The organism is Cellulosimicrobium sp. BMG9.23 (genome assembly GCF_059159985.1).
Genome location: NZ_JBZGBZ010000006.1, coordinates 276,392 through 334,062 on the forward strand (window position 1 = coordinate 276,392; position 57,671 = coordinate 334,062).

Below are 57,671 nucleotides of genomic sequence, written 5' to 3' on the forward strand. Positions count from 1 at the left end.
CTGCGGGGCCTGTGATGAGTGCCGGCACGGCGTCCCGAACCCGCACGCCCTCGCGTCGCGCCGCGATCTGGCTGCTCCTGCTGCTCGGGGGCGCGACGCTCGCCGCGTCCGCCGTCACGTGGTCGACCACGACGGGGGCGACGGCGCTCGACCCCGTCGTGGAGGTCTCGGTCAGCGGCACCACCGCGGCTCCCGGCGTGGGGGCCGCCGCGCTCGTCCTCGTGGCCGCCGGGCTCGCGCTCGGGCTCGTCGGCCGTGTCGGCCGGTGGGTCGTGCTCGCCGTCGCCGCGGCCAGCGGTGCGGTCACCACGGCCGCGGCGCTCGGCGTCGCGCTCGACCCCGAGCCGAGCGCGCGCTCCGCCGTCGCCGAGGCGACCGGCGTCACCGAGCTCACGTCGGCCGTCTCGCTCACGGCGGCGCCGTGGGTCGCGGCGGTGCTCGGCGTGGTGACCGTCCTCGCCGTGGTGTGGGTCGCCGTCGGCTCGCGCGGCTGGCAGCAGGCCTCGACGCGGCACGAACGCGACGGCTCGCCGTCCGGCCGCCCGACGTCCGGCGGTGCCCCGGGCACGGACGACCCGGCGACCGAGGCCGCAGCGCCGATCCCGCAGGACGACGAGCTCACCGACCACGACGCCTGGGACGCGCTGTCCCGGGGCGAGGACCCGACCGACCGCTGACCCGGAACCTCTCCGCGGCCCTGTCACCGGCCCGCCGCACGCGCGGCGCCGAGGACGGGTCCGATAGTCTGGCTGCACATCATGACGAAAGGCACGACCCTCATGGCCGAGAACCAGAAGACGACCGAGATCGCCTACCTGCCGCCCGCGGCGCCGCCCACGAACCACGGACACACCGTCGCCGCGTGGACCACCATGATCGGCATCATGGTCGGCGCGCTCGTCGCCGCGATCGGCGTCGTCGTCGCAGCCGTCTGGCTGTTCTGGGTCGGCATGGGTGTCGTCACGCTGAGCCTCGTCGCCGGTGTCGTGCTCCGGAACATGGGCTACGGGCAGAAGTCCGTCTCGCGGTGACCCAGCCGCCGGCCGCGGGACCGCCGGGGGACGAGCGGTACGCACCGCCCTCGTACGGTGCTCCTGCGCCCGGCGGGTCACCGACACCAGGCGCGCCGCCGTACCCCGGCGCCGTCCCCTACGCCGGCAGCCCGTACCCGCCGGTGCTACCGCAGAACGGTCTCGCGGTGTGGTCCCTCGTGCTCGGCATCGCCTCGTTCGTCCTGAGCTGCGGGCTGCTGACGGGCATCCCCGCGATCATCCTCGGCACGCAGGCGAGGCGCGCGGACGCGAACGGCCAGGCCGACAACGGTGGGGTGGCCACCGCGGGCATCGTGCTCGGGTGGGTCGCCGTCGGGCTGTCCATCGTCGCGATCGCCCTGGTCGCGATCCTGTTCCCCGCCCTGCTCGTGTGGGTCGAGTCGATCCCGGACCAGCAGTGACCGCGCCGTCGTCCCGGAGCGGGACGCTGCCGAGCGGGGGGCCGGTCGGCGGACCGCCCCGGCCGGTGCCCGTGCGCCGCGTTCGGGGGCTCCGAGGTGCGGCCGCGCCGCTGGCGACCGGCGCCGCGGTGGCGGCGGCCGTCGCGTACGTCGGGCTCGTCGACCCGAACCAGCCCGGCCACTTCCTCACGTGCCCCCTGCTCGCGCTGACGGGCCTCGCGTGCCCGGGGTGCGGCGGGCTGCGCGCGACGCACGACCTGGTGCACCTCGACGTCGTGAGCGCCTGGTCGATGAACCCGCTCTGGGTGCTCGTCGCACCGTTGCTGGTGGGCCTGTGGTCGGTGTGGCTGGTCCGCGCGTGGCACGGCCGACCCGGTCCGAGCCTCCCGCCCGCCGTGGCGTGGACGGGGCTCGTCGTGCTCGTCGCGTTCGGCGTCCTGCGCAACGTCCCGGGGCTCGTCGAGTGGCTGGGCCCCGCCCCCTCCTGAGGGCTCCGGCGCACGTCTCGGGGGTTGGGCCGTGGTCATCGTCACTCGGGCACGGCCCTACGATGGCAGATATCTCCGTGTCAACGGGCTGACTCGTCCTGTGGACGAGCCCGCTCGGGTCGACCGACGACGGAGGCTGGGGACGAGCACGGGGAGTGATGGGGCGATGACGGTTCTCGACGACATCGTCGCCGGGGTGCGCGAGGATCTCGCGGCACGCCAGGCGACGACCTCGCTGGACGACCTCAAGGAGCGTGCGTCACGGCTGCCGGGCGCGCTCGAGTGCGTGAGCCGCCTCAAGGCGGACCACGCCGTCGCGATCATCGCCGAGGTGAAGCGCTCGAGCCCGAGCAAGGGTGCTCTCGCCTCGATCGCCGACCCCGCCGAGCTCGCCGGCGAGTACGAGAAGGGCGGCGCGTCCGCGATCTCCGTGCTCACCGAGCAGCGTCGGTTCAACGGCAGCCTCGCGGACCTCGACGCCGTCCGTGCGCGGGTCGACGTGCCCGTGCTGCGCAAGGACTTCGTCGTCACGCCCTACCAGGTGTGGGAGGCGCGCGCCCACGGCGCCGACCTCGTCCTGCTCATCGTCGCCGCGCTCGAGCAGACGGTGCTCACGTCGCTCGTGGAGCGAGTGCACTCGCTCGGCATGACCGCTCTCGTCGAGGTCCACACGCTCGACGAGGTGGGGCGCGCGCTCGACGCCGGCGCCCGCGTCGTCGGCGTGAACTCGCGCGACCTCAAGACGCTCGACGTCGACCGCACCACCTTCGCGCGCCTCGCGCCCGCCATCCCCGACGACGTCGTCCGCGTCGCCGAGTCGGGCGTCCGCGGACCGCACGACGTCATGGACTACGCGCGCTCCGGCGCGCACGCCGTCCTGGTGGGGGAGGCGCTCGTGACGGACGACGCCCCGCGCGCGTCCGTCGCCGACCTCGTGGCGGCCGGTGCGCACCCGTCCCTGTGGTCCGTGCGGCCCTGAGGCGTCGACCGTCCCGACCGTCACGCAGCAGGTGCCGCGCCCCGGCCCCCACCCCGTCTCCCGCAGGAGGTCCGGCCCCGTGCCCGACTCGACACCCACCACCCCTGAGACTTCCGACACCGCCTCCGTGCGCGCCGAGCTCACCCGCTCGCTCGCGAACCAGGAGGGCCCGTACTTCGGCGCGTTCGGCGGACGCTTCGTCCCCGAGGCGCTCATCGCCGCCCTCGACGAGCTCGAGACCGACTACCGCAAGGCGCTCGACGACCCGGCGTTCGTCAACGAGCTCGCGCGGCTCCAGCGCGAGTACACGGGTCGGCCCAGCCCGCTGACCGAGGTGCCGCGGTTCGCCGCGCACGCCGGCGGTGCGCCGGGCGCCGTCCGGATGTTCCTCAAGCGCGAGGACCTCAACCACACGGGCTCGCACAAGATCAACAACGTGCTCGGCCAGGCGCTCCTCGTGAAGCGGATGGGCAAGACGCGCGTCATCGCCGAGACCGGGGCGGGCCAGCACGGCGTCGCGACGGCGACGGCGGCCGCGCTGCTCGACCTCGAGTGCGTCGTCTACATGGGCGAGGAGGACACGCGGCGCCAGGCGCTCAACGTCGCCCGCATGCGCCTCCTGGGCGCCGAGGTCGTCCCCGTGACGATCGGCCAGCGCACGCTCAAGGACGCGATCAACGAGGCGCTGCGCGACTGGGTGGCGAACGTCGAGTCGACGCACTACCTGCTGGGCACCGTGACGGGGCCCCACCCCTTCCCGGAGATGGTGCGCGAGTTCCACCGCGTCATCGGCGAGGAGGCGCGGACCCAGATCCTCGACCGGATCGGCCGCCTCCCGGACGCCGTGGCGGCGTGCGTCGGCGGAGGCTCCAACGCGCTCGGCATCTTCAACGCGTTCCTCGACGACGACGGCGTCGAGCTGTTCGGGTTCGAGGCGGGCGGCGAGGGCGTCGAGACCGGTCGGCACGCGGCCCGCTTCAGCGGCGGCGTCCCGGGCGTGCTGCACGGCGCGCGCTCGTACCTCCTGCAGGACGAGGACGGCCAGACGCTGCCGAGCCACTCGGTCTCCGCCGGGCTCGACTACCCGAGCGTCGGCCCCGCGCACGCGTGGCTGCACGACCTCGGACGGGCGACCTACCAGCCTGTGACGGACTCCGAGGCGATGGAGGCGTTCCGTCTCCTGTGCCGCACCGAGGGCATCATCCCGGCGATCGAGTCGGCGCACGCCCTCGCCGGCGCGCTGCGCGTCGGCCGTGACGCCGTCGCGGCGGGCCGGGAGGACCACGTGGTCCTCGTCAACCTCTCGGGCCGAGGCGACAAGGACGTGGCGACCGCCGCACGGTGGTTCGACCTCGTGGACGACGACGCGATCGCCGAGACGGCGACGGGTACGGAGGGACAGCTGTGAACGGCGTGCAGGAGGCCCGGGGCACGGCCGTGCCGAGCGAGCCCGGCGTGATCACCTCCCGGACCGCGGACCGGCTCGCCGCGCTGCGCGACGAGGGACGGGCCGCGCTCGTGGGGTACCTCCCGGTCGGGTTCCCGACCGTGGACCGGTCGATCGAGGCGGCGCTCGCGCTCGTCGAGGCGGGCGTCGACGTCCTCGAGCTGGGCGTCCCCTACACCGACCCGGTGATGGACGGTCCGGTGATCCAGGCCGCGGCGCAGACCGCGCTCGACGCGGGGAGCCGCGTCGCGGACGTCTTCCGCGTCGTCGAGGCCGTGACGTCGCGCAGCGGCGGGACGGTCCCCGTCCTCGTCATGACCTACTGGAACCCGGTCCTGCGCTACGGCGTCGACGCGTTCGCGCGCGACCTCGCCGCGGCGGGCGGTGCCGGACTCATCACGCCGGACCTCATCCCCGACGAGGGGCGCGAGTGGATCGAGGCCGCGGACCGCCACGGTCTCGACCGCGTGTTCCTCGTCGCGCCGAGCTCCACGCCCGAGCGGTTGCGCCTGACCGTGCGCGCGTCGCGCGGGTTCGTCTACGCGGCGTCGACCATGGGGGTCACGGGGGAGCGGACGCAGGTGGGGCCGCGTGCCGAGCAGCTCGTCGCCGACACCCGCGGAGCCGGAGCGCCGTTCGTGTGCGTCGGCCTCGGGGTCTCGACCGGCTCGCAGGCCGCCGAGGTCGCGCGCTTCGCCGACGGCGTCATCGTCGGCTCGGCGTTCGTGCGCCCCCTGCTCACGGACGCACCGTGGGAGGAGCGACTCGCCGCGCTGCGCGCGGTCGCGTCGTCGCTCGTCGACGGCGTCCGGGGAGCCCGTGGGGCCACGCCCGCCGACGGACCGGCGGGCGACCTGCCGGCCGTCGGCGCCGGGGAGGTGGTCGCGTGAGCGCCGCGCTCGCCGTCGCGCACGTCGTGGAGGCCGCGGGCGCGCTGCCCGCCGCGATCCCGAGCCCGCCGCAGCACACGTGGTACCTCGGTCCGTTCCCCCTCCGCGCGTACGCGCTCGCGATCCTCGCGGGCATCGTGGTCGCGCTGTGGCTCACCCGGCGACGCTGGGTCGAGCGCGGGGGCGAGGCCGACGACGTGCTCGAGATCGCGTTCTGGGCCGTGCCCTTCGGGATCGTCGGCGGCCGGCTCTACCACGTGTTCTCGACGCCCGACCCGTACTGGGGCCCCGGGGGAGACCCCGTCCGCGCGTTGTACGTGTGGGAGGGCGGCCTCGGGATCTGGGGCGCGGTCGCGCTGGGCGCGGTCGGCGCGTACATCGGCTGCCGCCGGCAGAAGGTCAGCTTCCCCGCGTTCGCCGACGCTCTCGCGCCCGGTCTCCTGCTCGCCCAGGCCGTCGGGCGGCTCGGCAACTGGTTCAACCAGGAGCTGTTCGGATCACCCACGACGCTCCCGTGGGGCCTGCGGGTCGACGACTCCGTCGCCGCGGCCGCCGGGTTCCCGCCCGGCACGCTCTTCCACCCGACGTTCCTGTACGAGATGGTCTGGAACATCGGCGCTGCCCTGCTCCTGATCTACCTGGACCGTCGGTTCCGGCTCGGTCATGGTCGGGTATTCTGGCTGTACGTCTTCGTCTACACGCTGGGTCGGGTGTGGATCGAGATGTTGCGCATCGACGAGGCCGAGCTCGTCCTGGGGCTCCGGCTGAACGTCTGGACCTCGATCGTGGTCGGCGTCGGTGCGTTGGTAGCGTTTATCGTTGTCGGGCGTCGCCACCCCGGGCGTGAGGAGACGGTCTCTCTGGAGACGACCTCTGACGGATCGCCCGAGGAGACGCCCGCCACGGAGTCCGAGGAGCCGGTCGAGCAGTCGACCGACGACGAGGACGCCGAGCAGACCGAGGACTCCGACGACTCGGAGGAGTCCGAGCAGGCAGGTGCCGCGCGACCAGACCCAGGTCGCTGAGCTCCCGTCATTCATCGGCGAATCCGCCGGGCGACCGCCCGGTGGGTTCTGTCATGTCCGTAGGGCCGAAGACGTCCCGAATCCCCCAGCTGGATACCAGCCCGGCCGTCTCGGCCGGGCGCCTGTGAGGACGGTGTTGATGACCACGCCGCAGCATCGGGACGCGCACCGGGCACCTGCCCTGTCCGTGCCTCCCACGGCTCTCGGTCTGTACGACCCCGCCGCCGAGCACGACGCGTGCGGTGTCGCCTTCGTGGCGACGCTGCGCGGCACGCCCGGACGCGACATCGTTGACGCAGGGCTGACCGCCCTGCTCAACCTCGACCACCGCGGCGCCGTCGGCGCCGAGGAGAACAGCGGCGACGGCGCCGGGATCCTCACGCAGATCCCCGACGCCTTCGTGCGCGACGTCGTCGACGCCGAGCTCCCGCCCGCGGGGCACTACGCGATCGGCATGGCGTTCCTCCCGCAGGACGACGAGGCCGCAGCGGCCGCCGTCCGCGGCGTCGAGGCGATCGCGGCCGAGGAGAAGCTCGACGTCCTCGCCTGGCGCGACGTCCCGGTGACCGCCGACCTCGTCGGCCCGTCGGCCCGCGCCTCCATGCCCAGGTTCCGCCAGGTCGTCGTCGCGGACCCGGCGCGCGAGCTGGCGGGCGTCGCGCTCGACCGCCGCACGTTCCGGCTGCGCAAGCGCGCCGAGAACGAGCTCGGGCTGTTCTTCGCGTCGCTGTCCGCGCGCACGCTCACGTACAAGGGCATGCTCACGACGGCGCAGCTCGAGCCGTTCTTCCCGGACCTGTCCGACCCGCGCTACGCGAGCGAGATCGCGCTCGTGCACTCGCGCTTCTCGACGAACACGTTCCCGTCGTGGCCGCTCGCGCAGCCGTTCCGCATGATCGCGCACAACGGCGAGATCAACACCGTGCGCGGCAACCGCAACTGGATGGCCGCACGCGAGGGCACGCTGGAGAGCGAGGCGCTCGGCGACCTGGGACCGCTGCTGCCGGTGTGCTCCGACGGCTCGAGCGACTCCGCGAGCTTCGACGAGGTGCTCGAGCTCCTGCACCTGTCCGGTCGGCCGCTGCCGCACGCGGTCCTCATGATGATCCCGGAGGCGTGGGAGAACCACGCCGAGATGAACCCGGACCTGCGCGCGTTCTACGAGTACCACGCGGCACTCATGGAGCCGTGGGACGGCCCGGCGTGCCTGAACTTCACCGACGGCACGCTCATCGGCGCGGTGCTCGACCGCAACGGCCTACGCCCCGGGCGTTACTGGGTGACCGAGGACGGGCTCGTCGTGCTCGCGAGCGAGGCGGGCGTGCTCGACCTCGACCCGGCGACGATCGTGCGCAAGGGCCGCCTCGAGCCGGGGCGCATGTTCCTCGTCGACACCGGCCAGGGCCGGATCATCGAGGACGAGGAGATCAAGTCGCAGCTCGCCGCGCAGCGTCCGTACGCGCAGTGGGTCGCCGACAACTCGGTGTACCTCGACCAGCTCCCCGAGCGCGAGCACGTCGCGCACAGCCCCGCGTCGGTGCAGCGCCGCCAGCGCGCCTTCGGCTACACGGAGGAGGAGCTCAAGGTCATCCTCACGCCGATGGGCAACACGGGCGCCGAGCCGCTCGGGGCCATGGGCACCGACACGCCCGTCGCGGTGCTCTCGGAGCGCCCGCGCCTGCTGTTCGACTACTTCACGCAGATGTTCGCGCAGGTGACGAACCCGCCGCTCGACGCGATCCGCGAGGAGCTCGTCACGTCGATCGGCGGGGCGATCGGGCCGGAGCCGAACCTCCTCGTCGACACGCCGGAGCACGCGCGCAAGCTCGTGCTGCCGTTCCCCGTGCTGGACAACGACCAGCTCGCGAAGATCATCCGCGTGGACAAGGACCCGAGCCTCGCGGGGATCTTCCGCGCCGTGACGGTCCGCGGCCTGTACCGCGTCGCCGGCGGGGGAGAGGCGCTGCTCGAGCGGCTCGAGGAGATCTTCGCGGAGGTCGACGCGCACGTCGAGGCCGGTGCGAGCTTCATCGTGCTGTCCGACCGCGACTCCGACTCCGACCTCGCGCCGATCCCGTCGCTCCTGCTCTCGAGCGCCGTGCACCACCACCTGCTGCGCCGGCACACCCGCACCCAGGTGTCGCTCGTCGTCGAGGCCGGCGACGTGCGAGAGACGCACCACGTCGCGCTGCTCATCGGCTACGGCGCCGCCGCGGTCAACCCGTACCTCGCCATGGAGACGGTCGAGGACCTCGCGCGTCGCGGCTACCTCGCGGTGGACCCCGAGAAGGCCGTCGCGAACCTCATCAAGGCGCTGGGCAAGGGCGTGCTCAAGGTCATGAGCAAGATGGGCATCTCGACCATCTCCTCGTACCGCGGCGCTCAGGTCTTCGAGGCCGTCGGCCTGTCGCACGACCTCGTGCGGGACTACTTCGCCGGCACGACGTCGCGGCTCGGCGGCATCGGTCTGGACGTCGTCGCGGCCGAGGTCGCGGCGCGGCACGCCGAGGCGTACCCGGCGTCGGGCAACCACCAGGCGCACGTGCGCCTCACCACGGGCGGCGAGTACCAGTGGCGCCGCGACGGCGAGGAGCACCTCTTCGACCCGGAGACGGTCTTCCGCCTCCAGCACTCGACGCGCGAGCGCCGGTTCGACGTCTTCCGCGAGTACACGCACCGGGTCGACGAGCAGTCGTCGCGCCTCATGACGCTGCGCGGCCTGCTCGCGCTGCGCGAGGGCGACCGTCCTGCCGTCCCGCTCGACGAGGTCGAGCCGGTGAGCGAGGTCGTCAAGCGGTTCAACACGGGCGCCATGTCCTACGGCTCCATCTCGGCCGAGGCCCACGAGACGCTCGCGATCGCCATGAACCGCCTCGGCGGCCGCTCGAACACGGGCGAGGGCGGCGAGGACCCCGAGCGCCTGTACGACCCGGAGCGCCGCTCCAAGGTCAAGCAGATCGCGTCGGGACGCTTCGGCGTCACGAGCGAGTACCTGACCAACGCCGACGACATCCAGATCAAGCTCGCGCAGGGCGCCAAGCCCGGCGAGGGCGGTCAGCTCCCAGGGCACAAGGTGTACCCGTGGGTCGCGAAGACCCGGCACTCGACGCCGGGCGTCGGGCTCATCTCGCCGCCGCCGCACCACGACATCTACTCGATCGAGGACCTCGCGCAGCTCATCCACGACGCGAAGAACGCGAACCCCGCGGCACGCATCCACGTCAAGCTCGTCTCCGAGTTCGGCGTCGGGACGGTCGCGACGGGCGTGTCCAAGGCGCACGCGGACGTCGTCCTCATCTCCGGGCACGACGGCGGCACGGGCGCCAGCCCGCTCACGTCGCTCAAGCACGCCGGAACGCCGTGGGAGATCGGCCTCGCCGAGACCCAGCAGACGCTCGTGCTCAACAACCTGCGCGACCGGATCGTCGTGCAGGTCGACGGCCAGATGAAGACCGGTCGCGACGTCGTCGTGGCCGCGCTGCTCGGGGCCGAGGAGTTCGGCTTCGCGACGGCCCCGATGGTCGTCTCCGGCTGCGTCATGATGCGCGTCTGCCACCTCGACACGTGCCCCGTCGGCGTCGCGACGCAGAACCCCGAGCTGCGCTCGCGGTTCACGGGCAAGCCCGAGTTCGTCGTGAACTTCTTCGAGTTCATCGCCGAGGAGGTGCGCGAGTACCTCGCACGCCTGGGCTTCCGCAGCATCGAGGAGGCCGTGGGCCACGTCGAGCTGCTCGACACGCGCAAGGCGGTCTCCCACTGGAAGGCGCAGGGTCTGGACCTCGGTCCGGTGCTCGAGCGGCCGGTGCCCGTCGAGGGCTCCTCGCTGCGCAACACCACGACGCAGGACCACGGCCTCGACAAGGCGCTCGACAACCAGCTCATCTCGCTCGCGGCCGACGCGCTCGAGCGGCAGGAGCCGGTGCGGATCTCGCTCTCGGTGCGCAACGTCAACCGCACCGTCGGGACGATGCTCGGCCACGAGGTCACCAAGCGCTACCGAGGTGCGGGCCTGCCCGACGACACGATCGACGTGACCCTCACCGGGTCCGCCGGTCAGTCGTTCGGCGCGTTCCTGCCGCGCGGCGTCACGCTGCGCCTGTTCGGCGACGCGAACGACTACGTCGGCAAGGGGCTCTCGGGCGGCCGCATCGTCGTGCGTCCCGACCGCAACGCCGTCCTCACGGGATCGAGCAACGTCGTCGCGGGCAACGTCATCGGCTACGGCGCGACCTCCGGCGAGATCTTCCTGCGCGGGCGGGTCGGCGAGCGCTTCGGCGTCCGCAACTCGGGCGCGACGCTCGTCGTCGAGGGCGTGGGCGACCACGGCTGCGAGTACATGACGGGCGGCACGGTGCTCGTGCTCGGGCCGACCGGGCGCAACTTCGGTGCCGGCATGTCCGGCGGCACGGCGTACGTCCTCGACCTGCGGGAGACGGCGCTCAACACGAGCGCGCTCGCCACCGGCGAGCTGGGCCTCGCTCCGCTCGAGGACGCCGAGGTCGAGCTCGTCGAACAGCTCGTGCGGCGCCACCACGAGGAGACCGGGTCGCTGCTCGCGGCCGAGCTCCTCGACGACTTCCCCGCGGCGGTCCAGCGGTTCACCCGTGTGCTGCCGACCGACTTCGCGCGCATGCGCTCCGCGCTCGAGAAGGCCGAGTCCTCGGGTCTCGACCCGGCGGCACCGGGCGTGTGGGACCAGATTCTGGAGGTGGCCCGTGGCTGACCCCCGTGGCTTTCTGAAGGTGCGGGAGCGCGAGCTCCCGCCGAACCGGCCCGTCGCCCTGCGCCTGCGGGACTGGAAGGACGTGCACGCCCACCTCGAGGAGGGGCAGGTCTTCCTGAAGGAGCAGGCCGGCCGCTGCATGGACTGCGGCATCCCGTTCTGCCACCAGGGCTGCCCGCTCGGGAACCTCATCCCGGAGTGGAACGACCTCGTCTACCGCGAGCAGTGGGCCGACGCGATCGACCGCCTGCACGAGACGAACAACTTCCCGGAGTTCACCGGTCGCGTGTGCCCGGCACCGTGCGAGTCGAGCTGCGTGCTCGGCATCAACCAGCCTGCCGTGACGATCAAGAACGTCGAGGTCTCGATCATCGACGAGGCGTTCGCCCGGGGCTACGTCACGCCGCAGGTGCCGCAGCGCCTCACCGGCTCGACGGTCGCCGTCGTCGGGTCCGGTCCCGCGGGGCTCGCCGCCGCGCAGCAGCTCACGCGCGCCGGCCACACCGTCGCCGTGTACGAGCGGGACGACGCGATCGGCGGGCTGCTGCGCTACGGCATCCCCGACTTCAAGCTCGAGAAGATCCACATCGACCGCCGCATCGCGCAGATGGAGGCCGAGGGCACGCGGTTCCGCCCCGGTGTCGAGATCGGCGTCGACATCACGTGGGACGAGCTGCGGGCGCGCTTCGACGCGGTCGTCGTCGCGACGGGCGCCACGGTGCCGCGCGACCTCACGATCCCCGGCCGCGAGCTCGACGGCGTCCACTTCGCGATGGAGTTCCTCCACCAGGCGAACGCGGTCGTCGCGGGGCACGACGTCCCGGGGCAGATCACCGCGGCGGGCAAGCACGTCATCGTCATCGGCGGCGGCGACACCGGGTCCGACTGCCTCGGCACGTCGCTGCGGCAGGGCGCGGCGAGCGTCACGACCCTCGCCATCGGCAAGCAGCCCCCGCTCGAGCGGGCCGCGAACCAGCCCTGGCCGACCGACCCCATCGTCTTCGAGGTGTCGTCCTCGCACGAGGAGGGCGGCGAGCGCGAGTACCTCGCCTCGACCGTCGAGCTCCTCGGTGACGAGACGGGGAGGGTCACGGCGCTGCGCGTCGCGGAGACCGAGTACCTGCCGGGCGGCCGGCGCGTGCCGAAGGCGGGCACGGAGCGCGAGATCCCCGCGGACCTCGTGCTCGTCGCGATGGGCTTCACCGGACCCGAGACCGACACCCTCACGGGACAGTCGGAGGCTGGACTGACGGACCGCGGGCTCGTCGCCCGTGACGACGACTTCGCGTCGACGCTCCCCGGCGTCTTCGTGGCGGGGGACGCCGGACGCGGTCAGTCGCTGATCGTGTGGGCGATCGCCGAGGGTCGGGCGGCGGCGGCGTCCGTCGACGCCTACCTTCAGGGAGGGACGGAGCTGCCCGCGCCGGTACGCGCGAGCACCGTGTCCTTGCGCGCTTGACGTGCACCCGGCGCCGGGTGTCCGGCGCCGGGACGATGAGCGGGGCATCCTGGGAGGGGCACCCCGCGACGACCGGCTCGCCGCCGGTCGGAGAACCAGAGGCTGGAGATATGCGCAGAGCAAAGATCGTCTGCACCATCGGACCCGCGACCGAGTCGAAGGAGCAGCTCAAGGCGCTCGTCGACGCCGGGATGGACGTGGCCCGGATCAACCGGAGCCACGGCAGCGCCGCGGAGCACGAGGCCGTCTACCACGGCGTCCGTGAGGCCGCAGCGGCCTCGGGCCGTTCCGTCGCCGTCCTCGTCGACCTCCAGGGGCCGAAGATCCGCCTCGGGCGTTTCGGCGGCGACGAGAAGCACTGGCTCGACGAGGGTGACACGTTCACCATCACGACCGAGGACGTCGTCGGGACCAAGGAGCTCGTCTCGACGACCCACAAGGGTCTGCCGGGCGACGCCCGCGTCGGAGACCCGCTGCTCATCGACGACGGCAAGGTGCTCGTCCGGGTCACGGCGGTCGAGGGACCGCGCGTGGTCACCCGCGTCGAGGTCGCCGGCCCGGTGTCCAACAACAAGGGCATCAACCTGCCCGGGGTCGCCGTCTCCGTCCCGGCACTGTCCGAGAAGGACCGCGACGACCTGCGCTGGGCGCTGCGCCTCGGCGCCGACATCATCGCGCTGTCGTTCGTGCGCTCCGCGGCCGACTTCGACGACGTCAAGGCGATCATGGACGAGGAGGGCCGCACGGTCCCCGTCGTCGCGAAGATCGAGAAGCCGCAGGCGATCGAGAACCTCGCCGAGATCGTCGACGCCTTCGACGGCGTCATGGTGGCGCGCGGCGACCTCGCGGTCGAGCTCCCGCTCGAGCAGGTCCCGCTCGTGCAGAAGCGCATCGTCGAGCTCGCTCGCCGCAACGCGAAGCCCGTCATCGTGGCGACGCAGGTGCTCGAGTCCATGACGAACTCGCCGCGCCCCACGCGCGCCGAGGCGTCGGACTGCGCCAACGCCGTGCTCGACGGCGCCGACGCGGTCATGCTGTCCGGCGAGACGAGCGTCGGGGAGTACCCGATCCTCACCGTCCAGACCATGGCCCGCATCATCGAGGCGACGGAGGAGGCCGGGCGCGAGCGCATGGCCCCGCTCGGCTCGACGCCGCACACCCGCGGTGGCGCCATCACGCGTGCGGCTGCGGAGATCGGCGAGATCCTCGGCGTCAAGTACCTCGTGACGTTCACGCAGTCCGGCGACTCCGCGCGTCGCATGTCGCGCCTGCGCTCGTCGATCCCGCTGCTCGCCTTCACGCCGCGCGAGCACGTGCGCAACGCCCTGTCGCTCACCTGGGGCACGCAGACCTACGAGGTCCCCGAGGTGGAGAACACCGACGCGATGGTCGGCCAGGTCGACACGACCCTGCAGGCCAACGGTCTCGCCGAGGTCGGCGACCTCGTCGTCGTGGTGTCCGGCGCGCCGGTCGGCCAGCCCGGCACGACGAACTCGATCCTCGTGCACAAGATCGGTGACCACTCCGACTCGCAGTAGTGACGCCGTCGCGCCCGTGAGGGTGTGACGACCTGACGCCCGGGTGGGCGCGCCGCACGGCGCACCCACCCGGGCGTCGTCGTACCGCGTCCTTTCGGGCGGCGAGGTGTCCGTGCTTGCCTTCGCGGGCGCTCCGAGGAGGAGGGCGCGGGTCTACCATCCGGCCGCTCGTGCCTCGCGGCCTCCCGCCAGACCCGCCACGACCCGCGCCCCCTCCTCTCCGGCCCGCTCGCAGTGACGCCACCTCCCGCGACGGTCAGGTGGCGGCAGGATGACCCGGTCGTGTACTCACCCGGACCGGGGCGGAGGACGCGACGCGCGTGCCGCCCGGGCGGCGTGCGCGCTCGGGCTGGGGTGGAAAGGGAGCGACAGCGTCTCGGTGATGCTCCTACCCTCGCGGGATGCGTGCCGTGCCCGAGTCCCTGGACCCTGAGGTCGTGCGTCGGGTCGACGCGCGGCTCGACGACGTGGTGCAGCGCGAGCGGGTCGCGATCCCGCTCGCGGTGGAGAGCGGGAGCCGGGCGTGGGGGTTCCCGTCGCCGGACTCGGACTACGACTGCCGGTTTCTCTACGTGCGGCCGCGTGCGGACTACCTCGACCCGTGGCCGGCGCGCGACGTCGTCGAGACGCCGCTCGACGCCGTGCTCGACGTCAACGGCTGGGACCTGCTCAAGGCCGTGCGCCTGCTGGTGCGCGGGAACGCGACCGTGACCGAGTGGCTGCGGTCGCCCATCGTCTATCGCGGCGACGACGGGTTCCGGGCCGAGCTGCTCGGGCTCGCGGAGCAGGTCGTCCGCCGCGACGACCTGCGTCGCCACTACCTGCACGTCGCGCTCGCCCAGGGGCAGCGGCGCCGGCAGGGGGCGGGCGACGGCGGAGCGTCGGCTGCTGGTGTCGCCGCGGCCGGGCCGCGGCTCAAGACGTTCTTCTACGTCCTGCGTCCCGCCGCGGCGCTGCGATGGCTGCGTGTGCACGACGGCGCGGTGACGCCGCCGATCGACCTGCTCCGGCTCCTCGAGGAGTCGGCCGCGCCGGGCGCCGTCGTGCGAGCGGCGGCGGAACTGGTGGCGCGCAAGGCGGTCACGCGGGAGGCCGGGACGGGCTCGGTACCGGGCGCACTGATGAGCCTCGTCGAGGACGAGCTCGACCGAGCCCGCACGGCGGTCGGGCCGGCCACGGACCACGCGGCGACGCACGGTGCGGCGGGGGACCGCGCGGCGGCGCGGGAGATCGCGGCCGAGGCGTTCCGCGGGCTCGTGGACCGGTATGCGCCGGACGTCACACGGCGGCCGGCTCCCACGGTGTGAGCCAGGCCGGCGCGTCGGGGCTGAGGGCGAGCGCACGGAGGATGCCGTCGAGCACCGCGGCGCGGTCGAACTGCAGCGCGTGCGCCCGCGCGGCCTCTCGCGCGCGCTCGCGTGCCACCGGGTCGATCGCCAGGATCTCGTCGAGGGCGCGGGCGATCGCCTCTGGGTCGGCGACCGGGACGATCGTCGCGTGGTCGCCGACGGCCTCGCCGATGCCCCCGGTGTCGGTGGTCACGACGGGCCCGCCGCCTGCGAGCATCGACTCGGTGAGGGCGATGCCGAACGTCTCGACGAACTCGGGACGCGGCTTGCTCGGGAGCACGAACGCGGCGCTCGCGGCCATGAGGTGCGGCTTCTCCGCGTCGTCGACGTCGTCGAGGAACGTGATGCGGTCGGCGGCCGGGCTCGCGGCGGCCTGGGCGCGCAGCTCTGCCTCCTGCGGGCCGCGGCCCGCGACGACGAGACGGTGCGTCGCGGCGGCGCCCGACCGCGCGAACCCCTCGATGAGGTCGTCGACGCCCTTCGCGGCGGCGAGCCGCGAGAGGAACAGCACGTAGCCGTCCGCGTCGAGCCCTCGCCGCGCGAGGACGGAGGCGGTCTCCTCGGGATCGAGGTCTGTGTACGCGCTCGTGTCGATCGCCGGGTACGAGACCCGCACGCGCTCGCGGCACTGCGGGGCGAAGAAGGTGCCGTGCCGGTCGTCGATCTCCTGGGCGCACTCGACGATGAGGTCGCGCGTGTAGCGCGACACCGCGACGCACAGGTCGTTGGACAGGTAGTCGGCGAGCACGTGGGCGGCGGCCCCGAACCGTCCTGCATCGACGCACGAGCGCACGACGTTGGTCACGTCCGAGCCGACGGCCTCGGCGACGGTCGCGACGTCGACCGGCAGCCCGGTGCTGCGCGCGACCCTTAAGGCATCCGTGACCGCGGTCGTGTGGGGGCTGAGGTAGAGCGAGAGGCAGACCGTCGGGACGCCGTCCGTGAAGAGCTCCACGAGTCGGCCGGTCAGACCCGCGAGGTACCGGCCGTCGGGGACCTTGTAGTCACCGACGGGGTCGGGCCGTTCCACGGTGATGCCGGGGCTGTAGGGCAGGACGGTCTCGAGCGGCTTGAGCGGCAGCCCGGCGTCGCGCAGCCGGTCGACGGGCCACGTGACGATCCGGACGTCCGTGAAGCCGCGGTCGAGCGCGGCCTCCGCGAGGTTGCGCGCCTCGCCGGAGTGGCCGCAGATCACGGGGTCGGCGCGGACGACGATCACGAGTCGGCGGTCGCGGGTGGCGTCGGTGCGGTTCATGGCGTCTCCCGGGGTGGTGGTGTGGGCGATGGGGTGAGCGGTCGGGTGGGTGTGGTGGGGTGCCGGGGGAAGGGGAAGGACGGAGGTCGGTCCGCGGGAGCCGTGCCCCAGGCGGTCGGCTCCGGGCTGAGCTCGAGGAGGAGCCGTCCGCCGCGGCGGACGGCGCTCGCGGGGATCCAGGTCCGGGTGAGCGGCCGCCCGTCGAGCCAGGCGGCGCGGACGTACTGGGGCGGCGTCGACCGGCCCGGGGATGTGAACCCGGTGGTCTCGATCGTGAGGACCCCGCCAGGGACGCGCAGGCGGGACTCGGAGAAGGACGGGGCGTTGACGAGGAAGAGCGCCTGCCCGGCGACGGGGAACAGACCGAGCGACGCCCACACGTACCAGGAGCTCAGCCCGCCGGAGTCGTCGTTGCCGGGCAGGCCACCGGGGCCGGTGCCGAACCGCTGGTGCACGGCCGCGTGCACGACCTCGGCCGTGCGGTCGGGCCGGCCCGCGTAGTGGTAGGCCCACGGGGCCTCCATGTCGGGCTCGTTGTTCAGCCCTTCGAACCGGTCGAGCGCGTAGCCGGCGGCCATCTCCGCGACGCCGGGCCGCTCGCCCGGCTGGACGACCGGCTCCGCGCCGTACCCGAAGAACCGGTCGAGCAGGGCGACGAACACGTCGTCGCCCCCCGCGAGAGCGATCCGCGCCGCCATGTCGTGCACGAGGCGGAACGAGTAGTTCCAGCGCCCGCCCTCGTAGAACGTCGAGTCGTGCAGCAGACCCGTGGACGGGTCGAACGCGGTGGCCCACCCGGCGGCGAGCCGAGCGAGCTCGTCGGCGAGCGCGGCGTCGCCGACGCGCCGTGCGACGCGCTCCGTGCACCAGTAGCCGAACGCGAGGTCGAGCGTGTGGCTGATCGGGTGCGCCACGCCGTGCTGGAGGTAGTCCTCACCGTACGTGCGGCGCAGGTCGTTGTGCATGTGGACCAGGGCCCAGTCCCAGTCGAGCCCCGGCACCTCGAGCGCGCACAGGTCGGCGAGGAACGTCTGGGCGAGCGCGCTCGCCTGTCGCGAGAACCGGTCCGCGCCGCGTGCCATCCGGTAGCCGATGGGGAAGTTGCCCTCCTCCTCGCAGATGTGCAGCAGCGCCGTCGCGAGCTCGACGGCGCGCTCCGGGAAGAACGTGGTGAGCAGCGGGAGCTGCGTGCGGTAGATGTCCCACATCGTCGAGACGTCGTACGCGAACGGCCCGTCGGTCGGCCAGAACGGGCTCTCGTCGGGCGCGAGGCACGGCTTGACGAGCGAGTGGTAGAGCGCAGTCGCGAAGACCGACCGGCGGTCGTCGTCGGCACCGTCGGCACCGTCGGCACCGTCGATCTCGACGCGACCGAGGTGCTCGCGCCACGTCCCGGCAGTGACCGCGTGCCGCTCGTCGAAGGACGCCGGGCCGGGTCCGCAGTCTGCGACGAGGTTCTCGCGCGCCCGCTCGGGGCCGCGCAGGGAGAAGCCGACGCGCAGCTCGACGACCTGGCCCGCGCTCGTCGGGCCGGCCCACATGAGGCCGAACGGGCGTAGGGTCGTCGGCCGGATGTCGCCGAACTCCAGACGCGTGCTCCCGGGCATGAGGCGCCGGTCGTACCAGAGCATCTGCCGCCAGCGGGGGGCGTCGCACTCGAGGTGTGCGGCGAGCGGTGCGCCCTCGACGACGATCTCGCCGTAGGCGGAGCCCGGGCCGAGGGTCCCGAGGTGGGCGCGCAGCGGGACGGTCGCGCCGTAGGGGATGGCCAGGCCGCCGAGCGAGAGGTCGACGACGATCCGGGCATCGGTGTGCTCGGGGAACGTGAAGCGGTGCACCGCGCTCTTGGGGCCCACCGTCACCTCGCACCGCACCCCGCTGGCGAGCGTCGCCGCGTAGTAGCCGGGCGAGGCCTCCTCGTCGTGCAGCGCCCACGTGCGCCCCAGCGCGTCGAGGGGCTCGAGCATCGGCGTCACCCGGAGGTAGTTGTAGTACTTGCGGATCGCCCCGGTGCCGGACTGCTGGAAGTGCGTGACGCCCGACGCGACCTGGATGTCGGCGAGCGACGTCGGCACGCCCTCCGTGCTGATGTCGTAGCGCCCGTACCCGGTCGGGTACGCGCCGGAGTAGGCGCACGCGGACACCATGCCGAGCGGGTGGCACGCACCCGGGTGGGTGTTGCCGACCTGGGGCTTCGGCGCCCACCAGGTCGCCGCGAGGCCCGTGGCAGGGGGCAGGGCGGTGGTCTCCGTGCCGACGAAGGGGTCGACGAGGGCGAGCAGGTCGTCGGTCATCGGCCCCCCTCTCGCGGGCGCCGGCGGGGTGGCGTCGCGGTCCGTGCGTGCGTCGTGTCCGACGGTACGACCGCGGTGTGTCCGGAGAGTTTCCGTCAGGTGAAGCGGCCCCGGCGCGTCGTCCACGACACCGCCCGTTCGCTCGCCGTGCACCTGACCCGTCTACCCTTCGCCCAGGACCATCCATCAGCCCTGGAGCAGTGTGCAGCCCTTCACCACCCCGCCCGACCCTCTTCTCGCAGCAGACCGCGCGCCCGCTCCGAGGACGCTCCTGGACGTGCTCGCCGCGACGGCCGCCGCCCACCCGCAGGCCCCGGCGATCGACGACGGCCAGCCGCTGACCTACGCGCAGCTCCTCGTCGAGGTCGGTGCTCGGGCAGCCCGGCTCGTCGAGCAGGGCGTCGGGCCCGGGGACCGCGTCGGCGTCCGGGCGACGTCCGGTCGGGCCGACCTGTACCTCTCGATCCTCGCGATCCTCACCGCCGGAGCGGCCTACGTCCCCGTGGACAAGGACGACCCGCAGGAGCGGGCGGAGCTCGTCTTCACCGAGGCGGGTGTCCGGGCCGTCGTGGGGGACGACGGGCACCTCGCCGTGCCGCCCGACGTCGCGCCGAACCCCCGCGCGGGGGAGCGCCCCGGTCCGCAGGACGACGCGTGGATCATCTTCACGTCGGGCTCGACGGGCACGCCCAAGGGCGTGGCCGTGTCGCACCGCAGCGCGGCGGCGTTCGTCGACGCCGAGGCGCGGCTCTTCCTCCAGGACGCGCCGCTCGGTCCGGGGGACCGGGTCCTGGCCGGGTTGTCCGTCGCGTTCGACGCCTCGTGCGAGGAGATGTGGCTCGCGTGGCGCCACGGCGCGTGCCTCGTCCCCGCTCCCCGTTCGCTCGTGCGGACCGGCGCGGACCTCGGCCCGTGGGTCGCCGAGCAGGGGATCACCGTCGTCTCGACCGTCCCGACGCTCGCGGGCCTCCTGCCGCCGGAGACGCTGAGCTCCGTGCGTCTGCTCATCTTCGGCGGCGAGGCGTGCCCGCCGGAGCTCGTCGACCGGCTCGCCGTGCCAGGCCGCGAGGTGTGGAACACCTACGGTCCGACGGAGGCCACCGTCGTGGCCTGCGCCGCCCTGCTCGGCGGCCCCGGCCCCGTGCGCATCGGGCTGCCGCTGGACGGCTGGGACCTGGCCGTCGTCGGCCCCGACGGCCTGCCGGTCGCGCCCGGCGCGACGGGGGAGCTCGTCATCGGCGGTGTCGGGCTCGCGCGCTACCTCGACCCGGCCAAGGACGCCGAGAAGTACGCCCCGCACCCCGGCCTCGGCTGGGACCGGGCGTACCGGTCGGGCGACCTCGTCGTGCGTGACGACGCGGGGCTGCTGTTCGTGGGGCGCGCCGACGACCAGGTGAAGGTCGGCGGGCGCCGCATCGAGCTCGGCGAGATCGACTCCGCGCTCCTCGGGCTCGACGGTGTGAGCGCCGCGGCGAGCGCCGTCCGACGCTCGGACGCGGGCAACCAGGTGCTCGTCGGGTACCTCGTGCCGGACCCCGCGCGAACCGAGCCGCTCGACGCGCGCGCGAGCGTGGAGGCGCTGCGGCACACCCTCCCCGCCGCGCTCGTCCCGCTGCTCGCGGTCGTCGAGGAGATCCCGACCCGGACGTCGGGCAAGGTCGACCGGGACACGCTGCCCTGGCCGCTGCCCGAGGGGTCGCAGCTCGCCGCGGAGACCCGCGCGTCCGACGACGCCGTGCCGCTCGCGGCCGCCGAGGAGTGGGTCGCGGGCATCTGGCACACGGTGCTCGGCGCCGCGCCGCAGGTCGCGGACGACGACTTCTTCGAGCTGGGCGGCGGGAGCCTCACGGCGGCGCAGGTGGTCTCGGCGCTGCGCGAGCGCCTGCCGAGCATCACGGTGGCCGACCTCTACGACAACCCGTCGGTGGGCGAGCTCGCCGCGTTCGTCGAGCGCGGCGCCGGGGCCGCGGCGTCGGAGGGCGCCCCGGCGGACGGCGCGTACCCGACCGGCGCGACCACTCCCGCCGGTCCGGTCCCGCGGCGGACGCAGGCGGTGCAGCTCGTCGTCGTGCTGGCGCTGCGGACGATCGCCGGGCTGCGGTGGCTCGTCTGGGTGGCCGCCCTCGGCAACGTGCTCGCGGCCATGACGGCCCTCCCGTTCGTCCGCCCGGTGTCGTGGTGGTGGGTGGTCGCGGGCTGGCTGCTGCTCGTGAGCCCGCCCGGCCGCCTGCTCGTCGCCGCAGCGGGGGCACGCCTGCTCCTGCGCGGGGTGCGGCCGGGGAGCTATCCCCGTGGCGGGAACGTCCACCTGCGGCTGTGGGCGGCAGAAGGGCTGGTCGGGGCCAGCGGCGGCGTGACGGTGGCCGGGGCGCCGCTCGTCGGCCTGTACGCGCGCCTGCTCGGCGCGAAGGTCGGCCGGGACGCCGAGCTGCACGCGCTGCCGCCCGTGACGGGGATGCTCTCCCTCGGCAAGGGGAGCGCGGTCGAGCCCGAGGTCGACCTGTCCGGGCACTGGCTCGACGGCGACACGCTGCACCTCGGCAGGGTGCGGGTCGGCGCCGGTGCGACGATCGGCGCCCGCTCGACCCTCCTGCCCGGCGCGTGGGTCGGCAAGGGCGCGGACGTGGCCGCGGGGTCGTGCGTCGCGGGACGCGTGGGCCCGCGCGAGTACTGGGCGGGGTCGCCTGCCGTGCGGGTCCGCAGCGAGGTGAAGCACCCCTGGCCCGACGAGCGCCCCCCGCGGCGACGCCGGTGGGAGGTCGCGTACGGGCTGAGCGGGCTCGGGCTGAGCCTGCTGCCGGTGCTCGCCGTCGCGACCGGACTGCTCGTGCTGCTCGCCGGCGTCCCGCTGACCGGTGTCCCGCGGGACGTCGGGGCGCTGCTCGGACCGCTCGCGGCGTGGGTCCCCGCCGGGGCGCTCGCGGCCGCGGCGACGTACGCCCTGCTCGTGCTCGCGTGCGTGCGCCTCCTCGCCCTCGGGCTCGGCGAGGGCTTCCACGCCGCGCACAGCCGCCAGGGCTGGCAGGCGTGGGTCACGCAGCGGCTCATGGACTCGGCGCGCACGGCGTTGTTCCCGCTGTACTCGAGCGTCTTCACGCCCGGGTGGCTCCGCCTGCTCGGCGCGCGCGTGGGGCGAGACGTCGAGGCCTCGACCGTGGTCGGCATCCCGTCGATGATGGAGGTGTCGCGCGGCGCGTTCCTCGCCGACGACACGATGGTCGCCCCCTACGAGCTCGGCGGCGGCTGGGTCCGGATCGCCCGCGCGCGCGTCGGCAAGCGCGCGTTCCTGGGCAACTCGGGGATCACCGCGCCGGGTCGCTCCGTGCCGAAGAACGGCCTCGTCGCCGTGCTCTCCGCTGCACCGGCGAAGGCGAAGGCCGGGTCGTCGTGGCTCGGCAGCCCCCCGACCCGGCTGCGCCGGGTCGCGCAGGGCGAGACCGACGAGTCGCGGACGTTCTCGCCGCCGACCCGGCTGCTCGTCGCGCGGGGCGCGTTCGAGGTGCTGCGCTGGGCGGCCGTCGTGTGCGCGGCGTACCTCGCGGTCGCGGTGGTCGTCGTGCTCCTGACGACCGTCGACACCCGGGGCCTAGGCACGGCCGCGCTCGTGTCCGGGATCGTCCTGCTCGCCGCGGGTGCGGCGGGCGCCCTCCTGACGACGGCGGTCAAGTGGGCGCTGGTCGGCCGGTTCCGCGCGGGCGACCACCCGCTGTGGAGCACGTTCGTGTGGCGCAACGAGCTCCAGGACACCTTCGTCGAGGTGGTCGCCGCACCGTGGTTCGCCACGCACGTGTACGGCACCCCGCTGCTCACCGCCTGGCTGCGCACGCTCGGCGCGCGCGTCGGCCGCGGCGTGTGGTGCGAGACGTACTGGCTCCCCGAGGCGGACCTGGTCCACCTGGACGACGGCGCGACCGTCGGCCGCGGGTGCGTCCTGCAGACCCACCTCTTCCACGACCGCGTGATGAGCCTCGACACGGTGCGGGTGGCGGCGGGAAGCTCCATCGGCCCGCACGGGGTGATCCTGCCCGCCGCGGTGGTCGCGGACGGCGCCCGCGTCGGCCCCGCGTCGCTCGTGATGCGCGGCGAGCTCGTCCCGCCGGGCTCGCTCTGGCACGGCAACCCGATCGTCCCGTGGACGAGCGAGCTGCCCGCGCCGGCGCGACGGCGCAGCGGGCCGGTGAGCGCGCGGTGAGCGGGCCCGCCCTCACGTACGATGCGGCGGACCCGACCCTGGAGGACGCCCCACCGTGGCTCACCGTCGAACGCTGAACGGCCCCGACCCCTACGCCCCGCACCGCGGGACCTCCGACCACCACGTGAACCGCTACGGCCTCCAGCTGGCGTACCGGGTGCGGCCCAACCGTCTCGACGGCGTCGCGACCCTCGACGTCGTCCTGGACGCCGACGCGGACGTCGTCGAGCTCGACCTCGTCCAGCTCAAGGCGACGCGCGTGACCGTCGACGGCGCGACGGCGCGGTTCGGGCACGCCGGCGGCAAGCTGACCGTCCGACTGGGGCGGGTCGCCGTGCGGGGCACCGCGCTGCGGCTCGAGGTCGTCTACGGCGGGCGGCCCCGGCCGTGGATCGGGCCGTGGGGTGACGTCGGCTGGGAGGAGCTCACGGAGGGCTCGCTCGTCGCGGGACAGCCCGACGGCGCGCCCACCTGGTTCCCGTGCAACGACACGCCCGCGCACAAGGCGACGTTCGAGATCACCGTGACGACCGACGCGGGCTACACCGTCGCGGCCAGCGGACCGCTGCTCGACGTGTCCCGCAAGGCCTCGACCCGGACCTGGCGATTCGGCCCGACCGCACCGATGTGCACCTACCTCGCGACGGTGGTCGTGGGCCGGTTCGACGACCTCGACATCGGTCGGCGCCACGGCCTCTCCGGCCTCCTCGACGTCGTCCGGCACCCCGTGGCCCAGACCGCGCTCGCGCACCCGTCGCAGCGCGATGCCGTGCGCCACGACCTCGCGCGGCACGCCGAGACGATGAGCGCGTTCGAGTCGATGTTCGGACCGTACCCCTTCGCGGAGGGCTACCGGCTCGTCGTCACGGAGGACGACCTCGAGATCCCGCTCGAGGCGCAGGGGCTGTCGATCTTCGGCGGGAACCACCTCGACGGTGACGGGACGTGGGACCGGCTCGTCGCGCACGAGCTCGCCCACCAGTGGTTCGGCAACAGCGTGTCCGTCGCGCGCTGGCAGGACATCTGGCTCAACGAGGGCTTCGCCTGCTACGCCGAGTGGCTGTGGTCCGAGGCGGCGGGCCGCGAGAGCGCCGACGCGCACGCGCGAGGACACCACGCCCGGCTCGAGGCGCTGCCTCAGGACCTCGTGCTCGCCGACCCCGGACCGGACCTCATGTTCGACGACCGGCTGTACAAGCGCGGGGCCATGACGCTGCACGCGCTGCGCCTGACGCTCGGCGACGACGGCTTCTTCGCGTTCCTGCGCCGCTGGACGTCGACCTACCGGCACGGCTCCGTCACGACGGCCGATCTTCGCCAGACGCTCCGCGAGGGCGGGGCAGACGTGGACCGGCTGCTCGACGCCTGGCTGCTCGACCCGCGCCTGCCGGAGCTGCCGGGGGCACCGACGTCGTGACGACGGTACCCAGAAGGTTGCAGGAGGTTGCAGGAGGTTGCAGGAGGTTGCAGGAGGTGCCCCGGGTGGGATTCGAACCCACACTGGATCGGGTTTGAGCCGAACGCCTCTGCCGGTTGGGCTACCGGGGCATCGCATCGCCACCACGACGGCGCTGCGCGGCTCTATCGAACCACACGGCCCAGATGGAGTGAGAATCACAGTGCGCCGGGGGTGAAACCCGGGGGCGGCACGGGGTGGGGCGCACTACGATGAACAGCGTGAGTGACCAGACAGCGCAGCCCGCGGACAAGCAGCCGCTCGACCTGCCCCCCATGCTCGAGCCCCAGCCCGTCGAGACCACGCCGCCGTCGACGGGTCGCCCCGCACGCCGCGCGATCGTCGCCGAGGACGAGGCCCTCATCCGTCTCGACGTCGTGGAGACGCTGCGCGAGGCCGGCTTCGACGTCGTCGGCGAGGCCGGCGACGGCGCGACCGCGGTGCGGCTCGCGCTCGAGCTCAAGCCCGACGTCGTCGTCATGGACGTGAAGATGCCCGAGCTCGACGGCATCTCCGCGGCGGAGCAGATCGGCAAGGCGCACGCCGCGCCGGTCGTGCTGCTGACGGCGTTCTCGCAGGCCGAGCTCGTCGAGCGCGCCCGGGACGCGGGGGCCATGGCGTACGTCGTCAAGCCCTTCACCCCGGCGGACCTGCTCCCGGCCGTCGAGATCGCGATCTCGCGCTACTCGCAGATCTCGGCGCTCGAGTCCGAGGTCGCCGACCTCGCGGAGCGGTTCGAGACGCGCAAGCGCGTCGACCGCGCCAAGGGCTTGCTCATGACGAAGATGGGCCTGTCGGAGCCCGAGTCGTTCCGCTGGATCCAGAAGACGTCGATGGACCGTCGCCTGACCATGCGCGAGGTCGCGGACGCCGTCATCGAGCAGGTCGGCGGCGCCTGACCGTCTTCGGCTGACCGCGTTGTCAGGGGTCGCTGATCTGGGCCTTTGTCACGCTCCGGTAACAGGGCTATCGTCTTGGACTGGCGTCCAGTTGTTTCCGGGGCGGTGAACGCGGTCGCCACGTAGTGCTCGGTCGGCAGCCATCGGCAGCTGTCGTCTCGTACCGGAGCGACGTGGACCTTCTCACGCCCCACGTCCTCCCTGTGCCGTCGGAACCACGGTGAGAACGAGGAGGAGCCCGGTGCGCCCAGCAGTCGAGGTCAGGCCAGCGGTCGGCGACGACCTGCCCGGAGTCGCCGCGCTGTGCGCGGAGGCCCGCACGGAGTCGGCGTCCGGTGCGCAGATCTGCGCTCCCGACGTGGACCGCCTCGTGCGACACCTGTCGGTCCTGCTCGCCCTGCCCGGTGGGCACGTGCTCGTCGCGCAGCAGGAGGGTCGCCCCGTCGGGTTCGTCCTCGCACGGGTGCTCGAGCCGCACCTCTTCGCCGACGAGCCGAGCCTGTACGTCGAGGCCGTGTACGTCGGTGAGGACGCCCGACGGCGCGGGGTCGGGCACGCCCTGCTCAGCGCGACCGCGGAGCTCGCGGCGTCGGCGGGCGCGTCGCACGTCTACTCCGTCCCCATCCCGGGCTCGCGCGGGGTGCAGCGGTTCCTCTCCCGACTGGGCTTCGGCCCCGTCGCCGGTCACCGCGTCGTGCAGACCGCCGTGCTGCAGCGCCGGCTCGCCACCGACCTCGCCCCCGCCCGCCGCGGGACGCGGTCCCTCGAGGACCTCATCGCCCGGCGACGCCGTGCCCGCACCGAGGGCATGAGCGGCCCGGTGGACCTGCGCGACTTCCAGGCGGAGTACCGCCGTCGTGCGGGCGTCGCGACGCCCGCGGCCGAGCACGAGCGCCTCTCCGGCTGAGCCTCCGCCGGCGGTCGGCCGCGGAGCGCGCCCGAGCTCACGGCCCGCGGTTCAGGGGCGGTCGAGGATCATGCACGTGAGGCGCGCCGTGCACACGCGCCGCCCGGCGTCGTCGGACACGACGATCTCGTAGCTGGCGGTCGTCCGACCCAGGTGCAGCGGTCGTGCGGTGCCGTGCACCCAGCCCTCGCGCGCGGACCGGTGGTGCGTCGCGTTGACCTCGATGCCCACCGCCGCCCGTCCCGGTCCGGCGTGCAGCTGCGCGGCGATCGACCCGAGCGTCTCGGCGAGCACGACCGACGCGCCCCCGTGCAGCAGGCCCGCCGGCTGCGTGTTCCCCGCGACGGGCATCCGTGCCGACACGTGGTCGGCCGCGACGTCCTCCAGCTCGATGCCCAGGCGCTCGATGAGCGTCCCCTCCGTGCGCAGCCCGAGGGATTCGTAGGCGTTCTGCGCGGCGCTGGGGGCATCGGGAGCAGCAGGTGCGGGGAGGGCGCCGTCGGCGCCGTGCGTGTCGGTCATGGGCGATAGGTTGGCACCCGTGACGACCTCTGCGCGACCCCGCCTGCTGCTCATCGACGGACACTCCATGGCCTACCGCGCGTTCTTCGCGCTCCCCGCCGAGAACTTCTCGACGACCACCGGCCAGCACACGAACGCCGTCTACGGGTTCACGTCGATGCTCATCAACCTCCTGCGGGACGAGGAGCCCACCCACGTCGCGGTGGCGTTCGACGCCGGTCGCCAGTCGTTCCGCACCGAGGTCCTGCCGAGCTACAAGGGCACGCGCGAGTCGACCCCCGAGCCGTTCAAGGGTCAGGTCCCGCTCATCAAGGAGATCCTCGAGACCCTGCGGATCCCGACGCTCGAGCGCGAGGGCTACGAGGCCGACGACATCTTCGCGACGCTCGCCACGCAGGGCGCCGCCGCGGGGATGGAGGTGCTCGTCTGCTCGGGTGACCGCGACTCGTTCCAGCTCATCGGGCCGGACGTCACCGTGCTGTACCCGAAGCGGGGCGTCTCCGAGCTCGCGCGCATGGACGCGGCGGCCGTCGTCGAGAAGTACGGCGTGCCGCCGGAGCGGTACCCCGACCTCGCGGCACTCGTGGGGGAGACGTCCGACAACCTGCCCGGCATCCCCGGTGTCGGGCCGAAGACCGCCGCGAAGTGGATCACGACCTACGGCGACCTCGAGGCGCTGCTCGAGCGTGCCGACGAGATCAAGGGCAAGGCGGGCGAGAACCTGCGCGCCGCCGTCGAGCAGGTCCGTCTCAACCGGCGCCTCAACGCGCTCCTGTGCGACCTCGAGCTCCCCGTCGGGCCGGACGACCTGGCGTCGCGACCGTGGGACCGCGAGGCCGTGCACCAGGTGCTCGACGCGCTCGAGTTCCGCGCGCTGCGCGACCGCCTGTTCGCCATCGCGCCCGAGGGCGAGGTCGAGACCGAGGAGGGGTTCGACGTCGACGTGGCGGACGTCGTCCCCGGCGGCCTGGGAGCCTGGCTCGCGGAGCACGGCGCGCGTCGCGTAGGGATCGAGGTCTCCGGCAAGGCCGTGCCTGCGGGCGGCGACGCCTGGGCGCTGGCCCTGTCCGACGACGCGGGGTCGGCCGTCGCGTTCGACCTCGCCGACCTCGCCCCCGAGGACGAGCAGGCGCTCGCCGCGTGGCTCGTGGACCCGGACCGCCCCAAGGTCGTGCACGGGTCGAAGTCCGCCTGGCACGAGCTCGCCGCGCGCGGCCTCGACCTGCGCGGCGTCGCGTTCGACACCGAGCTCGCCGCGTACCTGTGCCACCCCGACCAGCGGGGCTACGACCTGGGAGACCTCGTCGTGCGCCACCTGCACCGCGAGCTGCGCCCGGACACCGCGGCGGGCGACGACGCGCAGGGCGCGCTCGACCTCTCGCTCGACGGGAACGGCGAGCAGGAGCGCGACGCGATCCGCGCGCTCGCGGTCGCCCAGCTCGCGGACGTCCTCACCGGCGAGCTCGACGACCGCGGCGCCGGGCACCTCCTGACCGACCTCGAGCTGCCGCTGACCGGCGTGCTCGCGCGCATGGAGCGGACCGGGATCGCCGCCGACGTGGAGTACCTCACCGAGCTCGAGCGGCACTTCGGCGACCTCGTCGTGACCGCCGCGACCGAGGCCTACGCCGTCATCGGGCGAGAGGTGAACCTCGGGTCGCCCAAGCAGCTCCAGGAGGTGCTGTTCGACCAGCTGGGCATGCCGAAGACGAAGAAGATCAAGACGGGCTACACGACCGACGCCTCGGCGCTGGCCGACCTCTTCGTCAAGACGCAGCACCCGTTCCTCGAGCACCTGCTCACGCACCGCGACGCGTCACGACTGCGACAGACCGTCGAGGGGCTGCTCAAGTCCGTCGCGGACGACGGCCGCATCCACACGACGTTCCAGCAGACGATCGCCGCGACCGGTCGGCTCAGCTCGACCGAGCCGAACCTGCAGAACATCCCCATCCGGACCGAGGCGGGCCGCCGCATCCGGCGCGCGTTCGTCGTCGGCGAGGGGTACGAGACGCTCCTCACCGCGGACTACAGCCAGATCGAGATGCGGATCATGGCCCACCTGTCGGGGGACGAAGGGCTCATCGAGGCGTTCCGCTCGGGCGAGGACCTCCACCGCTACGTCGGCTCGCGCGTGTTCGAGGTGCCCGCCGCCGAGGTGACGCCGGCGATGCGCTCCAAGATCAAGGCGATGTCCTACGGGCTCGCCTACGGGCTCTCGGCGTTCGGGCTCTCGCAGCAGCTGACGATCGAGGTCGGCGAGGCGCAGAAGCTCATGGACGACTACTTCGAGCGCTTCGGCGGCGTGCGGGACTACCTGACGGGCGTCGTCGACGAGGCGCGCGCGACGGGGTACACCGCGACGCTCCTCGGGCGCCGCCGGTACCTGCCGGACCTGACGAGCGACAACCGGCAGCGCCGCCAGATGGCCGAGCGCATGGCGCTCAACGCGCCGATCCAGGGCAGCGCCGCAGACCTCGTCAAGGTCGCGATGCTCGGCGTGCAGCGCGTGCTCGACGAGCGCGGGCTGGGCTCGCGCCTGCTGCTCCAGGTCCACGACGAGCTCGTGGTCGAGGTCGCGCCGGGGGAGCGGGACGAGGTCGAGCAGGTGCTGCGCACCGAGATGGGCGCCGCGGCACAGCTCGACGTGCCGCTCGACGTGTCCGTCGGCGCCGGGGCGACCTGGCACGACGCCGGTCACTGACGAGCGGGCTCAGTCCGGTCGCCGCGTCCGGAAGATCGCCGTCCCGGGCAGGTACGCCCCGCGCACCGGTCCCCAGCCGCCCCAGACCTCGGGGTTGTCCTCCGGCCACTCCGGCTCCACGACGTCGGTCACCACGAGTCCGGCGGCGACCACGTCCCGGACGTGGTCGCCGAGCGTGCGGTGGTACTCCGCGTACAGGAGCCGGCCCGCGGCGTCGGACTCCACGTACGGACGGCGGTCGAAGTAGGACCGGTTCGCCGTGAGCCCGTGCTCGCCCGGGTCGTCGGGGAACGCCCAGCGGAGCGGGTGGGTGACGGAGAACGTCCACCTGCCCCCGGGGCGCAGGACGCGCGCGACCTCGCGGTGGACGGCGTCGGCGTCGGGCACGAAGGGGAGCGCGCCGAACGACGTGAAGGCGACGTCGAACGTCCCGTCGGCGAACGGCAGGCGGCGCGCGTCGGCCTGGACCAGGGAGACGTGTACGCCGGTCCGCCGGTCCAGGTCCGCGCCCGCGGAGAGCATCCCGCCCGACACGTCGGTCGCCACGACCTGCGCCCCCTGGGTCGCGAGCCACCGCGAGCACTGGGCAGCGCCCGCCCCGACCTCGAGCACGCGCCGGCCGGGGACCTCGCCGAGCAGGTGGACGTCCTCCTCGCGCAGCCCTTCGGGGCACCAGCAGAAGTCCGTCGCGCCGAGGAAGTCGCCGTGCTCGTCGAGGTACTCGGCGGCGTTCACGTCCCACCAGGACCGGCCTGCGCTCCCGCCGTCGGCGTCCGCGACCTCGCGGTAGCCGGCGTGCGCGACGGGTCCGGGTGCGGCGGGCGCCGCGGGTCGGGGCCGGTCGTGACCGGTCGGGTGCGAGGACATGCGGCCATTCTCGCCCGCCGGCACGACGCGCGGGCGGAAGGACGTCCTCCCGTCCCCGCCGGGACCTCGGTCTCCGGTGCGCCCGGATGACAGGACGTGCGACGGGGGAGGTCGCGCACCTGACTAGGGTGGTCGCGGACGCGGCGCCGCGGGGGCAACGCCTCCGTCTCGCCGAGCAGGGTGCGCCGACGGCGCGCCGACGACGAGACGGAGGACCAGGTGCGGATCGGACTTCTCACGGGCGGCGGCGACTGCCCCGGGCTCAACGCGGCGATCCGTGCCGTGGTGAAGCAGGGGACGGGGGAGTACGGGCACACGATCATCGGCTTCCGCAACGGATGGCGCGGCGTCGTCGACGGCGACGTCCACCCGCTCGGCCGGCAGGACATCCGCAACGTGCTGCCGGTGGGCGGGACGCTGCTCGGCACCGCCCGGTTCCACCCGAGCGCCGAGGACGGGAGCATGGACGCGGTGCTCGCGACCGTCGAGGCCGAGCGGCTCGACGCGATGATCTGCATCGGCGGTGACGGCACGCTGCACGCGGCGAGCCGCGTGGGCGACGCCGGGGTGCCGATCGTCGCGATCCCGAAGACGATCGACAACGACGTCGAGGGGACGGACCTGTCGATCGGCTTCCACACCGCGGTGAACATCGCGACCGAGGCGCTCGACCGCGTGCACACGACGGCGGAGAGCCACAACCGCGTCATGGTGGTCGAGGTCATGGGTCGTCACGCCGGGTGGATCGCGGTGAACGCGGGCATCGCCGGCGGCGCCGAGGTCGTCCTCGCACCCGAGGAGCCGTTCGACATCGACCAGGTCGTGAAGTTCCTGCGCCACCGGCACCGCGCCCACGCCAACTTCTCGATCGTCGTCGTGGCCGAGGGCGCGGTGCCGCGCGAGGGCTCGTCGATGGAGTTCACGCAGCAGCTCGGGCGGTTCGGCGAGATCGTCGCCGGGTCCGTGGGTGAGCGCGTGAGCGCGGAGATCTCGGCGCGCACCGGCTTCGACACCCGCCTCACGGTGCTGGGCCACGTGCAGCGCGGCGGCACCCCGACACCGACCGACCGCATCCTCGGGAGCCGGTTCGGCGTCGCGGCGGTCGACGCGGTGAGCGCCGGGACGACGGGCGTCATGACCGCGCTGCGCGGGGAGCGCGTCGAGCTCGTCCCGCTCGCGGAGGTCGCCGGGCGCCCCAAGCGCGTCCCGGCGGAGCTCCTGCGCGTGGCTCGCGTCCTCGCCTGAGGCGCGCCCGGAGGCGGCCCCGGGGTGCGACGGCGGGCGACGGCGGGGCCGCGAGATGTCCCGCGTTGACCCTCGTGACCTGCCGCGCGTAGGATGGACGGCGGTGCCTTGCGCCTGCCGTCAGGCCTCACGCCACCATATCTGTGCACGTCGTCCGTGTCAGGGCGGCTGCACACTCCCTATCCGCTCGACTTCCCTGTCCGCATCGGAGCATCGAACTCAATGACCATCTCTACCCCCGCGAAGTCCGCACCCCAGGTTGCCGTCAACGACATCGGCACCGAGGAGGACTTCCTCGCCGCCGTTGACGCGACCATCAAGTACTTCAACGACGGTGACATCGTCGAAGGCACGATCGTCAAGGTGGACCGCGACGAGGTCCTTCTCGACATCGGCTACAAGACCGAGGGCGTCATCCCCTCCCGCGAGCTGTCCATCAAGCACGACGTGGACCCCGGTGAGGTCGTCAACGTCGGCGACGCGGTCGAGGCCCTGGTCCTCCAGAAGGAGGACAAGGAAGGCCGTCTGATCCTGTCCAAGAAGCGCGCGCAGTACGAGCGCGCCTGGGGCACCATCGAGAAGATCAAGGAAGAGGACGGCGTCGTCACCGGCACCGTCATCGAGGTCGTCAAGGGCGGCCTCATCCTCGACATCGGTCTGCGTGGCTTCCTGCCCGCGTCCCTCGTGGAGATGCGTCGCGTCCGCGACCTCCAGCCGTACGTCGGCAAGGAGATCGAGGCCAAGATCATCGAGCTCGACAAGAACCGCAACAACGTCGTGCTCTCGCGCCGTGCGTGGCTCGAGCAGACGCAGTCCGAGGTCCGCTCCACCTTCCTGCAGACGCTGCAGAAGGGCCAGGTGCGCCCCGGTGTCGTCTCCTCGATCGTCAACTTCGGTGCGTTCGTGGACCTCGGCGGCGTCGACGGTCTCGTGCACGTCTCCGAGCTGTCCTGGAAGCACATCGACCACCCCTCCGAGGTCGTCGAGGTGGGCCAGGAGGTCACGGTCGAGGTCCTGGACGTCGACTTCGACCGCGAGCGCGTCTCGCTGTCGCTCAAGGCGACGCAGGAGGACCCGTGGCAGACGTTCGCCCGGACCCACGCGATCGGCCAGGTCGTCCCGGGCAAGGTCACCAAGCTCGTCCCGTTCGGTGCGTTCGTGCGCGTCGAGGACGGCATCGAGGGCCTCGTGCACATCTCCGAGCTCGCCGTCCGTCACGTCGAGCTGCCCGAGCAGGTCGTCAACGTCGGTGACGAGGTCTTCGTCAAGGTCATCGACATCGACCTCGAGCGCCGCCGCATCTCGCTGTCGCTCAAGCAGGCCAACGAGGGCGTGGACCCGGAGTCGGACGACTTCGACCCCGCGCTCTACGGCATGGCCGCCGAGTACGACGAGCAGGGGAACTACAAGTACCCCGAGGGCTTCGACCCGGAGACCAACGAGTGGCTCGAGGGCTTCGAGACCCAGCGCGAGGCGTGGGAGGCCGAGTACGCCAAGGCCCACGAGCGCTGGGAGGCGCACCGCAAGCAGGTCGCCGAGGCGCTGAAGGCGGACTTCGAGACCCCGGCGGGCTCCGACTCGTCCTCCTCCTCGTCGTCGTCGTCCTCCTCCTCCTCGTCGGCCGGCAGCGGCAGCTCCTCGTACTCGTCGGCCCCGGCCGCCGAGGCGACGGGCACGCTCGCCTCGGACGAGGCGCTCGCCGCTCTGCGCGAGAAGCTCACCGGCAACTGATCCGTCCGCGGCCCCTCGGGTCGCGTCCGGGACAGCACGAAGGCCCGTCACCCCTCGGGGTGGCGGGCCTTCGCCGTGTTCCGGATGGGGTCGGCGGTCGCCAGGGCGTGCTCGGCGGGCGCCCCGCCGCATCGGCGTCGCTCAGGCGGCTGCGACGGGGGAGTCCGCGAACTGCGTGCGGTAGAGCTCGGCGTACCGGCCCTGGCGGGCGAGCAGCTCGGCGTGCGTCCCCGTCTCCACGACCAGGCCGCCGTCGAGCACGACGATGAGGTCGGCTTCGCGCACCGTCGACAGGCGGTGGGCGATGACGAGGGACGTGCGCCCGCGCAGCGCCTCCGCGAGCGCGGCCTGGACCGCGGCCTCGGAGCCGGAGTCGAGGTGGGCCGTGGCCTCGTCGAGCACGACGACGTCGGGCGCCTTGAGGAAGACGCGTGCGATCGCGAGGCGCTGGCGTTCTCCGCCGGACATGCGGTAGCCGCGGTCGCCGACGACCGTCTCGATGCCGGACGGCAGGGCCGCGACGACGTCCCACACGTGGGCGCGGCGCAGCGCGGCCTCGATCTCGGCGTCGGTCGCGTCCTGCTTGGCGTAGCGCAGGTTCTCCGCGATCGTGTCGTGGAAGAGGTGGGCCTCCTGCGTGACCACGCCGACGGCGTCGTGCAGGCTGTCCTGCGTGACGTCGCGCAGGTCGCGGCCGGCGATGCGCACGGCGCCGTCCGTCGGGTCGTACATGCGCGTGACGAGCTGGGAGACGGTCGTCTTGCCGGCGCCGGACGCGCCGACGAGCGCGACCATCGCGCCGGCCGGGACGGAGAACGAGACGTCTGCCAGCGTGTCGGTCGTGGGGTCCACGCCGTCGAGCGCGACCGACTCGAGCGACGCGAGGGAGACCTCGGACGCCGACGGGTACCGGAACCGGACGCCGTCGAGCTCGAGGCTCGCGCCGTGGCGCGCGACGTCGGCGGAGAGGTCGTCGGCGTCGGGGGCGTCGACGACCGTGGGCTCGAGGTCGAGGACCTCGAGGACGCGCTCGAAGCTGACGAGGGCGGTCATCACGTCGACCTGGACGTTCGACATCGCCGTCAGCGGCCCGTAGAGCCGGCCGAGGTAGGCGGTGAGCGCGACGACGGTGCCCACCGTGAGGGAGCCTCCGATCGCCATGATGCCGCCGAGGCCGTAGACGATCGCGACCGCGACGGACGCGACGACGGTCAGACCGACGCGGAACACCGTGCCGTACATCGCCTGCTTGACGCCGATGTCGCGCACGCGGCCCGCCTGGGACGCGAAGCGCTCCGACTCGCGCTCGGGGTCGCCGAAGACCTTGACGAGGTGCGCGCCGGCGACGTTGAACCGCTCGTTCATGGTCTGGGCGGCCTCGGCGTTGAGCTCGTAGCTCTCGCGGGTGATCGCCGCGAGGCGCTTGCCCACCCAGCGAGCGGGCAGGACGAACGCGGGCAGCAGGGTGAGCGCGAGGAGCGTGAGCTGCCACGACATCGAGAGCATGGCCGCGAGGACGAAGACGACCGTGAGGAGGTTGGAGAAGACGTTCGACAGCGTCGACGTGAACGCCTGCTGCGCGCCGAGGACGTCACCGTTGAGGCGCTGCACGAGCGCGCCGGTCCGGGTCCGGGCGAAGAAGGCGAGCGGCATGCGCTGGACATGGTCGAACACGGCGGTGCGCAGGTCGACGATCAGCCCTTCGCCGATGCGCGACGAGAACCAGCGCTGGGCGACGCCCAGCCCGCCCGACAGCACGGCGAGGCCGGCGGCGACGAGGGCGAACCTCACGACGACGTCGACGCGTCCCTCGACGATCCCGTCGTCGATGATCCGCCGGAAGAGGAGCGGCGTGACGGCGCCCGCGGCCGCGTCGACGGAGATGAGCGCGAGGAACACCGCGAGCTGCCGCCAGTAGGGGCGCGCGAAGGTGAGCACACGGCGCACGGTGCCGCGGTGGAGCCGCCGGTGGGCGACGCTGGAGTCCTGACGGAACGAGCGCATGCCGCGCCCGCCGCCGGAGCCTGGTCCGGAGAAGGATGTGGGGTACGTCATCTGGCCTCCCGTGGGGTAGGGAGCGCTGGTCGTCCGCGGCGGCGTGGGTCGCCGGACAGCGGGCGCGGGCACCTCCGTGGGGGCGGGCCTCTCGCGCAGAATGATGCTGAGTCTAACTCACTATGAGGGTGGGATACAAGAGGCCTGCTGCCGGGTACGCTCGGCTCGTGACCGAAGATGACGTCGTGCGCCCCGCGCCTGGGGCCGCTGCGGGCGGCGCCGCCAGCGAGGACGAGGCGGGGGAGTTCCTGTCTCTGCTGCACGCCGCCCTGCGCACCGTACGCCGCGAGGCGAGCGAGCGCCTCGAGCCGGCGGGCACCACGCCTGGCCAGTTCCGGATGCTGCGGCACCTCGCTCGCTGCGACGGGCCGTGCCGGCTGGGGGCGGTCGCGGCTGCGCTCGACGTCGCGCCGCGGTCGGTGACCTCGAAGGTCGACGACGCCGAAGCGGCCGGGCTCGTCCGGCGCACACCGGACCCGCACGACCGCCGCGCGACCCTGGTCGAGCTCACCTCCCGAGGCCGGGACGTCGTACGACAGGTGAGTGCGGAACGGTCGTCGAGCGCTGGCACGCTGCTCGCCCGGCTCGACACCGCCGACCGGCGCGAGCTCCTGCGGCTCCTGCGCGCCGTCGCCGGCGAGCCGAGCGCCTGACGCTCTCGCGCGGTGGCGTGCGGGCCCGGCTGGCAGGATGGGGCGCATGTTCCGCATCGGGTTGACCGGAGGCATCGCGGCAGGCAAGTCCGTCGCCCTCGCACGCTTCGCCGAGCTGGGCGCCGTGGTGATCGACTACGACGTCCTCTCCCGGGAGGCGGTCGCACCGGGGACGGTCGGCCTCGACGAGGTCGTCGAGGCGTTCGGCCCTCAGGTCCTTGCCGCCGACGGGACGCTCGACCGCCCGGCGCTCGGCCGGATCGTCTTCGCCGACGACACGGCGCGCGAGCGCCTCAACGCGGTGGTGCACCCGGAGGTGCGCCGCCTGGCCGCGGAGCACGAGGCTGCTGCGGCCGCGGCCGACCCGCGGGCCGTCGTCGTGCACGACATCCCGCTGCTCGTCGAGACCGGCGACCCCGCGCGGTTCCACCTCGTGGTCGTGGTGCACGCGCCGTCCGACCTGCGGGCCGACCGGCTCGCGACGCGCGGCCTCGACCCCGTCGAGGCCGCGGCCCGGATCGGGGCCCAGGCCGACGACGCCGCGCGGCTGGCGGTCGCCGACGTCACGCTCGACGGGAGCGGGACGCCGGAGGCGCTGCGCACGCAGGTCGACGACCTGTGGGCCAAGGTCTCCACGGAGATCGACGAGGAGAGCGAGGCCGACGCGTGACCGTCCTGGTCAGCGGGTTCGAGCCGTTCGGCGGCGACGACACCAACCCGTCGTGGGAGACCGCACGGGCGCTCGCGGCCCGCGGGCGCGAGCTCGTCGGCGACGACGTCGTCGCGGTTCGCCTGCCCTGCACGTTCGACGGCGCGTGGCCGGTCCTCGAGGCGGCGATCCGGGAGCACGCGCCGTCCGTGGTGGTCGCCCTGGGGCTGGCGGGCGGTTCGCGGACGATCCGTCTGGAGCGCGTCGCGATCGACGTGGTCGACGCGCGGATCCCTGACAACGCGGGCGCGGCGCCGGTCGACGAGCCCGTCGTCCCGGGCGGGCCGGCGGCGTACTGGTCGGGCCTGCCGCTCAAGGGTGCGCTCGCCACGCTGCGGTCCGAGGGGATCCTTGCCGAGGTGTCGAACACGGCGGGGACGTACGTGTGCAACGCGACGTTCTACCGCCTCATGCACCACGCGGCCGGTGCGCCCGACCTGCGCGCCGGCTTCGTCCACGTGCCGTCCGCGCAGGCCCTGGCGATCGACGACCAGGTGCGCGCGGTGGCGGTCGTCGCACGGGCCGCGCTCGCGGGTGCGCGCGAGCCGGTGCTCGCGGCGGGCGCGGAGTCGTGACGGGTCGGTGACCGGTCGCATCCCGGTCACGTGATCAGTCAGCCAGGCTTCAGCCCTGCGCTGACGCCACGTGTGGGTGTGGGTAGCGGGTCGTACGGTGGTATCCATGCGCCCCGTGACCGACCTGCAGCGAACCGCCGCGCCCTTCGAGGTGATCTCGGAGTTCCAGCCCTCGGGGGACCAGCCCACGGCCATCGCGGATCTCGCCGGCCGCGTCCGGGCGGGGGAGAAGGACGTCGTCCTGCTCGGCGCGACCGGGACGGGCAAGTCCGCGACGACCGCGTGGCTCGTCGAGGAGCTGCAGCGCCCGACGCTCGTGATGGCACCGAACAAGACGCTCGCCGCGCAGCTCGCCACGGAGTTCCGTGAGCTGCTGCCGAACAACGCCGTCGAGTACTTCGTCTCGTACTACGACTACTACCAGCCCGAGGCGTACATCGCGCAGACGGACACGTACATCGAGAAGGACTCGTCGATCAACGACGAGGTCGAGCGCCTGCGGCACTCGGCGACGAGCTCGCTGCTCACACGGCGCGACGTCGTGGTCGTCGCGTCCGTGTCGTGCATCTACGGCCTGGGCACGCCCCAGGAGTACGTGGACCGCATGGTCCGGCTCGACGTCGGCATGCAGGTCGAGCGCGACGACCTCCTGCGGCAGTTCGTCACCATGCAGTACACGCGCAACGACCTGGCGTTCACGCGCGGCACGTTCCGCGTGCGCGGCGACACGGTCGAGATCATCCCGGTGTACGAGGAGCTGGCGATCCGGATCGAGTTCTTCGGGGACGAGATCGAGTCGATCCAGACGCTGCACCCGCTGACGGGCGACGTCGTCCGGTCCGAGCCGTCGATCCACGTGTTCCCGGCGACGCACTACGTCGCCGGGCCGGAGCGCATGGAGCGGGCGATCACGTCGATCGAGGCGGAGCTCACCGAACGCCTCGCCGAGCTCGAGCAGCAGAACAAGCTGCTCGAGGCGCAGCGCCTGCGCATGCGCACCACGTACGACATCGAGATGATGCGCCAGATCGGCACGTGCTCCGGCATCGAGAACTACTCGCGTCACATCGACGGCCGCGTCCAGGGCACGCCGCCCAACACGCTGCTCGACTACTTCCCGGAGGACTTCCTCCTCGTCATCGACGAGTCGCACGTGACCGTCCCGCAGATCGGTGCGATGTTCGAGGGCGACATGTCGCGCAAGCGCAGCCTCGTCGACCACGGCTTCCGCCTGCCCAGCGCGATGGACAACCGGCCGCTGCGGTGGGAGGAGTTCGTCGAGCGGATCGGCCAGACGGTCTACCTGTCGGCGACGCCGGGGGACTACGAGCTCTCGATGTCCGACGGCGTCGTCGAGCAGATCATCCGGCCCACCGGCCTCGTCGACCCGGAGGTCGTCGTCAAGCCCACGACGGGGCAGATCGACGACCTGCTGCACGAGATCCGCGAACGGGTGGAGCGCGACGAGCGCGTGCTGGTGACGACGCTCACCAAGAAGATGGCCGAGGACCTCACCGACTACTTCCTCGAGAAGGACGTGCGGGTCCGCTACCTGCACTCCGAGGTCGACACGCTGCGTCGCGTGGAGCTCCTGCGTGAGCTGAGGCTCGGCCAGTACGACGTGCTCGTCGGGATCAACCTCCTGCGGGAAGGCCTCGACCTGCCCGAGGTCTCGCTGGTCGCGATCCTCGACGCGGACAAGGAGGGCTTCCTGCGTTCGCCGAAGTCCCTCATCCAGACGATCGGCCGTGCCGCCCGCAACGTCTCGGGCGAGGTGCACATGTACGCGGACAGGATCACCGCCGCGATGGCGGCGGCGATCGAGGAGACGGACCGGCGCCGCGAGAAGCAGGTCGCGTACAACCTCGAGCACGGCATCGACCCGACGCCGCTGCGCAAGCGCATCTCCGACGTCACCGACATGCTCGCGCGCGAGGACGTGGACACCGCCGAGCTGCTCGCGGGCGGCTTCCGTCAGCCCGGGAAGGGCAGCAAGGGCAAGGCCCCCGTGCCGGGCGGGCTCAAGGAGGGCGCGACGACCGGCAACCGCCTCGCGGGCGCCGCGGCGAGCGACCTGGCCGACCTCATCCAGGAGCTCAGCGACCAGATGCACGCCGCGGCCGCAGAGCTCCAGTTCGAGCTCGCCGCGCGGCTGCGCGACGAGATCTCGGGGCTCAAGAAGGAGCTGCGGCAGATGCAGGCCGCGACCGCCTGACGGAGGGCTCCGGACGCGCGGACCGCGCCCGGGAAGAGGGCGACAGGGCGAGACGTTGTGCCCTCGTGAGCCCGCATGGCCTATGCTGGCTCCTCGTTGAAGGGGAGTATTCCTCCGCGGTGATGTCGTCATCACGGCCGGCGCAGTCGTCGGTCCGGTGTCACCGGTCCCGCAGCCTCCGCACCGTTCCGACGGTCGTGCGCTGCGTGGCGGAAGAGACCTTCGGTACTCAGTGCTACGTACCGGAGGTTTTTGCATGGACGTCCCCGTCTGGGTCTGGATCGTCACCGTCGGCGTCATCCTCGCGATGCTCGCCGTCGACTACGTCGGCCACGTCCGAACACCCCACGCCCCCAGCCTGCGCGAGGCCACGCGGTGGTCCATCGCCTACGTCGCCGTCGCCCTCGTGTTCGGCGTCATCGTCTGGATCGTCTGGGGCGGCACGTACGGCGGCGAGTACTTCGCCGGGTACATCACCGAGAAGAGCCTGTCGGTCGACAACCTCTTCGTGTTCGTCCTCATCATGACCAGCTTCCGCGTCCCGAGGCTCTACCAGCAGAAGGTCCTGCTCATCGGGATCACCATCGCGCTGGTCCTGCGCACGATCTTCATCCTCCTGGGTGCCGCCGTCATCGAGAACTGGGCCTGGGTCTTCTACATCTTCGGTGCCTTCCTCATCTGGACCGCGGTCGCGCAGGCGCGTTCCGGGACCGGGCACGACGAGGAGTTCTCGGAGAACGCGGTCCTGCGTCTCACGCGCCGCCTGTTCCCGACGACGGACACGTACGTCGACGACCGCATGACGACGAAGATCGACGGCAAGCGGTTCATCACGCCGATGCTCATCGTCATGATCGCGATCGGCAGCGCCGACCTGCTCTTCGCCGTCGACTCGATCCCGGCGATCTTCGGCCTGACGCAGGAGACGTACCTGGTCTTCGCCGCGAACGCGTTCTCGCTGCTCGGTCTCCGGCAGCTCTACTTCCTCATCGACGGGCTGCTCGACCGCCTCGTCTACCTCAACTACGGCCTCGCGGCGATCCTCGGGTTCATCGGCATCAAGCTCGTCGTCCACGCGATGCACACCAACGAGGTCCCGTTCATCAACGGCGGCGAGCACATCACCGCGATCCCCGAGATCTCCACGCCCGTCTCCCTGGGCTTCATCCTGGTCGTCCTGACGGTCACCACTGTCGCGAGCCTGGCCCGGTCGAACGCCGATCGTCGCCGTGAGGACGCGCGCATCGAAGAAGGTTCTTGATGGTTCACGAGCTCCCGCTCTGGTTCGAGTGGGCGTCGCTGTCGGCGCTCGGCGTCCTCCTCCTCGTCGACCTGTTCGTCGTCGGCCGGCGCCCGCACATCCCTTCGATGCGCGAGAGCGCGCTCTGGGTGGGCTTCTACGTCGCCCTCGCGCTCGCCTTCGGGGCGATCGTCGGCGCCGTCGGCGGAGCGGCGCCTGCCGGGGAGTTCTACGCGGGCTGGCTGACGGAGTACAGCTTGTCGGTCGACAACCTCTTCGTCTTCGTCATCATCATGGCGCGGTTCGCGGTGCCCAAGGAGCAGCAGCAGCGTGTGCTCATGGTGGGGATCATCGTCGCGCTCGTGCTCCGGGGCGCGTTCATCCTCGCGGGCGCCGCGGTGCTCGAGCAGTTCGTCTGGGTGTTCTACCTGTTCGGCGCGTTCCTCGTGTACACCGCGATCAAGCTCGTCACCGGTGGTGACGAGCCGGAGGAGTACCAGGAGAACCGCGCTGTCCGCCTGCTGCGCCGCGTGCTGCCGATCGGCACGCGGTACGACGGCGGCCGCCTGCGCACGGTGGAGGACGGCCGGAAGGTCTTCACGCCGCTCGTCGTCGTCTTCCTCGCGATCGGCAGCACCGACCTGTTGTTCGCGTTCGACTCGATCCCGGCGATCTTCGGGCTGACCCAGGACCCGTTCATCGTCTTCACGACGAATGTGTTCGCCCTCATGGGCCTGCGCCAGCTGTACTTCCTGCTCGGCGGACTGCTCGAGCGGCTGGTCTACCTGCCGATCGGGCTCGCGGTGATCCTCGGGTTCATCGGGGTCAAGCTCGTGCTCGAGGCACTGCACGAGAACACCGTGCCGTTCATCAACGGCGGCGAGCACCTCGACGGCGTGCCGACCGTCCCGATCTGGCTCTCGCTCGTCGTGATCGTCGGGGCGCTCCTCTTGACCACCGTCGCGAGCCTGCTGCGCACGCGGGCGCAGGGCGCGGTCGCGTCGGGGGACGCGGTGGAGGACGCCTCCGCGGACGAGGGCCGGTCCCCGGTGGAGGACGCGCCGGTCGACGCACGGTAGCGCGTCAGGCGCGGTGCGCCCAGTCCCCGATCACGGGCGACCACGGGCGCACCGTGCGGTCGGCCACGAGGCCCGCGCGCGCGAACGGGTCGGCGTCGAGGATCTCGGCCACCGCGGCGGGCGACGCGGCGTCGAGCACGAGGAGCGCGCCGGCAGCGGCGTCCTCCGTGGCGGGGAGCGGTCCCGACGCGAGGAGCGTCCCCTGCTCGTGCAGCCCGCGGAGGAAGGCCCGGTGCTCGGCCCGGACCGCGTCGAGCTCGGCGGGACGGTCGGGGTAGACGTAGGTCACGGCGTGGATCGGCATGGCGCCATTGAAGCAGGGCCCCGCGTCGGTACGGGCGCCCGTCCGCGACGTCGGCACGTGCTGCGGCCGGAATGTCGTGGCCGCAGGTGCGCAGGGCGTCTAGGGTCGCGGGGCATGAGCGACCTCACGATCCTCGCGACGTCGGGCGGATACGCACCCGGGCACCGGACGCGCCTCGCGCTCGGGCCGATCCTCCACCACGCGGCGGAGCTCGCCGGCGCTCAGGGCGCGCCGCGCGTTTGCCACGTCGGCACCGCCGGTGGTGACCAGTCGTGGTTCCACGCCGAGCTCGACGAGGCCGCGCGCGTCGCCGGGGTGCGGATGTCGCACCTCTCCCTGTTCAGCATGCCCAACGTCGACGACGTCGAGGGCTACTTGCGCGAGCACGACGTCGTGTGGGTCGGGGGCGGCTCCGTCGTCAACCTCCTCGCGGTGTGGCGGGCGCACGGCCTGCCCGAGATCCTGCGGACCGTGGGGGAGAGCGGCGTCGTGCTCGCGGGTATCAGCGCCGGGAGCCTGTGCTGGCACGTCGGTGGCCCGACGGACTCGTTCGGGCCCACGCTGCAGCCCGTCACCGACGGGCTCGCGTTCGTGCCGTACGGCAACGGCGTCCACTACGACGCCGAGCCCGGACGCCGCCCGCTCCTGCAGCGACTCGTCGCGGACGGGACGCTGCCCACGTCGTACGCGACGGACGACGGCGTGGGCCTGGTCTACCGGGGTGGGCACCTCGTGGAGGCGGTCACCGAGGTCCGCGGCGCCGGAGCGTGGGAGGTGCGGCGCGAGGTCGACGCCGACGGTGCGCCGACGGCGGCCGAGGCGCGCCTCGAACCGCGCGTGCTGCGCGGCGCCCGCTGACCCCGCTGACGCCCGCTGACGCCCGCTGACGCCCGCTGACGCCCCCGCACCGACGTCACCAGCCGCGGTCTCGCCACGCCGCGAGGTGGGGGCGCTCCGCGCCGAGCGTCGTGTCCGCGCCGTGGCCGGGGTAGACCCACGTGTCGTCGCCGAACCGGTCGAACACCCGCTCCGTGACGTCGCCGAGGAGCCGTGCGAACCGTCGGGGGTCGCGGTCGGTGTTCCCCACGCCCCCGGGGAAGAGCGAGTCGCCGGTGAACAGGTGCACGCGGCCGGCCGCCGCGTCGGGTGCGTGCGTGCGCGACGGCTCGCGGTAGGCGAGCGCGATCGACCCCGGGGTGTGCCCGCGCAGGGCCACCACCTCGAGGAGCGACCGCCCGACGGCGACCGTGTCACCGTGGCGGAGCCTGCGGCCGACGGGGACGCCGGTCGTCGACGTGACCGCGTCGGCGTCCGCGTCACCGACCGCGAGGACGGCACCGGTCGCGGCCAGCACGTCGGCCAGCGCCCCGACATGGTCGTGGTGGCGGTGGGTCGTGACGACCGTCGTCAACCGACCTGCGGGCACGTGACCGGGCTCGTGGACCGTCTCGGCGAGCAGGGCGACCAGCCGGCGCGGCTCGGCCGCGGCGTCGACGAGGACCCGCTCGCCGGCGCGCCGGCACGTGAGGACGTACGCGTTGTTCGCCAGGGGACCGACCGCCACCTTGCAGATCTCGAGCTCGTCGAGCCGGCGGACGTCCGCCGGCCCTCCCACCACGACCTCGCCCGTGTACGTCATGCGCACAGTCTGCCGGTCGGGCGACGGTCTACCGGCGTGGACCTCCGGGGACCGGGACGTGCGGATCCGGGGGAGAGGCATCGAAACAGCGTCGAACATCTGTGCGAGTGTCGGTGGTCGGTCGTACCATTCTTCGGTGAGCAATCGCCTCGTCATCTCCGGTGCCCGTGAGCACAATCTCCGCGACGTCGACCTCGACCTCCCGCGCGACCAGCTCATCGTCTTCACCGGCCTGTCGGGCTCCGGGAAGTCGTCCCTCGCGTTCGACACGATCTTCGCCGAGGGGCAGCGACGGTACGTCGAGTCCCTGTCCGCGTACGCCCGGCAGTTCCTCGGTCAGATGGACAAGCCGGACGTCGACTTCATCGAAGGGCTGTCGCCCGCGGTGTCGATCGACCAGAAGTCGACCAACCGCAACCCGCGGTCGACGGTGGGCACCATCACCGAGGTCTACGACTACCTGCGCCTGCTCTTCTCGCGCGCGGGCACGCAGCACTGCCCGGTGTGCGGCGAGCGGGTGACCGCCCAGACGCCGCAGCAGATCGTCGACCGCCTGCTCGAGCTGCCCGAGGGCACGCGCTACCAGGTGCTCGCGCCGGTCGTGCGCGGTCGCAAGGGCGAGTACTCGGAGCTCTTCAAGGAGCTGCAGGCCAAGGGCTTTGCCCGCGCGCGCGTCGACGGCGAGGTGCGCACCCTCACCGACCCGCCGGCGCTCGAGAAGAAGCTCAAGCACGACATCGAGGTGGTCGTGGACCGGCTCGTCGCGCGCGAGGGCGTGCAGCGCCGGCTCACCGACTCGGTCGAGACGGCGCTCGGCCTCGCGGGCGGCCTGGTCGTCGTCGAGCTGGTCGACGCCGAGGCCGACGACCCTGCACGGGAACGTCGGTTCTCCGAGAAGCGCGCGTGCCCCAACGACCACGAGCTCGCGCTCGACGAGGTCGAGCCGCGCACGTTCTCCTTCAACGCCCCCTATGGCGCGTGCCCCGAGTGCACGGGCATCGGCTTCCGTCTCGAGGTGGACCCGGACCTCGTGATCCCGGACGAGGAGAAGTCGCTCGCCGAGGGCGCGGTCGCGCCGTGGGCGCAGGTCTCGTCCGAGTACTTCGAGCGTGTCCTCACGGCGCTCGCGGACGACCTGGGCTTCTCGATGGACACCCCGTGGCGGGCGCTGCCCGAGCGTGCGAGGACGGCGGTCCTGCACGGGCAGAACCACGAGGTGCACGTCCGGTACAAGAACCGCTGGGGGCGCGAGCGCCAGTACTCGACCGGCTTCGAGGGCGTCATCACGTTCCTCGAGCGTCGTCACTCCGAGACCGAGTCCGACTGGTCGAAGGAGAAGTACGAGGCGTACATGCGCGAGGTGCCGTGCCCGGTGTGCCGCGGTGCGCGGCTCAAGCCCGAGGTGCTCGCCGTCAAGGTCGGCGGGAAGTCGATCTGGGACGTGTGCCGGCTCCCGCTGCGCGAGGCCGCGCAGTTCCTCGGCGCGCTCGAGCTCGGCCAGCGCGAGCGTGCGATCGCCACGGAGGTCCTCAAGGAGATCGACGCGCGGCTCGGGTTCCTGCTCGACGTCGGCCTGGACTACCTCTCGCTCGAGCGGCCGGCGGCGACGCTGTCCGGCGGTGAGGCGCAGCGCATCCGGCTCGCGACGCAGATCGGCTCGGGTCTCGTCGGCGTCCTCTACGTGCTCGACGAGCCGAGCATCGGCCTGCACCAGCGGGACAACCGGCGCCTCATCGAGACGCTCACGCGCCTGCGCGACCTCGGCAACACGCTCATCGTCGTCGAGCACGACGAGGACACCATCCGCACTGCGGACTGGATCGTCGACATCGGCCCGGGCGCGGGTGAGCACGGCGGTCGCGTCGTCCACTCGGGCGACTACGCCGGTCTGCTCGAGGCGCCGGAGTCCGTCACGGGCGCGTACCTGTCCGGCCGGCGGAGCATCCCGTTGCCCGCGGAGCGGCGTCCGACGGACCCGGACCGGCAGGTCACGGTGGTCGGCGCGCGCGAGCACAACCTCACGGGCATCGACGTGAGCTTCCCGCTCGGGACCTTCACGGCCGTGACGGGCGTGTCGGGGTCGGGCAAGTCGACGCTCGTCAACTCGATCCTCTACACGGTGCTCGCGAACGAGCTCAACGGCGCCCGCCAGGTCGCCGGGCGGCACACGCGCGTCACCGGTCTCGACCACCTCGACAAGGTGGTGCACGTCGACCAGGGCCCGATCGGGCGCACGCCGCGCTCGAACCCCGCGACGTACACGGGCGTGTGGGACCACGTGCGCAAGCTCTTCGCGGAGACCACCGAGGCCAAGGTGCGCGGCTACACGCCGGGCCGGTTCTCGTTCAACGTCAAGGGCGGGCGCTGCGAGGCGTGCTCGGGCGACGGCACGCTGAAGATCGAGATGAACTTCCTCCCCGACGTCTACGTCCCGTGCGAGGTCTGCCACGGCGCGCGGTACAACCGCGAGACGCTCGAGGTCCACTTCAAGGGCAAGACGGTCGCGGACGTGCTGGACATGCCGATCGAGGAGGCCGCGGAGTTCTTCGCCGCGGTCCCGGCGATCTCGCGCCACCTCAAGACCTTGGTCGAGGTGGGGCTCGGCTACGTCCGGCTCGGGCAGCCCGCCCCGACGCTGTCGGGCGGCGAGGCGCAGCGCGTCAAGCTCGCGAGCGAGCTGCAGAAGCGCTCGACCGGCCGCACGATCTACGTGCTCGACGAGCCGACGACGGGCCTGCACTTCGAGGACATCAGGAAGCTGCTCGGCGTGCTGCAGTCGCTCGTCGACAAGGGCAACTCGGTCCTCGTCATCGAGCACAACCTCGACGTCATCAAGAGCGCGGACTGGGTCGTGGACATGGGTCCCGAGGGCGGTTCCGGCGGCGGGAAGGTCGTCGCCCAGGGCACGCCCGAGCAGGTCGCGCGCGTCGCCGCGAGCCACACCGGGCAGTTCCTCGCGAAGGTCCTCGACGAGCACCCCGACGTGCCCGTCGGCGCACCGACGGCGCAGGACGTCGCGCCGGCGGCCGCCCCGGCGAAGGGGCGGTCCTCCCGAGCGCGTCGGGCGACCGACGAGTCCGGACCCGGGCGGAGCACCGCGCGGCGCAAGGAGTCCGCGGCCTGACGTACCTCGGGCCGCGGTCCCGCCTGACGCGCCTCGGGCCGCGGTCCGGACCCCTTTGCCCGGGGGCGCGCTGCCGTCAGGCCGCAGCGCGACGCGCCGGAGCCGGTTCGACGAGGACGCGGAAGTTCACCGAGCGCGCGATGAAGCAGTGGTCGTGCGCGCGGTGGTGCAGGACGGCGAGGGCCTCGTCGTCGGTGCCCGGACCGTCGTCGACCACGACGCGCGGGTGCAGCGTCACGTCGGTGAACTGACCCTCGCCGCGCGACTCGACGCGCATCGTGCCCGTCGCCTCGTCGACATACTCGCGCACTACGACGCCCGCAGCCGCCGCGACGTGGAGGAACCACAGCATGTGGCACTGCGACAGGCTCACCACGAACAGCTCCTCGGGGCTGTACCGCGTCGGGTCGCCGCGGAACGCGGGGTCGGACGACCCGGGCAACAGTGGACGACCGGCGAGCAGGACGTCGTGGTCGCGGCTGTACGACGTGTAGGACGCAGTTCCTGCGTCGCCCGCGCCCGTCCAGCGGACGGTGGCGGTGTACCCGTGCTGTGCGCTCATGACCGTCACCCTAACCGGGTGTGGCCCGCATCACCCGAGCGTGGCGGCCCGGCGTCCCAGACGTGCCCGCCGACCGTCGCGTCGGTGGCCTGACCTAGGCTGGAGAACATGGCTGATCCCGCGACGTACCGCCCTGCGCCGGGGGAGATACCGACCTCGCCCGGCGTCTACCGGTTCCGGGACGAGAACGGCCGCGTCATCTACGTCGGCAAGGCGAAGAACCTGCGGGCGCGCTTGTCGAGCTACTTCCAGGACGTCGCGAACCTGCACCACCGCACCCAGACGATGGTCACCACCGCGGCGTCCGTCGAGTGGACCGTCGTGGGGACCGAGGTCGAGGCGCTCGCGCTCGAGTACACGTGGATCAAGGAGTTCGACCCGCGGTTCAACGTGAAGTACCGCGACGACAAGTCGTACCCGTACCTCGCGGTGACGATGGGGGAGGAGTTTCCCCGGGCGCAGGTCATGCGCGGCGCGAAGCGGCCCGGGACGCGGTACTTCGGTCCGTACGGCCACGCGTGGGCGATCCGCGAGACGCTCGACCTCCTGCTGCGCGTCTTCCCCGTGCGCACCTGCTCGGCGGGCGTCTTCAAGCGGGCGCACCAGACGGGCCGACCCTGCCTGCTGGGCTACATCGACAAGTGCTCGGCGCCGTGCGTCGGGCGCATCACGCCCGAGGATCACCAGGCGCTCGCGGCGGACTTCTGCGACTTCATGGCGGGTGACACGCAGCGCTTCGTCAAGCGCCTCGAGCGCAAGATGCGGGAGGCCGCGGCCGCGATGGAGTACGAGGCCGCGGCGCGCCTGCGCGACGACCTGGGCGCGCTCCAGCGGGCCACGGAGAAGAACGCCGTGGTGCTCGGCGACGCGACGGACGCCGACGTGTTCGCGCTCGCGGGCGACGAGCTCGAGGCGGCGGTCCAGGTGTTCCACGTCCGCGGTGGTCGCATCCGCGGCCAGCGCGGGTGGATCGTGGAGAAGGTCGAGGACGTCACGGACGCCGAGCTCGTCGAGCACCTCCTGCAGCAGGTGTACGGCGCGGCGGAGGAGGCCGCGGCGGTCGACGCGCGCAGCGCGGACGCGGCCCGCGGGCGGCGCGCGGCGATGCAGGAAGCGGTCCCGCGCGAGGTGCTCGTCCCGGTCCTGCCGCCGGACACCGACCAGGTGACCACGTGGCTGACCGGCCTGCGCGGGGCGCGGGTCGACGTGCGCGTGCCGCAGCGCGGGGACAAGAAGGAGCTCGCCGCGACCGTGCGGGCCAACGCCGAGCACGCCCTCGCGCTGCATCGCACGCGCCGCGCGGGAGACCTCACGACGCGCAGCCAGGCGCTGCGGGAGATCCAGGAGGCGCTCGACCTGGACACCGCGCCCCTGCGGATCGAGTGCTACGACGTCTCGCACAACCAGGGCACGTACCAGGTCGCGTCCATGGTCGTCTTCGAGGACGGGCTCGCCCGCAAGAGCGAGTACCGGCACTTCACGGTCCGCGGGCCCGAGGGCGACGGCGCACGCGACGACACCGCCGCGATGCACGAGGTCATCTCGCGCCGGTTCAAGCGATACGTCGCGGACCGCTCGCGCTCGGGCGAGGTCGAGATGGACCTCGAGGCCGACGACGTCGGTGGCGCGGCCGACGCCGCCGACCGCGAGGCGGAGCGCGCGGCGGCCGTCGCCGGCTACGTGCCGCGCAGCGGCGAGGTGGACCCCGACGCCCCGACGGACCGTCGTGCGCGCTTCGCCTACCCGCCGAACCTCGTCGTGGTCGACGGCGGCCCGCCCCAGGTCGCGGCCGCCGCCCGCGCGCTCGCCGAGCTGGGCGTCGACGACGTCGCGCTGTGCGGCCTGGCGAAACGCCTCGAGGAGGTCTGGCTCCCGGGCGAGGACTACCCCGTGATCATGCAGCGCTCGTCGGAGGGTCTCTACCTGCTGCAGCGCGTGCGCGACGAGGCCCACCGGTTCGCGATCAGCCAGCACCGCAGGAAGCGCAGCAAGGGCATGACGGCCTCGGCGCTCGACGACGTCCCGGGCCTGGGCCCGGCGCGCAAGGCCGCGCTGCTCAAGCACTTCGGCTCGGTCAAGCGCCTGCGCGCGGCGAGCGCCGAGGAGATCGCGACGGTCCCGGGGATGGGAGCGCGCACGGCGCAGGCCGTCGTCGCCGCGCTCGCGGACACACCGGTCGCGGACACCGCCACCGTCCGCCCGTGACCGGCTGGCATGCTGGGACCATGAGACCGGAACCCTCCCCGACCACGGTCCCGAGCGGCATCCCGGCGATCGAGGCGGCCACGCACGCGCCCGAGCGACGTGAGCCGGAGGTGCTCATCATCACCGGCATGTCCGGTGCGGGGCGCTCGCGTGCCGCCGCGGTCCTCGAGGACCTCGACTGGTACGTCGTCGACAACCTGCCGCCGCGCATGATCGTGCCGCTGGTCGACCTCATGACCCGGTCGGGCTCGACGCTCGAGCGCATCGGCGCCGTCGTGGACGTGCGGGGACGAGAGTTCTTCACCGATCTGGTGGAGGTCCTCGACCACCTGCGCCAGAACGGCGTCTTCTACCGGATCCTCTTCCTCGACGCCTCGGACGAGGTCCTCGTGCGCCGGTACGAGCAGGTGCGCCGACCGCACCCGCTGCAGGGGGAGGGGCGCATCCTCGACGGTCTCGGGGAGGAGCGACGGCTGCTCGCGAGCCTCGAGGAACGAGCCGACGTCGTCATCGACACGTCCGAGCTCAACGTGCACGACCTCGCGCGCGAGGTGCGGTCCGCCGTCGCGGAGGGCACGCCCGACACCCTGCGGATCAACGTCGTCTCGTTCGGCTTCAAGTACGGGCTGCCGCTGGACGCGGACCACGTCGTCGACGTGCGGTTCCTCGCGAACCCGTACTGGATCACCGAGCTGCGCCACCTCACCGGCCGCGACGTCCCGGTGCGCGACTACGTCCTCGGCCGGCCCGGCGCGATCGAGTTCGTCGACCGCTACGTCAGCGCCCTCGAGCCGGTCCTCGCGGGCTACCTCGGCGAGGAGAAGCGCTACGTCACGATCGCCGTCGGGTGCACGGGCGGCAAGCACCGTTCCGTCGCGATCAGCGAGGCGATCGCGGCGCGCCTGCGCGCTCAGGGTCAGCGCGTGACCGTCACGGCACGCGACCTCGGGAAGGAGTGAGCCGGCCGTGGTCACGAGGAGGTCCCCGGCCGTCGTCGCGCTCGGCGGCGGTCACGGCCTGTCCGCGAGCCTGTCGGCGCTGCGGCTGATGTCCGACCGGCTCACCGCCGTCGTCACGGTCGCCGACGACGGCGGTTCGTCCGGGCGGTTGCGCACCGAGCTGGGCGTCCTGCCCCCGGGCGACCTGCGCATGGCGCTCGCGGCGCTGTGCGACGACTCCGAGTGGGGCCGGACGTGGAGCGCGCTCCTGCAGCACCGGTTCACGTCCGAGGGCGACCTCGACAACCACGCCGTGGGGAACCTGCTCATCGTCGCGCTCTGGGAGCTCCTCGACGACCCGGTCGCCGGGCTCGACTGGGTCGGGCGCCTGCTCGGGGCGCGCGGTCGCGTGCTCCCCATGGCGGCCGTGCCGCTGGGCATCGAGGCGGACGTGCGGACCGGGGACGGGCTCGAGACCGTCGTCGGGCAGAGCCAGGTCGCGGTGACCCACGGACGCATCGAGCAGCTGCGGCTCGTGCCGCCCGACCCGCCGGCGTGCCCCGAGGCCGTCGCCGCCGTGCGGGACGCGGACTGGGTCGTCCTCGGGCCGGGGTCGTGGTTCTCGTCGGTCATGCCGCACCTCCTGGTCCCCGAGCTCGCCACGGCGCTGCACGAGACGAGCGCGCGCCGCTGCGTGACGCTCAACCTGTCGAGCGAGACCGGCGAGACCTACGGGCTCTCGGCGACCGACCACCTCGAGGCGCTGCACAAGCACGCGCCCGGCCTCCTGATCGACGCCGTCGTCGCCGACCCGACCGCGGTGGAGGACACGGAGCAGCTGGCCGAGGCGGCGCAGCGCATGGGGGCACGTCTCCTGCTGCGCCAGGTCGCGCTCGGCGACGGCACGGCGCGCCACGACGCCCTGCGTCTCGCCGCGGCGTACCGCGACGTCTTCGACGACTTCCTCGGCGACGTCGGGACGCGCACGCGCTGACCCGACCGCCCGCCCGGCCCGTCGATCGATGGCAGGATGTCGCCATGGCGCTCACGGCACAGGTGAAGGACGAGCTGGCTCGGGTGCGGGTGGACAAAACCTCCTGCCGCAAGGCCGAGGTCTCGGCGATGCTCCGCTTCTCGGGCGGCCTGCACCTCATCTCCGGTCGCATCGTCATCGAGGCCGAGCTCGACACCGCGATCGCCGCCCGGCGCCTGCGCGAGACCATCGCGGACGTCTACGGGCACACCAGCGAGCTGATCGTCGTCTCGGCGGGCGGCCTGCGCAAGAGCAGCCGCTACGTGGTGCGCGTCGTGCGCGACGGCGAGTCGCTCGCCCGCCAGACCGGGCTCCTGGACCAGCGGGGTCGCCCCGTGCGCGGCCTGCCGCCGCAGGTCGTCTCCGGCGGGGTCGAGGAGTCCGAGGCGGCGTGGCGCGGTGCGTTCCTCGCGCACGGCTCGCTCACGGAGCCGGGACGCTCGTCCGCGCTCGAGGTGACCTGCCCCGGCCCGGAGGCCGCGCTCGCGCTCGTGGGCGCGGCGCGACGGCTGGGGATCTCCGCGAAGTCGCGCGAGGTGCGCGGCATCGACCGGGTGGTCATCCGCGACGGCGACGCGATCAGCGCGCTCCTCACGCGGCTCGGCGCCCACGACGCCGTCCTCGTCTGGGAGGAGCGGCGCACGCGCCGCGAGGTCCGTGGCACGGCGAACCGCCTCGCGAACTTCGACGACGCGAACCTGCGCCGCTCGGCCCGCGCCGCGGTCGCGGCGGGTGCCCGCGTCGAGCGGGCCTTCGAGATCCTCGGCCCCGACCTGCCCGACCACCTGCGCGAGGCCGGCGAGCTGCGCCTGGCCCACAAGCAGGCGTCCCTCGAGGAGCTCGGCCAGCTCGCCGACCCGCCGCTGACCAAGGACGCCGTCGCCGGCCGTATCCGCCGGCTGCTGTCGACCGCGGACAAGAAGGCCTCCGAGCTGGGCATCCCGGACACCGAGGCGGGGCTGAGCCCGGAGCTCCTCGACCTCTGACGGAGCCGGGCCTCGGTCGTCGACGGCACCGGCAGCGCGCGGCGCGCCGGGTCCTGTTGCGCGCCCCGCGACACGTGGCAGCGTGGACGGCACGCACCTTCGGGACCATGGTCCCGAAGCGTGGGATCCAGGTCACACGATGGAGAGGTGTTGGTATAGGCTCGGGTACGTCAGGTGACAACGACGTGCTCCTTCGCTGACACCCCTCGTGGGCGTGGGTGGTCCCGGCTGTCGCCGAGACGTTCCCGCGAGCACGACGGGTGCTGAGCCGATGATCGGGCAGCGAGCACGGGCGTGATCACCACCTGCGTACGCCGTCGTACGTGATCGTTCGGCATCAACCGTGTGCGTCGGTACACCCGGCGCGCCCTGAGGAGGGCATTGTGACCATCCGCGTCGGTATCAACGGCTTCGGTCGTATCGGACGGAACTTCTACCGCGCCATCGTGGCGTCGGGCGCTGACATCGAGATCGTGGGGGTCAACGACCTCACCGACAACAAGACGCTCGCGCACCTGCTCAAGTACGACACGGTCCTCGGCCGTTTCCCCCTGAGCGTGGACTTCGACGACGAGAACATCATCGTCGACGGCAAGAAGATCCGTGCGCTCGCCGAGCGCGACCCCGCCAACCTCCCCTGGGGCGAGCTGGGCGCCGACATCGTCATCGAGTCGACCGGCTTCTTCACCGACGCGACGAAGGCCAAGGCGCACATCGACGGCGGCGCCAAGAAGGTCATCATCTCGGCCCCGGCGAAGAACGAGGACGCGACGTTCGTCGTCGGCGTGAACTCGGACCAGTACGACCCGGCCGCGCACCACATCATCTCGAACGCGTCGTGCACCACGAACTGCCTCGCCCCGCTCGCGAAGGCGCTCAACGACTCGATCGGCATCGAGCGTGGCCTCATGACCACGATCCACGCCTACACGGGCGACCAGAACCTGCAGGACGGCCCGCACCGCGACCTGCGTCGCGCCCGCGCCGCCGCGCAGAACATCGTCCCCACCTCGACGGGTGCCGCCAAGGCCGTCTCCCTCGTGCTCCCCGAGCTCAAGGGCAAGCTCGACGGCTTCGCGCTCCGCGTGCCGACGATCACCGGCTCGGCCACGGACCTCACCTTCACCGCCTCCAAGGAGGTCACGGTCGAGGAGGTCAACGCCGCGGTCAAGGCTGCCGCCGAGGGCCCGCTCAAGGGCGTCCTGTCCTACGTCGAGGACGAGATCGTCTCGAGCGACATCGTCACCGACCCGCACCAGAGCATCTTCGACTCGAAGCTCACCAAGGTGATCGGCGACCAGGTCAAGGTCGTCTCCTGGTACGACAACGAGTGGGGCTACTCGAACAGCCTCGTCGCGCTGACCCAGCTGGTCGGCGACAAGCTCTGACCCTGCCGCTCCCGTAGCGCCAGCCCTGAGCACCATGCGTCCGCGTGCGCGTCCCCGGCCACGGCCGGTGACGCGCACGCGGACGTCCTCATGTGCGGGCCGTGCCGGCAGGACGCCGGAGCCCCGCACGACGGCGACCGAACCGTAGGAGACCGCATGAAGACCATCGACGACCTGGGCGACCTGCGCGGCAAGCGCGTGCTGGTCCGCTCGGACTTCAACGTCCCGCTCGACGGGACGACCATCACGGACGACGGCCGCATCCGCGCCGCCCTGCCCACGCTGAAGAGGCTCACGGACGCCGGCGCGAAGGTGATCGTCACGGCGCACCTGGGGCGCCCCAAGGGCGAGCCGGACGCGAAGTACTCGCTCGCGCCGGTCGCGGCCCGCCTCGGCGAGCTGCTCGGCGTCCCGGTGCACCTCGCGGAGGACGTCGTGGGCACCTCCGCCCAGGAGACCGTCGCCGGTCTCGGCGAGGGCGAGGTCGCGCTGCTGGAGAACATCCGCTTCGACGCGCGCGAGACCTCCAAAGACGAGGCCGAGCGCCGGTCCCTCGCGAGCGACCTCGCGGGTCTCGCCGACGCCTTCGTGTCCGACGGCTTCGGCGTCGTGCACCGCAAGCAGGCGTCCGTCTACGACGTCGCGCAGGTGCGGCCCGCCGCCGTCGGCGAGCTCGTGCTCAAGGAGGTCGACTCCCTCAAGCGCGCGACCGAGGACCCGCAGCGCCCGTACGCCGTCGTGCTCGGCGGCTCGAAGGTCTCGGACAAGCTCGGCGTCATCGCGAACCTGCTGACCAAGGCGGACCGCCTGCTCATCGGCGGCGGCATGGTGTTCACGTTCCTCGCGGCCCAGGGCCACCAGGTCGGCAAGTCGCTGCTCGAGGCCGACCAGATCGACACGGTGAAGGGCTACCTCGCCGACGCCGAGAAGAACGGCGTCGAGATCGTCCTGCCCACCGACATCGTCGTGGCGGACGCGTTCGCCGCCGACTCGCCGCACGAGGTCGTCGCCGCCGACGCGATCCCCGCGGACAAGATCGGGCTCGACATCGGCCCCGCCTCGGCCGAGCTGTTCGCGAGCAAGATCGTCGACGCGAAGACCGTCGTGTGGAACGGCCCGATGGGCGTCTTCGAGTTCGACGCGTTCGCCGGCGGCACGCGGGCCGTGGCCCAGGCGCTCGTCGACGCGACCGCCCAGGGCGCCTTCACGATCGTCGGCGGCGGCGACTCCGCGGCGGCCGTGCGCACCCTCGGGTTCGACGAGGCCGGCTTCAGCCACATCTCGACCGGTGGCGGCGCGAGCCTCGAGTTCCTCGAGGGCAAGGACCTGCCGGGGATCTCGGTCCTCGAGGCCTGATCCCCCCTGTACATCCCCGACGCGCGGCCCCGGGCCGGGGCCGCGCGTCACGACGAGAGAAGACGATCGTGGCGAACCGCACCCCGCTCATGGCGGGCAACTGGAAGATGAACCTGGACCACCACCAGGCGACGCACACCGTGCAGAAGCTGGCGTGGACCCTCAAGGACGCGAAGCACGACTACGCGGCCGTCGAGGTCGCCGTGCTGCCGCCCTTCACCGACCTGCGCTCGGTGCAGACGCTGGTCGACGCCGACAAGCTCGAGCTGAAGTACGGGGCTCAGGACGTCTCGGCGCACGCCGAGGGCGCGTACACCGGCGAGATCTCCGCCTCGATGCTCGCGAAGCTCGGCGTCTCCTACGTCGCGATCGGGCACTCCGAGCGCCGCCAGTACCACGGCGAGTCCGACGCGCTCGTCAACGAGAAGATCGTCGCGGCCGTCGGCCAGGGCCTCGCCCCGATCCTCTGCGTCGGCGAGGGCCTCGACGTCCGCAAGGCGGGCGAGCAGATCGCCTACACGCTCGCCCAGGTCGAGGGCGCGCTGGCCGGGCTGCCGGCCGCGCAGCTCGCCGACCTCGTCATCGCCTACGAGCCCGTCTGGGCCATCGGCACCGGCGAGGTCGCGACCCCCGAGGACGCGCAGGAGGTCTGCGGTGCGATCCGCGGCGCCCTCGGCGATCTCTACGACGGTGACCTCGCCGCGGCGACGCGCGTCCTGTACGGCGGCTCCGTGAAGTCGTCCAACGTGGCGGCGATCATGGCGCAGCCCGACGTCGACGGCGCGCTCGTCGGCGGCGCGAGCCTCGACCCCGAGGAGTTCGCGAAGATCGCGCGCTACCAGGCGCACGCCACCGCATGAGCCGTGCCCGCGGTCCCCGGTCGCGCGTGCGACCGGGGACCGCGGGGCCCCGCCCCCGTATCGCCCGAGCATCCGCCTCGCGCGGACGGGCATCGGTGGCCAGCACGCGAGACGCCCCGGCGGAGGTTGGCCGTGGTGGCCCCGCGTCGCCTACTCTTGTCCCCTGTGCGGCAGGCCACGGCCTGCGCACGACAACCGAGCGGTCGCCCTCGACGTCGTCGAGCCGACCCTGAGCCTCAAGGACGTACTCGTGGACGCGCTGCGCATCATCCTCCAGATCCTGCTGGTGCTCACCAGCGGCTTCCTCACGCTGCTCGTGCTCATGCACAAGGGCAAGGGCGGCGGCCTCTCCGACATGTTCGGCGGCGGGATCTCGAGCTCGGTGGGCAGCTCCGGCGTCGCCGAGCGCAACCTCAACCGCATCACGGTGACCTTCGCGCTCGTCTGGGCCGTCGTCATCGTCCTGCTGGGTCTGATCCAGAAGGTGAGCTGACCACGCCGCCCCGGACGGGGCGGCGTCGGGCGGGGCGAGGTGCTCCGCCGGCAACGACCGGGTGCCGACGGTGGCACGCATGACGGGGGAGTAGACGTGGCAGGTGGTAGCGCGATCCGCGGGTCGCGGGTGGGTGCCGGGCCGCTCGGCGAGTCGGAGCGCGGCGACATGGCTCCCCGGTTCGGGGTCTCGTACTGGTGCGCCAACGGCCACGAGACGCGGCCGAGCTTCTCGTCCGAGGCCGGCATCGAGGCGCCCGAGACCTGGGACTGCCCGCGGTGCGGTTTTCCCGCTGGCCAGGACCCCGAGAACCCGCCGGTCCCGGTGCGCAACGAGCCCTACAAGACGCATCTCGCGTACGTGAAGGAGCGGCGTTCCGACGAGGACGGCGTCGCCATCCTCGACGAGGCGCTCGCCGCGCTGCGGGCCCGCCGCGGACGCTGAGGACGCGCGCAGGCGCCGGTTCGACGGACGCAGGCGTCCCGCACGACCCGAACGTCCAGGACGCCCCGCACGACCCGAACGCGACACAGCACGGCCCGCCTGCCCACGCCGAGCGTGGGGAGGCGGGCCGTGCTGGTGCGGTGCGTCGTCGTGCGCTGCGTCGGCGTCCGGACGACGACGCACCCGCCCGGGCCTAGCCCGTCGCGCTGCCCTCGGCCGCGTCGCCGGTCCCGGCCGCCGCGACGTCGACGAGCCAGAGCGTGCGCTCCGTACCGGCGACGGCGGCCGCGGGGGTGTCGTGACGATCTGCGCCGCCGAGAGCCGACGCCACGGCGGGAGCCTTCTCCGCGCCCGCCGCGACGACCCACACCTGACGCGCGGCCGCGAGGG

The 57,671-nt window shown here is 72.9% G+C and carries 46 protein-coding genes and 1 tRNA gene (2 of these 47 running past the window's edge); 37 read left to right on the forward strand and 10 right to left on the reverse strand.

Annotation, left to right across the window (positions count from 1 at the left end):
* The 13 genes from AC4H2G_RS12305 to AC4H2G_RS12365 form a co-directional block, all read left to right on the forward strand.
* Positions 1-15: the final stretch of an anthranilate synthase component I gene (locus tag AC4H2G_RS12305; protein WP_494366023.1), read on the forward strand. 1,554 nt of this gene lie to the left of the window's left edge; 15 of the gene's 1,569 nt are visible here — the last part of the coding sequence; the start codon falls outside the window, past its left edge; it ends in the stop codon at positions 13-15.
* A complete protein-coding gene (locus AC4H2G_RS12310) occupies positions 15-677 on the forward strand; it encodes a Trp biosynthesis-associated membrane protein (protein WP_494366024.1) in 663 nt (220 codons plus the stop codon). The genes AC4H2G_RS12305 and AC4H2G_RS12310 overlap by 1 nt, the downstream gene beginning before the upstream one ends.
* A gap of 81 nt (positions 678-758) precedes the next feature.
* Positions 759-1,031: an HGxxPAAW family protein gene (locus tag AC4H2G_RS12315; protein ID WP_494366025.1), complete on the forward strand. Its 273-nt coding sequence runs from the start codon at positions 759-761 to the stop codon at positions 1,029-1,031.
* Positions 1,028-1,453, forward strand: coding sequence for a DUF4190 domain-containing protein (locus AC4H2G_RS12320; RefSeq protein WP_494366026.1), 426 nt, complete (start codon positions 1,028-1,030; stop codon positions 1,451-1,453). The genes AC4H2G_RS12315 and AC4H2G_RS12320 overlap by 4 nt, the downstream gene beginning before the upstream one ends.
* A gap of 71 nt (positions 1,454-1,524) precedes the next feature.
* Positions 1,525-1,941, forward strand: coding sequence for a DUF2752 domain-containing protein (locus tag AC4H2G_RS12325; RefSeq protein WP_494366027.1), 417 nt, complete (start codon positions 1,525-1,527; stop codon positions 1,939-1,941).
* Between the two features lie 166 nt (positions 1,942-2,107).
* Complete coding sequence (trpC, locus tag AC4H2G_RS12330; protein ID WP_494366028.1) at positions 2,108-2,920, forward strand: indole-3-glycerol phosphate synthase TrpC; 813 nt, start codon at positions 2,108-2,110, stop codon at positions 2,918-2,920.
* A 127-nt stretch (positions 2,921-3,047) separates the two neighbouring features.
* Positions 3,048-4,328, forward strand: coding sequence for a tryptophan synthase subunit beta (trpB, locus tag AC4H2G_RS12335; RefSeq protein WP_494366112.1), 1,281 nt, complete (start codon positions 3,048-3,050; stop codon positions 4,326-4,328).
* Entirely contained in the window at positions 4,325-5,257 is a 933-nt protein-coding gene (gene trpA, locus AC4H2G_RS12340; protein ID WP_494366029.1) for a tryptophan synthase subunit alpha, read from the forward strand. Before trpB ends, trpA begins: the two co-directional genes overlap by 4 nt.
* Positions 5,254-6,282 (forward strand): prolipoprotein diacylglyceryl transferase, encoded by a 1,029-nt coding sequence (gene lgt, locus AC4H2G_RS12345; protein ID WP_494366030.1) that lies wholly within the window; start codon positions 5,254-5,256, stop codon positions 6,280-6,282. Before trpA ends, lgt begins: the two co-directional genes overlap by 4 nt.
* Positions 6,283-6,421: 139 nt before the next feature.
* A complete protein-coding gene (gene gltB, locus AC4H2G_RS12350; protein ID WP_494366031.1) occupies positions 6,422-11,005 on the forward strand; it encodes a glutamate synthase large subunit in 4,584 nt (1,527 codons plus the stop codon).
* Positions 10,998-12,464, forward strand: coding sequence for a glutamate synthase subunit beta (locus AC4H2G_RS12355; RefSeq protein ID WP_494366032.1), 1,467 nt, complete (start codon positions 10,998-11,000; stop codon positions 12,462-12,464). Before gltB ends, AC4H2G_RS12355 begins: the two co-directional genes overlap by 8 nt.
* 110 nt (positions 12,465-12,574) lie before the next feature.
* Entirely contained in the window at positions 12,575-14,002 is a 1,428-nt protein-coding gene (gene pyk / locus AC4H2G_RS12360; protein ID WP_494366033.1) for a pyruvate kinase, read from the forward strand.
* Positions 14,003-14,403: 401 nt separating this feature from the next.
* Entirely contained in the window at positions 14,404-15,309 is a 906-nt protein-coding gene (locus AC4H2G_RS12365) for a nucleotidyltransferase domain-containing protein (RefSeq protein ID WP_494366034.1), read from the forward strand.
* On the opposite strand, the gene AC4H2G_RS12370 is transcribed toward AC4H2G_RS12365, so the two are convergent.
* Positions 15,281-16,606 (reverse strand): glycosyltransferase, encoded by a 1,326-nt coding sequence (locus tag AC4H2G_RS12370; protein ID WP_494366035.1) that lies wholly within the window; start codon positions 16,604-16,606, stop codon positions 15,281-15,283. The genes AC4H2G_RS12365 and AC4H2G_RS12370 overlap by 29 nt on opposite strands.
* Positions 16,603-18,900, reverse strand: coding sequence for a glycoside hydrolase domain-containing protein (locus AC4H2G_RS12375; protein ID WP_494366036.1), 2,298 nt, complete (start codon positions 18,898-18,900; stop codon positions 16,603-16,605). Before AC4H2G_RS12375 ends, AC4H2G_RS12370 begins: the two co-directional genes overlap by 4 nt.
* 202 nt (positions 18,901-19,102) lie before the next feature.
* On the opposite strand from AC4H2G_RS12375, the gene AC4H2G_RS12380 reads away from it, so the two are divergent.
* Together AC4H2G_RS12380 and AC4H2G_RS12385 are read left to right on the forward strand one after the other, a co-directional pair.
* Positions 19,103-23,092, forward strand: coding sequence for a Pls/PosA family non-ribosomal peptide synthetase (locus AC4H2G_RS12380; RefSeq protein WP_494366037.1), 3,990 nt, complete (start codon positions 19,103-19,105; stop codon positions 23,090-23,092).
* A gap of 55 nt (positions 23,093-23,147) precedes the next feature.
* Complete coding sequence (locus AC4H2G_RS12385) at positions 23,148-24,509, forward strand: M1 family metallopeptidase (RefSeq protein ID WP_494366038.1); 1,362 nt, start codon at positions 23,148-23,150, stop codon at positions 24,507-24,509.
* 57 nt (positions 24,510-24,566) lie between these two features.
* On the opposite strand, the gene AC4H2G_RS12390 is transcribed toward AC4H2G_RS12385, so the two are convergent.
* Positions 24,567-24,640, reverse strand: a tRNA-Leu gene (locus AC4H2G_RS12390).
* Between the two features lie 183 nt (positions 24,641-24,823).
* Here AC4H2G_RS12390 and AC4H2G_RS12395 point away from each other — a divergent pair.
* A complete protein-coding gene (locus AC4H2G_RS12395) occupies positions 24,824-25,447 on the forward strand; it encodes an ANTAR domain-containing response regulator (RefSeq protein ID WP_494366113.1) in 624 nt (207 codons plus the stop codon).
* A gap of 241 nt (positions 25,448-25,688) precedes the next feature.
* Positions 25,689-26,354 carry a GNAT family N-acetyltransferase gene (locus AC4H2G_RS12400; RefSeq protein ID WP_494366039.1) on the forward strand — a complete coding sequence of 222 codons (666 nt, stop codon included), beginning with the start codon at positions 25,689-25,691 and terminating at the stop codon, positions 26,352-26,354.
* A gap of 51 nt (positions 26,355-26,405) precedes the next feature.
* Here the strand turns inward: AC4H2G_RS12400 and AC4H2G_RS12405 are convergent, their stop codons facing one another.
* Complete coding sequence (locus tag AC4H2G_RS12405) at positions 26,406-26,876, reverse strand: hotdog fold thioesterase (RefSeq protein WP_494366040.1); 471 nt, start codon at positions 26,874-26,876, stop codon at positions 26,406-26,408.
* Between AC4H2G_RS12405 and polA the strand changes: the two genes are divergently transcribed.
* On the forward strand, positions 26,875-29,580 hold the full coding sequence (gene polA / locus AC4H2G_RS12410) for a DNA polymerase I (protein WP_494366041.1): 2,706 nt from the start codon (positions 26,875-26,877) through the stop codon (positions 29,578-29,580). The genes AC4H2G_RS12405 and polA overlap by 2 nt on opposite strands.
* A gap of 9 nt (positions 29,581-29,589) precedes the next feature.
* Here the strand turns inward: polA and AC4H2G_RS12415 are convergent, their stop codons facing one another.
* Positions 29,590-30,447, reverse strand: a complete 858-nt coding sequence (locus tag AC4H2G_RS12415; protein WP_494366042.1) for a class I SAM-dependent methyltransferase — start codon at positions 30,445-30,447, stop codon at positions 29,590-29,592.
* A 219-nt stretch (positions 30,448-30,666) separates the two neighbouring features.
* Here AC4H2G_RS12415 and AC4H2G_RS12420 point away from each other — a divergent pair, with 219 nt between their 5' ends.
* Both AC4H2G_RS12420 and rpsA read left to right on the forward strand, forming a co-directional pair.
* Positions 30,667-31,692, forward strand: coding sequence for a 6-phosphofructokinase (locus AC4H2G_RS12420; protein ID WP_494366043.1), 1,026 nt, complete (start codon positions 30,667-30,669; stop codon positions 31,690-31,692).
* Between the two features lie 222 nt (positions 31,693-31,914).
* Positions 31,915-33,423: a 30S ribosomal protein S1 gene (rpsA, locus tag AC4H2G_RS12425; protein ID WP_494366044.1), complete on the forward strand. Its 1,509-nt coding sequence runs from the start codon at positions 31,915-31,917 to the stop codon at positions 33,421-33,423.
* Positions 33,424-33,564: 141 nt separating this feature from the next.
* Here the strand turns inward: rpsA and AC4H2G_RS12430 are convergent, their stop codons facing one another.
* Complete coding sequence (locus AC4H2G_RS12430; RefSeq protein ID WP_494366045.1) at positions 33,565-35,478, reverse strand: ABC transporter ATP-binding protein; 1,914 nt, start codon at positions 35,476-35,478, stop codon at positions 33,565-33,567.
* A gap of 167 nt (positions 35,479-35,645) precedes the next feature.
* Between AC4H2G_RS12430 and AC4H2G_RS12435 the strand changes: the two genes are divergently transcribed.
* The 6 genes from AC4H2G_RS12435 (at position 35,646) to AC4H2G_RS12460 (ending at position 41,949) form a co-directional block, all read left to right on the forward strand.
* Positions 35,646-36,131: a MarR family winged helix-turn-helix transcriptional regulator gene (locus AC4H2G_RS12435; RefSeq protein WP_494366046.1), complete on the forward strand. Its 486-nt coding sequence runs from the start codon at positions 35,646-35,648 to the stop codon at positions 36,129-36,131.
* 46 nt (positions 36,132-36,177) lie between these two features.
* On the forward strand, positions 36,178-36,801 hold the full coding sequence (coaE, locus tag AC4H2G_RS12440) for a dephospho-CoA kinase (protein ID WP_494366047.1): 624 nt from the start codon (positions 36,178-36,180) through the stop codon (positions 36,799-36,801).
* Positions 36,798-37,415, forward strand: coding sequence for a pyroglutamyl-peptidase I (gene pcp / locus AC4H2G_RS12445; protein WP_494366048.1), 618 nt, complete (start codon positions 36,798-36,800; stop codon positions 37,413-37,415). The genes coaE and pcp overlap by 4 nt, the downstream gene beginning before the upstream one ends.
* A 106-nt stretch (positions 37,416-37,521) precedes the next feature.
* A complete protein-coding gene (gene uvrB / locus AC4H2G_RS12450) occupies positions 37,522-39,630 on the forward strand; it encodes an excinuclease ABC subunit UvrB (protein WP_494366049.1) in 2,109 nt (702 codons plus the stop codon).
* A gap of 256 nt (positions 39,631-39,886) precedes the next feature.
* Positions 39,887-40,891 (forward strand): TerC family protein, encoded by a 1,005-nt coding sequence (locus tag AC4H2G_RS12455; protein ID WP_494366050.1) that lies wholly within the window; start codon positions 39,887-39,889, stop codon positions 40,889-40,891.
* Complete coding sequence (locus AC4H2G_RS12460) at positions 40,891-41,949, forward strand: TerC family protein (RefSeq protein WP_494366051.1); 1,059 nt, start codon at positions 40,891-40,893, stop codon at positions 41,947-41,949. The genes AC4H2G_RS12455 and AC4H2G_RS12460 overlap by 1 nt, the downstream gene beginning before the upstream one ends.
* 4 nt (positions 41,950-41,953) lie before the next feature.
* On the opposite strand, the gene AC4H2G_RS12465 is transcribed toward AC4H2G_RS12460, so the two are convergent.
* Positions 41,954-42,253 carry a YciI family protein gene (locus AC4H2G_RS12465; protein ID WP_494366052.1) on the reverse strand — a complete coding sequence of 100 codons (300 nt, stop codon included), beginning with the start codon at positions 42,251-42,253 and terminating at the stop codon, positions 41,954-41,956.
* 114 nt (positions 42,254-42,367) lie between these two features.
* Here AC4H2G_RS12465 and AC4H2G_RS12470 point away from each other — a divergent pair, with 114 nt between their 5' ends.
* Positions 42,368-43,111, forward strand: coding sequence for a Type 1 glutamine amidotransferase-like domain-containing protein (locus tag AC4H2G_RS12470; RefSeq protein WP_494366053.1), 744 nt, complete (start codon positions 42,368-42,370; stop codon positions 43,109-43,111).
* Positions 43,112-43,166: 55 nt separating this feature from the next.
* On the opposite strand, the gene AC4H2G_RS12475 is transcribed toward AC4H2G_RS12470, so the two are convergent.
* The gene (locus AC4H2G_RS12475) at positions 43,167-43,892 is read right to left on the reverse strand and encodes an MBL fold metallo-hydrolase (RefSeq protein WP_494366054.1); all 726 of its coding nucleotides are present in this window, start codon (positions 43,890-43,892) and stop codon (positions 43,167-43,169) included.
* Between the two features lie 136 nt (positions 43,893-44,028).
* Between AC4H2G_RS12475 and uvrA the strand changes: the two genes are divergently transcribed.
* Positions 44,029-47,016: an excinuclease ABC subunit UvrA gene (gene uvrA, locus AC4H2G_RS12480; RefSeq protein ID WP_494366055.1), complete on the forward strand. Its 2,988-nt coding sequence runs from the start codon at positions 44,029-44,031 to the stop codon at positions 47,014-47,016.
* 76 nt (positions 47,017-47,092) lie between these two features.
* On the opposite strand, the gene AC4H2G_RS12485 is transcribed toward uvrA, so the two are convergent.
* Complete coding sequence (locus AC4H2G_RS12485) at positions 47,093-47,578, reverse strand: OsmC family protein (RefSeq protein WP_494366056.1); 486 nt, start codon at positions 47,576-47,578, stop codon at positions 47,093-47,095.
* Positions 47,579-47,686: 108 nt separating this feature from the next.
* Between AC4H2G_RS12485 and uvrC the strand changes: the two genes are divergently transcribed.
* The 9 genes from uvrC to AC4H2G_RS12530 all read left to right on the forward strand — a co-directional run bounded on the left by uvrC (position 47,687) and on the right by AC4H2G_RS12530 (position 57,281).
* Positions 47,687-49,783 (forward strand): excinuclease ABC subunit UvrC, encoded by a 2,097-nt coding sequence (gene uvrC, locus AC4H2G_RS12490; RefSeq protein WP_494366057.1) that lies wholly within the window; start codon positions 47,687-47,689, stop codon positions 49,781-49,783.
* Positions 49,784-49,803: 20 nt separating this feature from the next.
* Positions 49,804-50,742, forward strand: coding sequence for an RNase adapter RapZ (rapZ, locus tag AC4H2G_RS12495; RefSeq protein ID WP_494366058.1), 939 nt, complete (start codon positions 49,804-49,806; stop codon positions 50,740-50,742).
* Between the two features lie 7 nt (positions 50,743-50,749).
* Positions 50,750-51,715: a gluconeogenesis factor YvcK family protein gene (locus AC4H2G_RS12500; protein WP_494366059.1), complete on the forward strand. Its 966-nt coding sequence runs from the start codon at positions 50,750-50,752 to the stop codon at positions 51,713-51,715.
* Between the two features lie 44 nt (positions 51,716-51,759).
* Positions 51,760-52,740, forward strand: coding sequence for a DNA-binding protein WhiA (whiA, locus tag AC4H2G_RS12505; protein WP_494366060.1), 981 nt, complete (start codon positions 51,760-51,762; stop codon positions 52,738-52,740).
* Between the two features lie 383 nt (positions 52,741-53,123).
* Positions 53,124-54,128 carry a type I glyceraldehyde-3-phosphate dehydrogenase gene (gene gap, locus AC4H2G_RS12510; protein ID WP_251151132.1) on the forward strand — a complete coding sequence of 335 codons (1,005 nt, stop codon included), beginning with the start codon at positions 53,124-53,126 and terminating at the stop codon, positions 54,126-54,128.
* Between the two features lie 156 nt (positions 54,129-54,284).
* On the forward strand, positions 54,285-55,484 hold the full coding sequence (locus AC4H2G_RS12515) for a phosphoglycerate kinase (RefSeq protein ID WP_494366061.1): 1,200 nt from the start codon (positions 54,285-54,287) through the stop codon (positions 55,482-55,484).
* 68 nt (positions 55,485-55,552) lie between these two features.
* Positions 55,553-56,344 carry a triose-phosphate isomerase gene (tpiA, locus tag AC4H2G_RS12520; protein ID WP_494366062.1) on the forward strand — a complete coding sequence of 264 codons (792 nt, stop codon included), beginning with the start codon at positions 55,553-55,555 and terminating at the stop codon, positions 56,342-56,344.
* A gap of 250 nt (positions 56,345-56,594) precedes the next feature.
* Positions 56,595-56,837: a preprotein translocase subunit SecG gene (secG, locus tag AC4H2G_RS12525; protein WP_454043778.1), complete on the forward strand. Its 243-nt coding sequence runs from the start codon at positions 56,595-56,597 to the stop codon at positions 56,835-56,837.
* Positions 56,838-56,933: 96 nt separating this feature from the next.
* Positions 56,934-57,281 (forward strand): RNA polymerase-binding protein RbpA, encoded by a 348-nt coding sequence (locus tag AC4H2G_RS12530; protein ID WP_494366063.1) that lies wholly within the window; start codon positions 56,934-56,936, stop codon positions 57,279-57,281.
* 193 nt (positions 57,282-57,474) lie between these two features.
* Here AC4H2G_RS12530 and pgl read toward each other — a convergent pair whose 3' ends face one another.
* Positions 57,475-57,671, reverse strand: partial view of a 6-phosphogluconolactonase gene (gene pgl, locus AC4H2G_RS12535; RefSeq protein WP_494366064.1) — the end only. Its footprint extends 616 nt past the window's final position; the window shows 197 of its 813 coding nt (coding positions 617-813); its start codon lies beyond the right edge, outside the window — the gene reads right to left on this strand; it ends in the stop codon at positions 57,475-57,477.

Bases quoted from the DNA above. Each gene is read 5' to 3' on its own strand.
- rapZ (WP_494366058.1), top strand. From the start codon at position 49,804: ATGAGACCGGAACCCTCCCCGACCACGGTCCCGAGCGGCATCCCGGCG.
- rpsA (WP_494366044.1), top strand. From the start codon at position 31,915: ATGACCATCTCTACCCCCGCGAAGTCCGCACCCCAGGTTGCCGTCAAC.
- trpC (WP_494366028.1), top strand. From the start codon at position 2,108: ATGACGGTTCTCGACGACATCGTCGCCGGGGTGCGCGAGGATCTCGCG.
- AC4H2G_RS12470 (WP_494366053.1), top strand. From the start codon at position 42,368: ATGAGCGACCTCACGATCCTCGCGACGTCGGGCGGATACGCACCCGGG.
- pyk (WP_494366033.1), top strand. From the start codon at position 12,575: ATGCGCAGAGCAAAGATCGTCTGCACCATCGGACCCGCGACCGAGTCG.
- AC4H2G_RS12395 (WP_494366113.1), top strand. From the start codon at position 24,824: ATGCTCGAGCCCCAGCCCGTCGAGACCACGCCGCCGTCGACGGGTCGC.
- AC4H2G_RS12465 (WP_494366052.1), bottom strand. From the start codon at position 42,253: ATGCCGATCCACGCCGTGACCTACGTCTACCCCGACCGTCCCGCCGAG.
- AC4H2G_RS12315 (WP_494366025.1), top strand. From the start codon at position 759: ATGACGAAAGGCACGACCCTCATGGCCGAGAACCAGAAGACGACCGAG.
- AC4H2G_RS12415 (WP_494366042.1), bottom strand. From the start codon at position 30,447: ATGTCCTCGCACCCGACCGGTCACGACCGGCCCCGACCCGCGGCGCCC.
- AC4H2G_RS12485 (WP_494366056.1), bottom strand. From the start codon at position 47,578: ATGAGCGCACAGCACGGGTACACCGCCACCGTCCGCTGGACGGGCGCG.
- AC4H2G_RS12370 (WP_494366035.1), bottom strand. From the start codon at position 16,606: ATGAACCGCACCGACGCCACCCGCGACCGCCGACTCGTGATCGTCGTC.
- AC4H2G_RS12455 (WP_494366050.1), top strand. From the start codon at position 39,887: ATGGACGTCCCCGTCTGGGTCTGGATCGTCACCGTCGGCGTCATCCTC.
- polA (WP_494366041.1), top strand. From the start codon at position 26,875: ATGGGCGATAGGTTGGCACCCGTGACGACCTCTGCGCGACCCCGCCTG.
- gltB (WP_494366031.1), top strand. From the start codon at position 6,422: ATGACCACGCCGCAGCATCGGGACGCGCACCGGGCACCTGCCCTGTCC.
- AC4H2G_RS12310 (WP_494366024.1), top strand. From the start codon at position 15: ATGAGTGCCGGCACGGCGTCCCGAACCCGCACGCCCTCGCGTCGCGCC.
- AC4H2G_RS12375 (WP_494366036.1), bottom strand. From the start codon at position 18,900: ATGACCGACGACCTGCTCGCCCTCGTCGACCCCTTCGTCGGCACGGAG.
- uvrB (WP_494366049.1), top strand. From the start codon at position 37,522: ATGCGCCCCGTGACCGACCTGCAGCGAACCGCCGCGCCCTTCGAGGTG.
- AC4H2G_RS12430 (WP_494366045.1), bottom strand. From the start codon at position 35,478: ATGACGTACCCCACATCCTTCTCCGGACCAGGCTCCGGCGGCGGGCGC.
- whiA (WP_494366060.1), top strand. From the start codon at position 51,760: ATGGCGCTCACGGCACAGGTGAAGGACGAGCTGGCTCGGGTGCGGGTG.
- AC4H2G_RS12405 (WP_494366040.1), bottom strand. From the start codon at position 26,876: ATGACCGACACGCACGGCGCCGACGGCGCCCTCCCCGCACCTGCTGCT.
- AC4H2G_RS12365 (WP_494366034.1), top strand. From the start codon at position 14,404: ATGCGTGCCGTGCCCGAGTCCCTGGACCCTGAGGTCGTGCGTCGGGTC.
- coaE (WP_494366047.1), top strand. From the start codon at position 36,178: ATGTTCCGCATCGGGTTGACCGGAGGCATCGCGGCAGGCAAGTCCGTC.
- AC4H2G_RS12460 (WP_494366051.1), top strand. From the start codon at position 40,891: ATGGTTCACGAGCTCCCGCTCTGGTTCGAGTGGGCGTCGCTGTCGGCG.
- AC4H2G_RS12515 (WP_494366061.1), top strand. From the start codon at position 54,285: ATGAAGACCATCGACGACCTGGGCGACCTGCGCGGCAAGCGCGTGCTG.
- AC4H2G_RS12475 (WP_494366054.1), bottom strand. From the start codon at position 43,892: ATGACGTACACGGGCGAGGTCGTGGTGGGAGGGCCGGCGGACGTCCGC.
- uvrC (WP_494366057.1), top strand. From the start codon at position 47,687: ATGGCTGATCCCGCGACGTACCGCCCTGCGCCGGGGGAGATACCGACC.